Annotated in this window: 47 protein-coding genes (1 of these 47 running past the window's edge); 27 read left to right on the top strand and 20 right to left on the bottom strand. The window is 74.9% G+C overall.

Annotated features, from left to right (window positions below):
* Nucleotides 1-807 precede the first annotated feature (807 nt).
* From ACFPCY_RS30750 to ACFPCY_RS30715, 8 genes are all read left to right on the top strand, one after another.
* On the top strand, nucleotides 808-1650 hold the full coding sequence (locus ACFPCY_RS30750) for an SGNH/GDSL hydrolase family protein (RefSeq protein ID WP_378260923.1): 843 nt from the start codon (nucleotides 808-810) through the stop codon (nucleotides 1648-1650).
* A gap of 159 nt (nucleotides 1651-1809) precedes the next feature.
* Entirely contained in the window at nucleotides 1810-5736 is a 3927-nt protein-coding gene (locus tag ACFPCY_RS30745) for an AAA family ATPase (RefSeq protein WP_378260921.1), read from the top strand.
* Nucleotides 5737-5980: 244 nt separating this feature from the next.
* Nucleotides 5981-7033, top strand: a complete 1053-nt coding sequence (locus ACFPCY_RS30740; RefSeq protein ID WP_378260919.1) for an LCP family protein — start codon at nucleotides 5981-5983, stop codon at nucleotides 7031-7033.
* Between the two features lie 85 nt (nucleotides 7034-7118).
* A complete protein-coding gene (locus ACFPCY_RS30735) occupies nucleotides 7119-7412 on the top strand; it encodes a hypothetical protein (RefSeq protein WP_378260917.1) in 294 nt (97 codons plus the stop codon).
* 105 nt (nucleotides 7413-7517) lie between these two features.
* Nucleotides 7518-7673 (top strand): hypothetical protein, encoded by a 156-nt coding sequence (locus ACFPCY_RS30730; RefSeq protein ID WP_378260915.1) that lies wholly within the window; start codon nucleotides 7518-7520, stop codon nucleotides 7671-7673.
* 443 nt (nucleotides 7674-8116) lie between these two features.
* Nucleotides 8117-8272 (top strand): hypothetical protein, encoded by a 156-nt coding sequence (locus ACFPCY_RS30725; protein ID WP_378260913.1) that lies wholly within the window; start codon nucleotides 8117-8119, stop codon nucleotides 8270-8272.
* A gap of 95 nt (nucleotides 8273-8367) precedes the next feature.
* Complete coding sequence (locus ACFPCY_RS30720; protein ID WP_378260911.1) at nucleotides 8368-8859, top strand: glutathione peroxidase; 492 nt, start codon at nucleotides 8368-8370, stop codon at nucleotides 8857-8859.
* A 206-nt stretch (nucleotides 8860-9065) separates the two neighbouring features.
* Complete coding sequence (locus tag ACFPCY_RS30715; protein ID WP_378260909.1) at nucleotides 9066-9965, top strand: oxidoreductase; 900 nt, start codon at nucleotides 9066-9068, stop codon at nucleotides 9963-9965.
* A gap of 30 nt (nucleotides 9966-9995) precedes the next feature.
* On the opposite strand, the gene ACFPCY_RS30710 is transcribed toward ACFPCY_RS30715, so the two are convergent.
* Nucleotides 9996-10583, bottom strand: coding sequence for a TetR/AcrR family transcriptional regulator (locus ACFPCY_RS30710; RefSeq protein WP_378260907.1), 588 nt, complete (start codon nucleotides 10581-10583; stop codon nucleotides 9996-9998).
* A 95-nt stretch (nucleotides 10584-10678) separates the two neighbouring features.
* Between ACFPCY_RS30710 and ACFPCY_RS30705 the strand changes: the two genes are divergently transcribed.
* Nucleotides 10679-11749, top strand: coding sequence for an ABC transporter permease (locus ACFPCY_RS30705; RefSeq protein WP_378260905.1), 1071 nt, complete (start codon nucleotides 10679-10681; stop codon nucleotides 11747-11749).
* On the top strand, nucleotides 11746-12417 hold the full coding sequence (locus tag ACFPCY_RS30700) for an ABC transporter ATP-binding protein (RefSeq protein ID WP_378260903.1): 672 nt from the start codon (nucleotides 11746-11748) through the stop codon (nucleotides 12415-12417). Before ACFPCY_RS30705 ends, ACFPCY_RS30700 begins: the two co-directional genes overlap by 4 nt.
* An 85-nt stretch (nucleotides 12418-12502) precedes the next feature.
* Here ACFPCY_RS30700 and ACFPCY_RS30695 read toward each other — a convergent pair whose 3' ends face one another.
* The 4 genes from ACFPCY_RS30695 to ACFPCY_RS30680 all read right to left on the bottom strand — a co-directional run bounded on the left by ACFPCY_RS30695 (nucleotide 12503) and on the right by ACFPCY_RS30680 (nucleotide 18505).
* The gene (locus ACFPCY_RS30695; RefSeq protein ID WP_378260901.1) at nucleotides 12503-13054 is read right to left on the bottom strand and encodes a methylated-DNA--[protein]-cysteine S-methyltransferase; all 552 of its coding nucleotides are present in this window, start codon (nucleotides 13052-13054) and stop codon (nucleotides 12503-12505) included.
* 53 nt (nucleotides 13055-13107) lie between these two features.
* A complete protein-coding gene (locus ACFPCY_RS30690) occupies nucleotides 13108-15777 on the bottom strand; it encodes a DUF7824 domain-containing protein (RefSeq protein ID WP_378260899.1) in 2670 nt (889 codons plus the stop codon).
* Nucleotides 15774-17189 carry an SWIM zinc finger family protein gene (locus tag ACFPCY_RS30685; protein ID WP_378260897.1) on the bottom strand — a complete coding sequence of 472 codons (1416 nt, stop codon included), beginning with the start codon at nucleotides 17187-17189 and terminating at the stop codon, nucleotides 15774-15776. The genes ACFPCY_RS30690 and ACFPCY_RS30685 overlap by 4 nt, the downstream gene beginning before the upstream one ends.
* Nucleotides 17190-17269: 80 nt before the next feature.
* Complete coding sequence (locus tag ACFPCY_RS30680) at nucleotides 17270-18505, bottom strand: LeuA family protein (RefSeq protein ID WP_378260895.1); 1236 nt, start codon at nucleotides 18503-18505, stop codon at nucleotides 17270-17272.
* Nucleotides 18506-18578: 73 nt separating this feature from the next.
* On the opposite strand from ACFPCY_RS30680, the gene ACFPCY_RS30675 reads away from it, so the two are divergent.
* The 4 genes from ACFPCY_RS30675 (at nucleotide 18579) to ACFPCY_RS30660 (ending at nucleotide 22021) form a co-directional block, all read left to right on the top strand.
* Entirely contained in the window at nucleotides 18579-19871 is a 1293-nt protein-coding gene (locus ACFPCY_RS30675) for a citrate/2-methylcitrate synthase (RefSeq protein ID WP_378260893.1), read from the top strand.
* A 111-nt stretch (nucleotides 19872-19982) separates the two neighbouring features.
* Nucleotides 19983-20348, top strand: a complete 366-nt coding sequence (locus tag ACFPCY_RS30670) for a hypothetical protein (protein ID WP_378260891.1) — start codon at nucleotides 19983-19985, stop codon at nucleotides 20346-20348.
* Between the two features lie 152 nt (nucleotides 20349-20500).
* Entirely contained in the window at nucleotides 20501-20827 is a 327-nt protein-coding gene (locus ACFPCY_RS30665; RefSeq protein WP_378260889.1) for a DUF3817 domain-containing protein, read from the top strand.
* Nucleotides 20828-21085: 258 nt separating this feature from the next.
* Nucleotides 21086-22021, top strand: coding sequence for a bifunctional helix-turn-helix transcriptional regulator/GNAT family N-acetyltransferase (locus ACFPCY_RS30660; RefSeq protein ID WP_378260887.1), 936 nt, complete (start codon nucleotides 21086-21088; stop codon nucleotides 22019-22021).
* Nucleotides 22022-22979: 958 nt separating this feature from the next.
* Here the strand turns inward: ACFPCY_RS30660 and ACFPCY_RS30655 are convergent.
* From ACFPCY_RS30655 to ACFPCY_RS30645, 3 genes are all read right to left on the bottom strand, one after another.
* Nucleotides 22980-23465, bottom strand: coding sequence for a GNAT family N-acetyltransferase (locus ACFPCY_RS30655; RefSeq protein ID WP_378261453.1), 486 nt, complete (start codon nucleotides 23463-23465; stop codon nucleotides 22980-22982).
* Between the two features lie 213 nt (nucleotides 23466-23678).
* Entirely contained in the window at nucleotides 23679-24305 is a 627-nt protein-coding gene (locus ACFPCY_RS30650; protein ID WP_378260885.1) for a maleylpyruvate isomerase N-terminal domain-containing protein, read from the bottom strand.
* A gap of 193 nt (nucleotides 24306-24498) precedes the next feature.
* Nucleotides 24499-25194: an RraA family protein gene (locus ACFPCY_RS30645; protein ID WP_378260883.1), complete on the bottom strand. Its 696-nt coding sequence runs from the start codon at nucleotides 25192-25194 to the stop codon at nucleotides 24499-24501.
* A 285-nt stretch (nucleotides 25195-25479) separates the two neighbouring features.
* Between ACFPCY_RS30645 and ACFPCY_RS30640 the strand changes: the two genes are divergently transcribed.
* Both ACFPCY_RS30640 and ACFPCY_RS30635 read left to right on the top strand, forming a co-directional pair.
* Nucleotides 25480-26154: a HEAT repeat domain-containing protein gene (locus tag ACFPCY_RS30640; protein WP_378261450.1), complete on the top strand. Its 675-nt coding sequence runs from the start codon at nucleotides 25480-25482 to the stop codon at nucleotides 26152-26154.
* An 18-nt stretch (nucleotides 26155-26172) separates the two neighbouring features.
* Complete coding sequence (locus ACFPCY_RS30635; RefSeq protein ID WP_465251243.1) at nucleotides 26173-27249, top strand: HEAT repeat domain-containing protein; 1077 nt, start codon at nucleotides 26173-26175, stop codon at nucleotides 27247-27249.
* Here the strand turns inward: ACFPCY_RS30635 and ACFPCY_RS30630 are convergent.
* Nucleotides 27194-28438, bottom strand: coding sequence for an MFS transporter (locus ACFPCY_RS30630; RefSeq protein ID WP_378260879.1), 1245 nt, complete (start codon nucleotides 28436-28438; stop codon nucleotides 27194-27196). The two genes, ACFPCY_RS30635 and ACFPCY_RS30630, sit on opposite strands and share 56 nt — an antisense overlap.
* Before the next feature lie 110 nt (nucleotides 28439-28548).
* Between ACFPCY_RS30630 and ACFPCY_RS30625 the strand changes: the two genes are divergently transcribed.
* Nucleotides 28549-29529, top strand: a complete 981-nt coding sequence (locus ACFPCY_RS30625; RefSeq protein WP_378260877.1) for a helix-turn-helix domain-containing protein — start codon at nucleotides 28549-28551, stop codon at nucleotides 29527-29529.
* A gap of 103 nt (nucleotides 29530-29632) precedes the next feature.
* Complete coding sequence (gene lon, locus ACFPCY_RS30620; RefSeq protein ID WP_378260875.1) at nucleotides 29633-32032, top strand: endopeptidase La; 2400 nt, start codon at nucleotides 29633-29635, stop codon at nucleotides 32030-32032.
* A gap of 81 nt (nucleotides 32033-32113) precedes the next feature.
* Here lon and ACFPCY_RS30615 read toward each other — a convergent pair whose 3' ends face one another.
* Together ACFPCY_RS30615 and ACFPCY_RS30610 are read right to left on the bottom strand one after the other, a co-directional pair.
* Nucleotides 32114-32863 carry an alpha/beta fold hydrolase gene (locus ACFPCY_RS30615; RefSeq protein ID WP_378260873.1) on the bottom strand — a complete coding sequence of 250 codons (750 nt, stop codon included), beginning with the start codon at nucleotides 32861-32863 and terminating at the stop codon, nucleotides 32114-32116.
* A gap of 116 nt (nucleotides 32864-32979) precedes the next feature.
* A complete protein-coding gene (locus ACFPCY_RS30610; RefSeq protein ID WP_378260871.1) occupies nucleotides 32980-33936 on the bottom strand; it encodes a helix-turn-helix domain-containing protein in 957 nt (318 codons plus the stop codon).
* 52 nt (nucleotides 33937-33988) lie between these two features.
* On the opposite strand from ACFPCY_RS30610, the gene ACFPCY_RS30605 reads away from it, so the two are divergent.
* The gene (locus tag ACFPCY_RS30605; protein ID WP_378260869.1) at nucleotides 33989-34402 is read left to right on the top strand and encodes a cupin domain-containing protein; all 414 of its coding nucleotides are present in this window, start codon (nucleotides 33989-33991) and stop codon (nucleotides 34400-34402) included.
* Here ACFPCY_RS30605 and ACFPCY_RS30600 read toward each other — a convergent pair.
* The gene (locus tag ACFPCY_RS30600; RefSeq protein ID WP_378260867.1) at nucleotides 34389-35942 is read right to left on the bottom strand and encodes a nitroreductase family deazaflavin-dependent oxidoreductase; all 1554 of its coding nucleotides are present in this window, start codon (nucleotides 35940-35942) and stop codon (nucleotides 34389-34391) included. The genes ACFPCY_RS30605 and ACFPCY_RS30600 overlap by 14 nt on opposite strands.
* Before the next feature lie 158 nt (nucleotides 35943-36100).
* Between ACFPCY_RS30600 and ACFPCY_RS30595 the strand changes: the two genes are divergently transcribed.
* The 6 genes from ACFPCY_RS30595 (at nucleotide 36101) to ACFPCY_RS30570 (ending at nucleotide 41980) form a co-directional block, all read left to right on the top strand.
* Nucleotides 36101-37120: a Gfo/Idh/MocA family protein gene (locus tag ACFPCY_RS30595; protein ID WP_378260865.1), complete on the top strand. Its 1020-nt coding sequence runs from the start codon at nucleotides 36101-36103 to the stop codon at nucleotides 37118-37120.
* Nucleotides 37117-37983, top strand: a complete 867-nt coding sequence (locus ACFPCY_RS30590; protein WP_378260863.1) for a TIM barrel protein — start codon at nucleotides 37117-37119, stop codon at nucleotides 37981-37983. The genes ACFPCY_RS30595 and ACFPCY_RS30590 overlap by 4 nt, the downstream gene beginning before the upstream one ends.
* Nucleotides 37984-38000: 17 nt before the next feature.
* Nucleotides 38001-39008, top strand: coding sequence for a 5-dehydro-2-deoxygluconokinase (gene iolC, locus ACFPCY_RS30585; RefSeq protein ID WP_378261448.1), 1008 nt, complete (start codon nucleotides 38001-38003; stop codon nucleotides 39006-39008).
* 65 nt (nucleotides 39009-39073) lie between these two features.
* A complete protein-coding gene (locus ACFPCY_RS30580; protein WP_378260861.1) occupies nucleotides 39074-40075 on the top strand; it encodes a sugar ABC transporter substrate-binding protein in 1002 nt (333 codons plus the stop codon).
* 43 nt (nucleotides 40076-40118) lie between these two features.
* Nucleotides 40119-41156, top strand: coding sequence for an ABC transporter permease (locus ACFPCY_RS30575; protein ID WP_378260859.1), 1038 nt, complete (start codon nucleotides 40119-40121; stop codon nucleotides 41154-41156).
* Complete coding sequence (locus ACFPCY_RS30570) at nucleotides 41153-41980, top strand: ATP-binding cassette domain-containing protein (protein WP_378260857.1); 828 nt, start codon at nucleotides 41153-41155, stop codon at nucleotides 41978-41980. The genes ACFPCY_RS30575 and ACFPCY_RS30570 overlap by 4 nt, the downstream gene beginning before the upstream one ends.
* 3 nt (nucleotides 41981-41983) lie before the next feature.
* Here the strand turns inward: ACFPCY_RS30570 and ACFPCY_RS30565 are convergent, their stop codons facing one another.
* The 8 genes from ACFPCY_RS30565 to ACFPCY_RS30530 all read right to left on the bottom strand — a co-directional run bounded on the left by ACFPCY_RS30565 (nucleotide 41984) and on the right by ACFPCY_RS30530 (nucleotide 54065).
* Nucleotides 41984-43708, bottom strand: a complete 1725-nt coding sequence (locus ACFPCY_RS30565) for a serine/threonine-protein kinase (protein WP_378260855.1) — start codon at nucleotides 43706-43708, stop codon at nucleotides 41984-41986.
* 282 nt (nucleotides 43709-43990) lie between these two features.
* On the bottom strand, nucleotides 43991-44275 hold the full coding sequence (locus ACFPCY_RS30560) for a hypothetical protein (protein ID WP_378260853.1): 285 nt from the start codon (nucleotides 44273-44275) through the stop codon (nucleotides 43991-43993).
* An 81-nt stretch (nucleotides 44276-44356) separates the two neighbouring features.
* Nucleotides 44357-46378 (bottom strand): protein kinase domain-containing protein, encoded by a 2022-nt coding sequence (locus tag ACFPCY_RS30555; RefSeq protein WP_378260850.1) that lies wholly within the window; start codon nucleotides 46376-46378, stop codon nucleotides 44357-44359.
* Nucleotides 46338-47948, bottom strand: coding sequence for a glycosyltransferase family protein (locus ACFPCY_RS30550; protein ID WP_378260848.1), 1611 nt, complete (start codon nucleotides 47946-47948; stop codon nucleotides 46338-46340). The genes ACFPCY_RS30555 and ACFPCY_RS30550 overlap by 41 nt, the downstream gene beginning before the upstream one ends.
* 71 nt (nucleotides 47949-48019) lie before the next feature.
* Complete coding sequence (locus ACFPCY_RS30545) at nucleotides 48020-51397, bottom strand: coiled-coil domain-containing protein (protein WP_378260846.1); 3378 nt, start codon at nucleotides 51395-51397, stop codon at nucleotides 48020-48022.
* Entirely contained in the window at nucleotides 51394-52287 is an 894-nt protein-coding gene (locus ACFPCY_RS30540) for a DprA-like winged helix domain-containing protein (RefSeq protein ID WP_378260844.1), read from the bottom strand. Before ACFPCY_RS30540 ends, ACFPCY_RS30545 begins: the two co-directional genes overlap by 4 nt.
* Nucleotides 52280-52822: a hypothetical protein gene (locus tag ACFPCY_RS30535; protein ID WP_378260842.1), complete on the bottom strand. Its 543-nt coding sequence runs from the start codon at nucleotides 52820-52822 to the stop codon at nucleotides 52280-52282. Before ACFPCY_RS30535 ends, ACFPCY_RS30540 begins: the two co-directional genes overlap by 8 nt.
* The gene (locus ACFPCY_RS30530) at nucleotides 52815-54065 is read right to left on the bottom strand and encodes a hypothetical protein (protein WP_378260840.1); all 1251 of its coding nucleotides are present in this window, start codon (nucleotides 54063-54065) and stop codon (nucleotides 52815-52817) included. The genes ACFPCY_RS30535 and ACFPCY_RS30530 overlap by 8 nt, the downstream gene beginning before the upstream one ends.
* Nucleotides 54066-54359: 294 nt before the next feature.
* Here ACFPCY_RS30530 and ACFPCY_RS30525 point away from each other — a divergent pair, with 294 nt between their 5' ends.
* Together ACFPCY_RS30525 and ACFPCY_RS30520 are read left to right on the top strand one after the other, a co-directional pair.
* Nucleotides 54360-57146 carry a LuxR C-terminal-related transcriptional regulator gene (locus ACFPCY_RS30525; RefSeq protein WP_378260838.1) on the top strand — a complete coding sequence of 929 codons (2787 nt, stop codon included), beginning with the start codon at nucleotides 54360-54362 and terminating at the stop codon, nucleotides 57144-57146.
* 66 nt (nucleotides 57147-57212) lie between these two features.
* A protein-coding gene (locus ACFPCY_RS30520) for a class I adenylate-forming enzyme family protein (RefSeq protein WP_378260836.1) crosses the window boundary here: on the top strand, nucleotides 57213-57671 show its 5' end (the start). It continues 1074 nt past the right edge of the window; only the first 459 of its 1533 coding nucleotides appear in the window; it begins with the start codon at nucleotides 57213-57215; its stop codon lies beyond the right edge, outside the window.

The following is a 57671-nucleotide window of genomic DNA, read 5'->3' as shown; positions in this document are numbered from 1 at the left end:
GCCTCCGGCTCCGCGTCCTCGCCTAGCGGCTCGGGCGCGGCCCGGACGCTCGTGCGAGCGCGGCATCGCTTCGCGATCAAACGCGCGGGGCTCGCCTTCGGCGTCGCCCCGCGCGTTTGGTAACGCGCTCGCGCCGGTTCAGGTCTCACCCCGCGTGCTTGGTCACGCGCTCGTGTCGGGCTGGGCTCACCCGCGCGCGTTTGGTCACGCGCTCGCGCCGGTTCAGGTCTCACCCCGCGTGCTTGGTCACGCGCTCGTGTCGGGCTGGGCTCACCCGCGCGCGTTTGGTCACGCGCTCGCGCCGGTTCAGGTCTCACCCCGCGCGCTTGGTCACGCGCTCGTGTCGGGCTGGGGCTTACCCCCCGCGCGCTTGGTCGCGCGCTCGCGCCGGTTCAGGTCTCAGCCCGCGCGCTTGGTCGCGCGCTCGTGCCGGTCTGGGGCTTACCCTCGCGCGTTTGGTCACGCGCTGGTGCCGGTCCGGGGCTCAACCTCGCGCCGTTGGTCGCGCGCTCGTGCTGGTCTGCGGCTCAGCCCGCGTGCTTGGTCGCGCGCTCGGTTTGGGCTGGGTCTCACCCCGCGCGCCTGGTCGCGCAGTCGCGCCGGTCCAGGTGTTGCCTCGCGCGGGTGGTCACGTGTTTGTGTCGGGCTGGGGCTTGGCCCTGCGCGCTTGGGGGCGTGGGGGGCCCGTGGTGGCTTGGGTTTGGGGTCACGGTGTGTCCGGGGGCGGTCACTACGGTCGCGTAGGGAAATATGCAGGCTGCATCATTAGTTACGCGAACAGTATCGGCACCTGCACGAGGAACGGCGATGAGCGAAGCGGAGCACAGGGGCGGGCGGCGGATCGACACCTTCGTCGCGATCGGGGACAGCTTCACCGAGGGGCTCAACGACCCCGTGCCCGGCGAGGACGACGTGTTCCGGGGCTGGGCCGACCGGGTGGCCGAGCACCTCGCCGCGCACAACCCCGGCCTGCGGTACGCCAACCTCGCGGTGCGCGGCAAGCTGCTGCGCCAGATCGTCGAGGACCAGGTGCCGCGCGCGGTCGAGCTGAAGCCCGACCTGATCACCTTCTGCGCGGGCGGCAACGACATCATCCGTCCGGGCGGCGACCCGGACGCGCTGGCCGTGGAGTTCGACGAGGCCGTCCGCACCCTGCGCGGGACGGGCGCGCGCGTCGTGCTGTTCACCGGGTTCGACACCCGCGGCCTGCGGTCGGGACGGCGCATCCGCGGCAAGGCCGCCACCTACAACATGCACCTGCGCGCCATCGCCGACCGGCGCGGCTGCGACGTCGTGGACCTGTGGTCGCTGATGCCCGTGTTCAACGACCCGCGCGCCTGGTACGAGGACCGGCTGCACCTGTCGTCCGAGGGCCACCGGCGGCTCGCCCTGCGCGTCGCCGAGGTGATCGGCGTCCCGGCGGAGGGCGACTGGCGCGAGCCGTGGGAGCCGCTCGACGTCGCCGACTGGCTGACCCAGCGCCGCGAGGACGTCCACTGGGCGCGCACCTACCTGCTCCCGTGGATCGGCCGCCGCGCCACCGGCCGCTCGTCCGGCGACGGACGCGTGGCCAAGCGCCCCGAGCCGCTCCCGCTCGTCCCGCCCACGGCGTCCGGCCTCACCTCGCCCGACCGGGAACCCGTGGGCTGACCCGGCCGCGGGCGACCGGGGGCCTCAGGGCTCGGCTGAAGGCCTTTCGGGCGAAGGCGCATGTCAGGCGTCGGGCGCCGGCGGAGGGCGCCGTGCGGCCGGTGGCGGGGCGGTTACGGAAGCCCCGTGGAGCGGTCCGGACGTCAGTACAGTGCTGTCGTGGACTCCCCGCGGCTTCCGGATCACCTTCAGTTGCTGTTGACCGACGAGCCCGTCCTGGACGTGTACGCGTCCGGTCCGTGGCGGCCCGACGGGCTCTACAAGGAGATGCGCGAGCGCGCGGTCGCCTTCAACGCCGACGAGCGGGCGGTGGTGCTGACGCGGCGGCTCAGCGACTTCTACGGGTCCGGGACGTCCGCGGCGGGGGCCGAGCTGTGGTCGCTGCTGACGTTCCTGCTGGGGGCGGGCGCGGTGCGCGCGGGCAACCGCGGGGACGTCGACTTCGAGCTGCTGGGCGACCTGCTCGCCGATCCCGAGGCGCCGGTCCGGCATCCGCTGGCGTGGTTCTCGCAGGGGGGACGGTGGCGTCCGCCCGGCCTGTGGCTGCCCGAGCCCGCGGGGGACGACCCGGACCGGCGCGCCGTCATGTTCGAGCTCGGCCGCGCCGCGCTGGACGTCCTGGCCGGGCTCGCGCCGCTGGAGGAGCGGCGGCTCGCGCTCGCCGGGCTGTTCGACCGGTTCGCCGAGCGGCCGGCGCTGCGCGACCTGGCGCTCAGCGCGCCGCGCGACCGGCTGGAGGAGGTCTGGACCGCCGAGCTGACCGCCGAGGAGCTGGCCGTCCTGCCCGAGCTGGCCGGGCCGGTCGGGTACCTGGCGTGGGCCTGCGACGGGCTCGCGGCGGCGCACGAGCGGCTGACCCGCGCGGCGCACGGCGCGGAGCCGTTCGAGGTGGCGTTCGCGCGGCTGCTCGCGGCGGGCGAGGTCGCGGAGGCGCCCGCCGAGCTGGCCGTCCCGCTCGGCGCGGACGGCTACGGCGACGTCGCCGACCGGCTCACCGCCGAGGCGGAGGAGTTCGACCCCGACCTCTGGCAGCTCCGGCTGCGCGGCTGGCTCGCGCGCGGGCTCGTCGCGGGCGAGGCGGACGCGTGCCGCGCGTGGCTCGACATGGCCGCGCGCGTGACCGGGGCCGTGCAGGGGCTGCCGGGCGTCGCGGTGAACCCGCGCTGCCGCCTGCCCGTCGGCCATTTCCAGGAGGACCTGCGGCGGCTCTTCGCCGTCCGGCGCGTCCCGAACCCGCTGCGCGACAGGCTCGCGGGCCACCCCGTCGGACGCCCCGCCGCGCGCGACGAGGCGGACACCGGCCGGACGGCCCCCGCCGACCCCATCGACGTCGAGCCGATCGTCGGGCAGGCCGAACTCGTCCGCGCGATGCGCGTCGCGCTCGCCGACCGCGCCGCCGGAAGGCGTCCCGTCCGGCTCCTGATCGCCGGACCCGAGGGCACCGGACGCACCGACGCCGCCGACCTCCTCGCCGAGAGCCTCGCGCGCCTCGGCGCCGTGCGCTCCGCGCTGTGGGTGTCCGACCAGATGTTCGCGTCGGTCGGCGTGAGCGACGCGGTGATGCTGCTGTCCGCGCGCGTGCGCGAATGCGTCGAGACGCGCCTGCTGCTCGTCGTGGACGACCTGGAGCGGCTCGCCTCCGCCGAACGCTGCGGCCCCGCCGCCGTCGAGGAGCTCCGCCGCCTGATCGCCCGCTCGCCCGCCCTGGACGTCGTCGCGCTCTGCCGCACGAACGGCGACCGCCGCCTCCTCGACCTCAACCCCGCCCTCGTACGCGCCTTCGACGTCGTCCGCACGCGCGACCTCACCGAGGAGCACCTCGGCGAGCTCTTCCGCCGCGCGGCCGAGCGCCGCGGCGCGACCGCCGCCCCGGACGTGACGCGCGCCGCAGGCGTCCTGCTCGTCCGCACCCCTCCGCGCGGGAACCTCCGCGGCGCGCGCCTCGCCGACTACCTCGCCGCCGAATCCGTATCCGCCGCCCGCCGGCGCTCGACCGCCTCAGCCGCCCCGCCCGCCGACGACGAGCCCGCCCAGCGCGAGGGGACTGCGCGGGGCGACGGGACTGCGCGGGGCGACGGGACTGCGCGGGGCGACGGGACTGCGCGGGGCGACGGGACTGCGCGGGGGGAGGTGTCCGCGCGGGGGGAGGTGTCCGCGCGGGGCGACGACGCCGCGCAGCGGGGTTCTTCCGCGACGCAGGGTGCGAGCGCTCGTGACGAGGCCGCGCAGCGGGGTTCTTCCGCGACGCAGGGCGGGAGCGCTCGTGACGAGGCCGCGCAGCGGGGGTCGTCTGCCGCTCACGCCGGGGGCGAGAGCGGGCGGGGGGAGGCGGCTGGGGAGCTCGTTCTCACGGTGGCGGATCTTCCGGGGCGGATCACGCCGGGTGGGGCGGCCGAGACGGCTGCGGCCGATCCGGAGGTCGAGCTGGCGGCGTGCGTGGGGATCGAGGCGGTCAAGCGCGAGGTCGAGGCGCTGGTCGCCGAGGCGCGCGCGGAGCGGCTGCGGCGGGAGGCGGGGATGCCGCTCGCGTCCCGGCCGCGGCACCTGGTCTTCACCGGCAACCCCGGGACGGGGAAGAGCCGCGTGGCGCGGGCCCTCGGACGGATGTACGCCGACCTCGGCATGCTCTCCACCGGCGCGCTGTTCGAGACCGACCGGGCCGACCTGGTGGGGGAGTTCCCGGGCGAGACCGCCGTCAAGGTGCGCGCGGCCGTCGAGCGCGCGAGCGGCGGCGTCCTGCTGGTGCGGGACGTGCACGTGTTCGCGACCGCCGAGGGCGCGCGCGGACGCGAGGCCGTGGACGTGCTGCTCTCGGCCGTCCAGTCCCACCCGGACGACCTGCTCGTCGTCCTCACCGGCCCGGAGGCCGAGCTGAACGGGCTGCTGCGGTCGCATTCGGAGCTGGCCGCGACGTTCCCGCGCGTCGTCCGCTTCCCGGACCTGTCGGACGGCGAGCTCGTCGAGGTGTTCGCGCGCCGCGCGGCCGAGGCCGGGTTCGCGCTCGCCGACGGCGTCCTCGGGAAGGTCGGACGGCTCGTCCGGGCGACGCCGCGCGAGCGGGGCTTCGGCAACGCCCGGCTGATGGTCGACCTCCTCGACCGGTCGGTGGCGTTGCAGGGGCGCCGCGTCCTCGCCGACGGCGTCGTGGACGAGACCGAGTCGCTGGACGAGATCCTGCTCGCCGACGTCCCCGACTCGCTCGGCCCCGCCCGCGACGCGCTGCCCGGCGACCCGGTCGCCGCGATCGAGGCGCTGGTCGGGCTGGAACCGGTGAAGGCCGAGGTCAGGTCGCTGGCCGCCGAGGCGCGGGCCGAGCCGATCCGCCGCGACGCCGGGCTGACGCAGAACGCCCCGGCGCGGCACATGGTCTTCACCGGCAATCCGGGCACCGCGAAGACGACGGTCGCGCGGCTGATCGCGGCGGTGTACGCGCGGCTCGGCCTGCTGTCGTCCGGGCACCTGGTCGAGGTCACCCGCGCGGACCTGGTCGCCGAGTACGTCGGGCAGACCGCGCCGCGGGTGCGGGCGGCGGTCGAGCGCGCGCTCGGCGGCGTCCTGTTCGTGGACGAGGCGTACACCCTGGCCGCGGCCGGGAGCGGCGGCGACCGCGCCGACTTCGGCCCGGAGGCGGTGGCGGAGCTGCTGCGGCTGATGGAGGAGCACCGCGCCGACCTGGTCGTGATCGTCGCCGGGTACGCCGAGCCGATGGAGCGGTTCCTGTCGTCCAACCCGGGGCTGCGGGACCGGTTCCCGCGCGTGCTGAGCTTCCCCGACTACAGCGAGGACGAGCTCGTCGCGATCTTCGAGTCGATGGCCGGGTCCGCCGGGTTCCGGCTCGCGGACGGGCTGCTCGGCGCGGTCCGGCGCCGGATCGCCGCGCAGCCGCGCGGGCCCGAGTTCGGGAACGCCCGGTTCGTCCGGAACCTGCTGGACGCCGCGATCGCCCGCCAGGCGCAGCGGATCACCGGCGAGCACCCCGGCGACGGGCCGGCCTCCGCCGAGGTCACGCTGCTGCGCCCGGAGGACCTGCCGCCCGCCCCGCGGCCCCCGAAGGACGACGAACCGGGGCATGGGCACTACCTGTAGGCGCTCGACTGTGTAAGGTGATCCGTCCGGCAGATCGGGAAGGCAACCTTTCGGGGGCGTCCGTCCGTACCAGGGGGCGTGCGCCGGAAGTACCAGGCTTTCCGACCGCGTGTCATATGACGAGATGACCGGACGGTCGGGACAATCATGCGCCAGTGGGACGCGGTGCCCGCGCGGCGTTGTCTAGGGTCGATGTCCAGACGGAACCCGGACCGAGAGCCGGGCGCGAGACAGGAGGAGCGACGTGCATCAGGGAGCGCCGGCCGGGGGCCACGACCCCTACGCCGGGCCTCGGGATCCGTACGCCCCCGGCCCGCAGGACGGCCGCGTCCCGCCGACCCGGCGGCGCCGCAGGCGCTGGCCCAGGGTGCTGGGCGTGGTGGTCCTCGTCCTCGTCCTGCTCGTGGTCGGCGGCTACTTCTACCTCGACTCGCGGCTCAAGCGGGAGGACGTCCTCGCCGACTACCCCGGCCGCGTGTCCGACACGCCGGGCACGAACTGGCTGATCGTCGGCTCCGACAGCCGCGAGGGCCTCAGCCGCTCGCAGGAGAACGACCTCGCCACCGGGCACGCCGAGGGCCGCCGCACCGACTCGATGATGCTGCTGCACTACGGCGCCGGCGGGACGTCCCTGATCAGCCTGCCGCGCGACTCCTACGTGCCGATCGCCGGCCACGGCTCGAACAAGCTGAACGCCGCGTTCGCCTTCGGCGGGCCGAAGCTGCTCGTCCAGACCGTCGAGCAGGCGACCGGCGTGCACGTCGACCACTACGCCGAGATCGGGTTCGGCGGCTTCGTCGGCGTCGTGGACGCCATCGGCGGCGTGAACATCTGCGTCAAGGAGCGGATGAAGGACCCCAAGGCGGGCCTCGACCTCCAGCCCGGCTGCCAGAACCTCGACGGCAAGCAGGCGCTCGGTTACGTCCGCACCCGCAAGTTCGCCCGCGCCGACCTCGAACGCGTCGAGCACCAGCGCCAGTTCTTCGGCGCGCTGATGAAGAAGGCGACGAGCCCGGGCGTCATGCTCAACCCGTTCGACAGCGTCCCGCTGGCGCTGCACGCCACCAGCAACTTCCGCGTCGACAACGGCGACCACCTGTACGACCTGGTCCGCATGATGTGGGCGATGCGCGGCGTGACCGGCGGCGACGGCGTCACCACGACCGTCCCGATCGGCGGCACCGGCAGCAGCGCCGCCGCGGGCTCCTACATCACCTGGGACAGGACGCGGGCGGGCCGGCTCTTCGGCGCGCTCAAGGACGGCAAGCCGATCCCGAAGGACGTCGTCACCAAGTGACTCGCCGGTGTCGGCGGGAAGCGGGACGCTTCGGACGGACCGACGCGTCGGACGGACAGAGGCGTCGGACGGATAGAGTCGGCGCATGTCCCATGAGAACGCCGCCGCCATCCTGGATTCGCTGTCCACGGCCGAACTGCACGACCGGGCCGTGAAGCACGCCCGGGACCACCACGACGTGAAGTTCCTCTGGGAGCTGCTGCGGGCGATCCCGGCCGCAGCGGCGTCCCTCGGGGACGAGGAGCGCGCCGAGTACGACATGCTGCACAGCCTGTCACTGCTCCAGGAGGCCGCGCACTCCGGCGAGGGCGAGCTGGGGCGGGCGCTGCGCCCGGTCTACATCGACTACCTGACCAGGCACGGCGGCGGCGAGGGCTGATCCCCCGGGCCACGGACTGACGTGGTCTTTACGTTGCGTTGAGGCACCCCGGCCCGGCACGGGGCATTACTCTGGGTAGTAGCTTCATCGCAGAGGGTGGGGGCCATGAATAAGAAACATCTCAAGCTGGCCGCGATCGCTTTCGTGGTCTGGTACGTCGTGAGCAGGCCCGAGGGCGCGGCCAACCTGGTGAACAGCGCCATCGGAGGTCTCGGAGGAGCTGCGGAGTCGTTCTCGCAGTTCGTCAGCGCCATGGCGTAGCCGGCCCGAGCGGCCATCCGTATTCGGTCCGAGGTGCCGTCCCGTAGCGGGGGCGTTCACCCAGCCCCGTGCCCGTGGAAGGGCGCGGGGCTTTTCTCGCGTCGGCCCCCCTTCCCGGCAACTCCGGGCGCCCTCCGCGACGCCTGACCGGACGCGCGTCGCATGGTCCGGCGGATTCCTGGGGAGTCCTGCGGGTTTCTTGTTCGGGGCGGGTGCGGCGGTGCGGCGGGGACGCCGTCTTTTCGAACCGGGTTCCGCATCCGGTTTCGTCGCCGAACCCCAGGTGGGAGACGGTTTCGCCTACGGGGTAAGGGATCCCGCCCACTCGCGGGCGAGCGCGGGCGGGATCCTCACAGTAAAATCCCGCTTAGCGGCCAGCCGCAGACGGGCACAATTGGATCGGGTCAGTGTGTCGCTGCGCTACTACAGGGACGGCGTTCGGGATGAAGAAGAACCTCCGCTATGTGGCCATCGCCTTTGTCATCTTCTACCTGCTGAGTTCACCCACCGCTGCGGCCCATGTGGTCAACAACGCGTTCACCCAGCTCGGCCGGGCGGGCAGCCAGCTCTCCTCGTTCGTGAACGCGCTGGGCACCTGACGGTCCGCGCCCGTCCCAGCGCCGGCGCGCCGGCGGGGCGGGCGGGACGGCTCCCGGTGCGGGCGACCCGCCGGAGACCGTCCTAGGATCACCCCATGTCTGTCTTCGACGTAGAGATCGACGGTCTGCGGGGTGGGTCCGCGGACCTCGGGCAGTACCGGGGCAAGGCCGTCCTTGTCGTCAATGTCGCCTCCAAGTGCGGCCTCACCCCCCAGTACGCGGGCCTGGAGCGGCTCCAGGAGCGGTTCGCCGAGCGGGGCTTCACCGTCCTCGGCGTCCCGTGCAACCAGTTCATGGGCCAGGAACCGGGCACCCCGGAGGAGATCGAGCAGTTCTGCTCCACCACCTACGGCGTCACGTTCCCGATGACCGAGAAGATCGAGGTCAACGGCGAGCACCGGCACCCGCTCTACCAGGGTCTCGTGGACGTCCCCGACGCCGAGGGCCACACCGGCGACATCCGCTGGAACTTCGAGAAGTTCCTCATCGCCCCGGACGGCGCCGTCGCCGCCCGCTTCTCCCCGCAGACCGACCCGGAGTCGGACGAGGTCGTCACCGCGATCGAGAAGACGCTGCCCGCCTCCTGAGCCACTTCCGCCGCCGCGGCGCGGGCTCCCGGCCCGCGCCACCGGCGGCCCGGCCTGCCCCGACACCGCCTCTCCCGGCCCTCGCCCCGCGCCGTCCGCCCGGGCGACCCGTGGCATGCGTCACCTTGTCGCCGTCCGACCTCGCGTCTAGCTTGAGGTCGGACTCGGGGTCGGACTGGAAGTCGGACGAGACGCGGAGGTGCACCATGAGCGGCTGGACGGCGGCGGACATTCCCGACCTGCGGGGCCGGAGCGCCGTCGTGACGGGCGCCAACAGCGGGCTCGGCTTCCACACCGCGCTCCAGCTGGCCCGGCACGGCGCGGCCGTCACGCTCGCCTGCCGCAGCGCCGAGCGCGGCCAGGCGGCCTTCGACCGGATCCGCGCCGCCGCGCCGGACGCCGACCTCGCGCTCGCCTCCCTCGATCTGGCCGACCTCGCCTCCGTCCGCGCGTTCGCGCGGCGGCGCGGGGACGAGCCGATCGACGTCCTGGTCAACAACGCGGGCGTGATGGCCCTGCCGAAGCGCACCACGGCCGACGGCTTCGAGATGCAGTTCGGCACCAACCACCTCGGCCACTTCGCGCTGACCGGCCTCCTGCTGCCCGCCCTGCGCCGCGCGCCCGCCCCCCGCGTCGTCACCGTGACCAGCGGCGTCGCCTGGACGGGACGGATGCGCTTCGACGACCTCCAGGGCGAGCGCGGCTACCGCCGGTGGCTCGCCTACGGGCAGTCCAAGCTCGCGAACCTGCTGTTCGCCAAGGAACTCGCCCGGCGCGTCCCGGACGTGACGAGCGTCGCCGCCCACCCAGGCTTCGCGGCCACCAACCTCCAGACCGCGGGCCCGCGCATGGCGGGCCGCCACCTGGCCGAGCGCCTGGCCACGCTGGGCAACGCGGTCCTGGCCCAGTCCGCCGCGATGGGCGCCCTGCCGATCCTGTACGCGGCCGTCGTCCCGGACGTGACCCCCGGCGCCTGCTACGGCCCGCGCCTGTTCCAGTACCGGGGCGCCCCGGCCAAGGTCACGCCCCCGCCGCAGGCCAACAGCCTCCCCGTCGCCCGCCGCCTGTGGGAGGAGTCCGAGAAGCTGACCGGCATCACCTACTGACCGCGCCGCAGCCGCCCGGCGGCCGGTGCTTCAGGCGGGTGGCGGCGTCAGGCCGTGGACGGCCTGGGCGACGGCCGCTTCCACGACCGTCTCAGCCGCGGCGGGAGTGCGCGTGGCGAGGGAGGCCGCGGCGTCCACGATGCCCTGGACGAGGGCGGCGCGCAGTTCGGGATCGGGGATGCCCGCGTCCTTGAGGGCGTCCGCGAGGGGACGCAGCAGCTGGGCGTGGCCGTCGCGGATGCGTTCGCGGGCGGGTTCGGCGAGCGCGTGCTCGACGAGCTGGACGGCGGCGGCGTGGCGGCCGTCCGTCATCACCTCGAGCTGGGCGCGGACGTACGCGCCGACCTTGCCGACCAGGTCCGGCGGGCCGGTGAGGGCCTGCTCGACGAGGGCGGCCCAGCGCGGCAGCTCCTCCTCGACGATCGCGGCGACCAGGTCGTCCTTCGAGCGGAAGTACTCGTAGAGGCTCGGCCGGGACAGCCCGACGCGCCGGGCGAGCGCGGCGAGGGACAGCGCCTCGATGCCCTCCTCGGCGACGAGCGCGCGGGCCGCGTCGAGCAGGGTCCGCAACTGCCGGGCGCGGTGCTCGGCGACGGTGGGCTCGCTGATTCTGGGCACCCGGCCATTCTACGTTTCACGACGTCGCGTCGGTAAGTTGGCGTTCCGACGCCGCGTAGGTATCTTTGCCTACGCATCGTCGGAAACTTAGGGATGTGATCGTCGTGTGGTTCCTCGCCTGGCGCGAGATCAGGCACGGCCGGGTGCGGTTCGGACTCACGGCCCTGCTGGTGGGGCTCGTCGCGTTCCTGGTCTTCATGCTCACCGGGCTCGCCGTGGGCCTCGGCGACGCCGGGGTCTCGGGCCTCCGGAAACTCCCCGCGGACGTCGTCGTCTACGCGGCGGGCGCGGAGAAGACCCTCTCGCGCAGTTCGCTCCCTGCCGCCGACGCCGAGCGCATCAAGGCGGTGCCCGGCGTGTCGTCGGTGCAGCCGATCGGTCAGACGATGGCGCAGGCCAAGGGGCCCTCCGGCGAGTCGCTCCCGCTGGCCCTGATGGGCGTCACCCCGTCCGCGCCCTTCGCAGCGCACGCCCTCGCCGGGGGCGGCATCGTGCTCGATCGGACGCTGGACGGCAAGGCGCGCCCGGGTGATGTGCTGACCGTGCAGCCCGGCGGAGTGCGGCTGGCCGTCGCCGGGTTCGCCGAACTCGGGTCGATCCAGCACACGGCCGTCGCGCAGGTGCCGTTGAGCGTGTGGCGGCGCGTCCAGCCGTCCGCCGTCGGCGCTTACCTGGTGACCGGGCCGGGCGACGCCGCGCGCCTCGCCCGGGACGTGTCCGCGGCCGTCCCCGGCACGGACGCGGTGACCAAGGCGACGGCGGTCGAGTCCGTGCCGGGGTACAGCGCCGAGACCGGCACGCTCGACCTGATCCGCGGGTTCCTGCTCGCCGTCACCGCGCTGCTCACCGGCACGGTCTTCTGGATCTTCACGATGCAGAAGGAGCCGAGCCTCGCCGTGCTGCGCGCCACGGGCGCGCGGGCCCGGCTGCTCGTCGGCTCCCACCTCGTGCAGGTGGCGCTGACGACCGTCCTCGGCGTCGCGCTCGGGCTCGCGGTCGTCGCCGGGATCGGCGCGGCCATGCCCACCGGGACGTTCTCGCTGCCCGGCGACGCCGCCGCGGTCTCGGCCGGGCTGCTCGCGGCGCTCGCGCTGGGCTCGTCCGCCGCGTCCGTGCGCCGCCTGCTCACCGTCGACCCGCTGCTCTCGCTCGGGAGGAACGCATGACCGCCGCGACCGCCACCGCCCCGCTGGACCTGCGCGACGTCCACCACGCCTACGGCGGCGTCGAGGTGCTGCACGGCATCGACCTCGTCCTGAAGCCGGGTGAGGTGACCGCGCTGCTCGGGCCGAGCGGCTCCGGCAAGACGACGCTGCTGGCCGTCGCGGGCGGCCTGCTCCGCCCGACGTCCGGCCGCGTCCGCGTGCTCGGCGAGGACATCGCGGGCCTGCGCCTGGATCGGGTCGCCCGCCGCGTCGCGTTCGTCCTCCAGGCGGGCTCGCTGATCCCGTACCTGACGGTCGAGGAGAACCTGCTCGCGCGGCGCGTCGTCGCCGGATACAAGATCACCCGCGCCGACCGCGCCCGCGCGGCCGGACTGCTCGCGGCGGTGGACCTGGCCGCCAAGGCCCGCCGCCACCCGGACCGGCTCTCCGGCGGCGAGCGCCAGCGCGCCTGCGTGGCGCAGGCGCTCTACACCGGCGCGCCCGTGCTCCTGGCGGACGAGCCGACCGCCAGCCTCGACCGCGTGCGGGGCCGCGCCGTCATGCGCCTCCTCGCCGAGCACGCCCGCGAAACCGGCGCGTCCGTGCTGGTGGCGACGCACGACGAACGCGCCCTCGACCTCGTCGACCGCACCCTGACCATCGAGGACGGCCGCCTGCTCCCGCCCTGACCCCGCGAGGGGCCGCGGCCGGGCGCCGATCAGCGGGCGCCGGTCACAGGGCGGCGGTCACAGGGCGGCGGTCACAGGGCGCCGGTCACAGGGCGCTGGGACCGTCTTCCAGCGACCAGTCGAGGGTGGCGGGGAGCGAGCCCTCCATCGTGAGCAGCCAGCGCTTCACCTCGATGCCGCTGCCGCCGCTGTACCCGCCGATGCCGTTGGACGCCACGACGCGGTGGCACGGCACGATGAGCGGGATCGGGTTGGAGCCCATGACCTGGCCGATGGCCTGCGCGTTCACGCCCGCCTCGGAGCGCTCGCCGAGCGTGCCGTAGGTGATCGTCTGACCCCAGCGGACCCGCTCGTACAGCGTCTCCAGCACCCGGCGCTGCAACGGGTTCGTCAGCCGCCAGTCGATCGGCAGGTCGAACGCGTGCGGGTCACCGCCGAAGAACATCTTGAGCTGCGCGAGCGCCTCGCCCGTGCGGTCCGGGTCGTCCACGGCGGGGAGGCCGAGCTGCGTGGCCGTCCGCGCGCGGGTGCCGGGCGTGTCGCGCCAGGTGAGACTGGCGACGCCGGTCTCGGTCACGGCCACCAGCAGGCGTCCGAGCGCCGTGTCGAGCGAACCGAACGCCAGAGTTCCGGACATCTCTCCCCTCTCCGTCGAAGCCGGCGTCCACGCTACGCCTCCCCACCGACGGTTCACCCGGCCCGCGCCAAGGTCCGCTGGAGGCGCCGGGCCTCCCGGACGAGCCGGGACGTCCCGCCGCGCGCCGCGGTGTCCGCGAGACCGGGCAAGTCGGCCCGGACGCCCAGCGCCTCGGCGCAGCGCGCGGCGATCTGCACCAGGTCGCCGAGGCCCGGCGGCGCGGGCGCCGTCGCCGACGCGGCCAGCAGCGGCGGGAGCGCCTCGCGCGCGGCCTCCCAGACCTCCGCGTGCGCGCCCGCGTGCGCCGCGTCGGCCAGGACGCCGACGATCCGGTTGAGCTTCACGCCGCCCAGCCCGGCCAGCGTCGCGATCGTCCGGCCGAGGTCGGCGGCGGGAAGGAGGTTCCGGGACGCCAGCACGAGCAGCGCCTCCAGGGCGGTCGCGCGTGCCGTGGCCTTCTTGGCGGACGCCGCGTAGGCGAGGACGGCGGCCGTCGCGGGCCCGGCCGGGCCGTCCGCTTCGGCGAGGGCGAGGACGGCGTGGTCCACCGCGTCGAGCGCCCACTGCGCATCGATCTCCGGCAATCCGGACACGGCGGGTAGCAGGTGCGCGGCGGCGACCTCGCGGTGCGTCGGCATGATCCGGGGCAGCTCGTCGTACCCGGGCCAGTAGCCCAGCGACGGCAGCGAGCTCCAGCCCTCCCCGTCGGGCAGCGTGAACAGCGGCCACGCGTCCGCGATGCCCTGGCCGGGGACGGCCGGCACGACCGTGGGCAGAAGCCGGACGGCCTCCTGCTGCTGCCGGCTGTAATAAGGGTGGCCCCTGCGCCGGATGGTGACCGGCGCGAGCGTGATCGCGGGGCTGGGCGGGACGTCCGCGCCGAGATGCTCCGCCAGCGCCCGCCCGCGCTCGGACCGCAGCTCACCGGCCTTCTTCAGCACTTCCGCGGACACCTCCGGCGGTGTGCGCAGCAGCGCCTGCGCGAGGTCCGCGCGGCCGATCTCCAGGCCGTCCGCCTCGTACCGGAGGGCGCGCTCGACCAGGACGTCCGGGGCGATCAGGCCGTTCCCCTCGGTCGGGACGGCGAGCAGGAACGGCGTCCGGCCGAGGCCCTCGACGGCCTCCAGCATCCGCCAGATCAGGAACCGGATGGGCGCCGGGCGCTGGGTGTTGCGCCGCTCCCAGCGCTCCGGCGGCGTCTTCGACAGTTGCCTGAGCCGCGCCCGCAGCGCGCCCGCGAGAGCGCGCTTCCCGCCGGCGGGCTCGTGCCCGAGGTTGCCGAGGCGATCGACGGCGCGTCCGAGCAGTTGCCTCGGGTCGTCCTCGCGGTTGGGCTCGAAAGCCCGGAAGTACCAGGGCTGGGCCTGCGCCAGCTCGGACACCGCCGCGCGCGTGCCGTCCGGGTCCCGGTACGCGCACTCGACGAGGCCCGCCATGACGCGTTCGAACCCGTTCCATCCGGTGCCGCCCAGGACGGTCGTCATCGCCTCGACCAGCTCGGCGGCCGAGCGGATCGGCGGCGTCGCGACCGGGGGCGAATAGGGCGGAAGCGGGTCGAAGACCCTCGGCTCCTCGCCCTCCACGGACGGCTCGAACCCCGGAATCAGCGCGCGGAGGTCGGCGGGCAGGGACGCGGCCGCGCCGAGGGCCGCATCGCGCGTCTCGACGGTCGCCGCGCCCGCGTGCTTCCGGACGAGCTTCACCGCGCGCTCGCGCAGATCCAGGTCCTCGGCCTGGAACAGGGGCAGGACGGCCAGCACGGCGGCGTCGGCGCGACCGTCGCGGCCCGCCGTCCGGTTCGCCCACACCAGCGCGGAGCGGACCAGCCGCTTCTCGGGCCGGAACACGGCGCCCTCCACCGCCTCGGCGAAGGCGTCCAGCGGGATCGGGGCCGCCTCGTCCACCCGCCGGATCTCGCGCAGCGCCAGCACGGCCGCCCCGCCGGACGCGGCGGGCAGCAGCCGCACCAGGTCGCGCAGCCGCGCCGCCGCCTCATCGACGGTGGGGGCCAGCGCGTCGTACAGCTCGCAGAACCAGCGCAGGTCCTGGGGGCGCCCGCCGCGCAGCAGGCGGCGGACGCACCCGTCCAGCGCGTCCGACCGGTCGAGACGGCCGGACGCGACGAACTCGGCGAGCGGGGCGACCCACGTCCCGTCGCCCGCGCCGTCCACCTCGAAGAGGCGGGGGACCAGCGCGTCGGCGAACGGGTCCCGCGCGACGTCGTACGGCCCGGGACCCCACCGCGTCCACCCGAGGACGAACCCCTCGTCGGACGGCGGCGCCCCGCCCGCGCGCGGCACGAGCGCGGCGACCGCGTGCCAGAGCCCCTCGTCCTGCCACCGGTCGCGGATCCGCGCGGCGGCCCGCCGCACGACGTCGGCGACCCACTCGTCCGAGCGGTCCTCCACCGCGAGCGTCAGCGGCGGCTGCGTGCTCGACGCGCTCCGCCGCTCCCAGCGACGCGTCCACCACCGCAGGTCCGCGCGGGCCAGCCAGCTCGCCGCGCCCGCCGCGCCGCCGATCGTGGCGAGCCCGGCCAGCAGCAGCGCGTCCGCCACCGGCGCGTCGATCAGCCCGTACTGGGACGCCTCCCGCACCTCGCGCAGCAGCTTGGGCAGCTCCTTGGCGACGGCCTTCCGCTCCGCGGCCCCGAGCCCGCGGACGAGCCCGAGCACCTCCCGCCCGCGCCCCGCGACGATCGCCGCCCGCACCTCCTCGTTCACGCCCGCCCCCCGACACCCGGCGCGCGAACGTCGTCCGGGTGGGCGGAGGCCCCAACGCCCGAGCCGTCGCCGACGGGCCGGGAGCCGTCGCGGACGAGCCGTGCCGCCAGGACGTGCTTGCAGGGCCCCCGCCCGCCTCGATGATCGAGCCACCACGGGCACGTGCAGGTGGCGCGGTCACCGTCGAACCGGACGGTCCGGGTCTCGCCGGTCGTCACCCGGGCCAGCTCCGGCGTCTCGAACCGGACCGCGCCGTCCTCGGCGAGGGCGCGGGCGGCGCGCAGGCGCGGGTTCATCTCCGCGACCCGCGCCGGGTCGTACGGCAGCTCGCGGTGGAAGTGCGCGGCTTCGGCGAGGTCGTAACCGACCCGTCCGGACGTGCCGAGCTGGGTCAGCGCCGCGCGCGTCCGCGCGGGCGTCAGGCCGGCGCCCGCCGCGAGCAGGTCGGCGTCCAGGCGCGGCTCGAACGCGAGCAGCGCGCCCACGAGGTCCGCGTCCGCGGCGGTCTCGTCGGCGGCCAGCGCGTCCAGGACCGCGCCCTCGCCGGAGAACCCGCGGAACGTCTCGGGAGACAGCGTCAGCACGTAGCGCATACCGGGCAGTTCCAGCTCCCACGCGGACGCCGCGGGCTGCGATCCCGCCGTGACCGGCGGCCCGTACAGGCGCAGCGCGCGAGCGAAGCGCAGGAGCGGCAACAGAGTCGCGAGCCGATGCGTCCCGGCGAGGCACACCGCGCCCGGCGCGGGACGCGTCGTCAACCGCAGCGACCGTCCCGCCGGGACGGCCCACAGCACCTCGCCGCGCCCGCCGCGCGGCAGCCCCCGCAGGAACCGGACGGCGTCGGCGGCGCGCAGCTCGGCGCGCGCGTCGAAACCGGAGGCGATCACCTGCACCTCGGCGAACCCGCGCAGCCAGCGGTCCGGCAGCGGCACCTTCTTCTCGACCGTCGCGCCGTCGAGCGTGGTGACGACGAGCTCGGCCGTCCCGACCGCCAGATGCATCGGGTCGTCGCCGACCCTGGCCAGCGCCTCGCGCAGCGGGCCGTTGACGTCCACGTTGGTGGTGCCGAGCTCGACGACCTCGCCGTCCAGCGCGTCCTGCAGGACGTCGAGCCGCGCGTAGACGCCCCCGCAGGCCGAGAACGACTCCAGGCGGAGCCGGTCCCCGTTGCAGGTGACCACCGGGTCGCGCAGGGCGGTCGGCTGCGGACGGTGGTACCGGGTGCGCGCCACGTCCGCGAGCCCGAGCAGTCCCGCCGCGGCGGGCGCGGCGCGCGTCAGCACGCCGCTGAAGAAGTGCGGGTGGTCCGCCCGTCCGCTCGACGCCGTCGTCCCACCCGACGTCGACAACCCGAGGCCCGCGCCCGTGAGCGCCGACGGACGGACGTACTGATACGCCTGTGCGCTGCTCATGCCCGGAACATAGAGCCGCCCACCGACATCCCGGCCCCGCCCGGAACCCCGCGTCCGGAAGAGGACGCGGGGTCCCGCGGTCAGGACAGCTGGGAGGGGAACAGGAGCGCCAGCTCGGACGGGTGCGCGGCGATGAGGCGGAGCTCGTCGTCGGTCAGGGGACGGCCGGTCATCGCGTTGCAGAGCTGGACGAGCTGGAACGAGAGCTCCGGGTCGGACGGTTCGACGCCGAGTTCGTCCATCACGTGGCGGAAGCCGGCGCGGCCGCCGTACTCGCCGGTGAGGACGACGCGTCCGCGGCGGGCGTGCAGGTCGTCCGGGAAGGGGCCGAGGGTGCTCTCGTCGAACAGCTCGTAGTTGCCGTGGTCCTTGAGCGCGCCGTCCGCGTGGATGCCCGACTCGTGCGCGAACGCGTTGACGCCCGCGCCGACCTGGTTGTACGGCAGCGGCTGGCCGAAGGCGTAGCTCGCCCAGAGCGCGAAGCGGCGCGCCCAGGACAGGTCGAGCGCGTCGCCGATCTCGGCGTCCACCCCGAAGGCGTGCTCGAACGCGAGGATCGTGGACAGCAGGTCGGCGTTCCCGGCGCGCTCGCCGATGCCGTTCACGCAGGTGTTGACCCAGGCGTCCTGCCCGGCCTCCAGGTCGCCGAGCGCGCCCGACACCGAGTTCGCGACGGCCATCCCGAGGTCGTTGTGGCAGTGCGTCTCGACCGGCATCTCGATGACGGCGGCGAGCTTGGCGAACCGCTCGCGGATCCGGCCGGGGCTGTCGCCGCCGATCGTGTCGCAGTAGCGGACGCGGTCCGCGCCCGCCTCCTTGGCGGCGAGGGCGAACTCGTGCAGGAAGCCGTCGTCGGTGCGCGAGCCGTCCTCGGCGTTGACGCCGACGGTCTCGACGCCGCCCGCCTTCGCCGCCCGGACGGCGGCCTGCGCCTCGCGGATGATGGCCGCGCGGTCCAGCCTCCCGCGGAACTTGTTCGCGATCATGTAGTCGGACGTCGAGATCGACAGGTTCATGTGCCGCAGGGAGCGGCCGGACGGCGAGCGCACCTCCAGCGCCTTCTCGACGTCCGCCGCGACGCCCCGGCACCAGCCGGAGAGCCGCAGGCCGCCGAACGCCCCCGCCTCCTCCAGCGCGAGCTGCGCCCGGACGTAGGGGACCTCGTGGAACAGGAACGGGAAGCCGATCTCCGACTGCGCCACGCCGAGCCGGCCCAGGTACAGGTTGACCATCGTCTTGCCGAACTTCGAGAGCCCGGTGCGCGCGGTCTGGACGCCGTCCCGGTTGGTGACGTCCAGGAAGTGAATCTGAGGCATGGCCTCAGATTGACACCGGAATCGACATGTATCAATATTGACTATAATCAACATCGAAGCGAGGGGATCGCAGGTGGGGGAGTGGATCGACGCGGCATCGGCCGCCGAACGGCTCGGTGTGAAACCCGCCACGCTGTACGCCTACGTCAGCCGGGGCGTGCTCCGCCGCCGCCGCGACGAGGCGGGCCGCCGCTCGCTGTTCGACGCCGCCCAGGTGGAGGAGCTGGCCCGCAAGGGCAGGCCGCGCCGACCGCCCGGCCCGTCCGAGCTGGCCATCGAGTCGGCCGTCACCGCCCTCGGCCCGGACCGTCCCTACTACCGGGGACGGGACGCGCTCGCCCTCGCCACCGGCTTCCCGTTCGAGTCCGTGGCCGAATGGCTCTGGACCGGCGACCCCTCCGCCCTCGACCGCGAGTCCGCCCTCGACCGCGAGTCCGCCCTCGACCGCGAGTCCGCGACCGGCCGGGAGGCGGCGACCGGCGGTTGGCGGGCGTCGGACGAAGGGGTTCGCGCCGCACGCGCCGCCCAGTCCGGCCTCCCGGACGACCTGCTGCCCCTCGACCGCCTCCAAGTGATCACCACCAGCCTCGCCGCGACCGACCCGCTGCGCGTCCACATCGACCCGGACGGCGTCCTCGTCACGGCCCGCGCCCTGATCGCCGGCCTGGTCGACGCGCTGCCTCCCGCCGCGCGGACGGCCGGCACCGGCAGCGCGGTCTCCGGTGGCGCGGGGGTGGCGGCGAGGTTGTGGCGGGCGCTGAGTCCCGAGGACGCGACGCCCGGGCTGCTGCGGGCGTTCGAGGCGGCGATGGTGCTGCTCGCCGATCACGAGCTGGCGGCGTCCACGCTCGCGGCGCGGGTCGCGGCGTCCGTGCGGGCCGATCCGTACGCGGTGGTCACGGCGGGGCTGGGCGTGGTCAGCGGGCCGCTGCACGGCGGCGCGTCCTACGCGGCGGAGCGGCTGTTCGCCGAGGCGGGCGAGCCGGGGCAGGTGCCGCGCGTGATCGGCGACCGGCTGCGGGCGGGGGAGCGGATCCCGGGGTTCGGGCACACGGTCTACAAGGCCGGGGACGCGCGGGGGACCGTCCTGCTGGAGCTCGTCCGGGATGCCGCGCCCGGGCACCCGCGCGTCGCGGTCGCGGACGCCGTCCTCGCCGAGGCGAAGCGGCGGCGGCTCCCCGAGCCCAACATCGACTTCGCGCTCGCCCTGCTCGGCGGTGTCGCCGGGCTGGTCCCCGGCGCGGGCGAGGCGATCTTCGCCGTCGCGCGCGTCGCGGGCTGGCTCGCCCACGCCCTGGAGGAGTACCAGGGGCGCTCGCCGCTCCGTCCGCGCGCCGTCTACGTCGGCCCGCCCATCGAGGGCTGAGCCCCTCGCGCCGTCGCGGCCCTTGTCCGGCCTGACCTGGAGGATTCCACCGCGCGGACGCTTCGGCGGGGGTCTGCACGGGCTCGGCGGAGGCGGGGGTACGCTCGTGGCGTGCGAAGGTTCTTCACCCCCGGCTGGATCGGGCTCCACGCGACGGCGATCGTGCTGTTCGGGGCGTTCCTCGGGTTCGGCTGGTGGCAGTTCGACCGCGCGGAGGCGGGCAACGACCGCAGCTGGGCCTACACCTTCGAGTGGCCGATCTTCGCGATCTTCGTCGTGGTGATGTGGGTCAAGATGATCCGGGACGAGCTGACCGGCGAGGAGTCGATCCCGCGCGGCCCGGAGGTGATCGAGGAGCCCGCCGAGAAGGCGGTCACCCGCGCGATCATCAAGCGGCAGGAGACCGAGGACCCCGAGCTCGCCGCCTACAACCGCTACCTGGCCCGGCTCAACTCGCAGACCGGCCGCCGCGACTAGGCGGCGCGTCGCGGTGGACGCCTCGCGGTGGACGCGCCCGGTGCGTCCGGAGCGTCGATGCGTGTGCTGCGGGCGGGGCGGCCGGGGCGTCCGGTCGAAGGAAACGAACGTCGGTGAGCGCGCCGCGGGGCGCGCCGAGAGAGGTGTGACTCGTGGAAGCGGCCATCAAGCGGTACCGGATCATGGCGCTGCTCGTCGGCGTGATGCTGCTGATCCTGGTCTTCGTCGCCATGCCGCTGCGCTACGTCTGGGACCAGCCCGGCGCGTCGGCGGTCGTCTCGCCGATCCACGGGATCCTGTACATGGTGTACCTGGTGACGGCGTTCGACCTGTACCGGCGGGCCGGCTGGCCGTTGTCGAAGATGGTCCTCATGGTGGCGGCGGGCCTGGTGCCGTTCCTGGCGTTCTACGTCGAGCACCGGATCGTCCGCGACGCGCGCGCCGAACTGGAGCGCGGCGCCGTGGCGGCCGAGGCCTGATCCCGGCGAGAGCCCGACCCCGCCGAGGGCCTGTCCCGGCGAGAGCCCGACCCCGCCGAGGGCCTGATCCCAGCGAGTGCCCGACCTCGCCGAGGGCCTGTCCCCGGCGAAAGTCTGATCCTGGCGAAAGTCTGATCCGGTCGCGGCCCGATCGGGCCGCGGCCGGCTCGCGTCGCCGATCTCCCCGAAAACTGGACGCCGGCCCGCACTCCGCCCTATTGTTTGACTCAGTCAAACAATGAGCCGAGGGGGATCGACATGCCGGTGCCCGCCCACCACGTCGCGACCGTCCGCGACTTCAACCGCTTCTACACGCGCGTCCTCGGCCTGCTCGGCGACGGCCACGTCCGGACGCCGTACTCGCTGACCGAGGCGCGCGTGGTGTTCGAACTGGCGCAGCGTCCGGAGACCGAGGTCCTCGCGCTGCGCCGCGCGCTCGACCTGGACGCCGGGTACCTCAGCCGCATGCTCGCCCGCTTCGAGAGCGACGGCCTGGTCGAGCGCGAGCGCTCGGCGGACGACGCCCGCCGCCAGGTCGTCCGGCTGACCGCGCGCGGCCGCGAGGTGTTCACGGTGCTGGACGAGCGGTCCGCCGCGCAGGTCCGCACCCTGCTCGACGGCCTCACCGGCGCGGACCGCGACCGGCTGGTCGAGGCGATGCGCACCGTCCGCGAACTGCTGGACGGGCCGGACCCCGCGCCCCCCGGCGGCGAGGTCGTGCTCCGCCCGCTCGCCCCCGGCGACCTGGGCTGGGTCGTCCAGCGCAACGGCGAGCTGTACGCGGCCGAATGCGGCTGGGACCGCACCTACGAGGCGCTCGTCGCCCGCGTCGTCGCCGAGTACGTCGAGCGGCACGACCCCGAGTGCGAGAACGCCTGGATCGCCGAACTCGACGGCCGCCGCGTCGGCAGCATCTTCTGCGTCCGCAGGGACGCCACGACCGCCCAGCTCAGGCTGCTGATCGTCGAGCCCGACACGCGCGGCGCGGGCATCGGCGGCAAGCTTGTGGACGAGTGCGTCCGCTTCGCCCGCGCGTCCGGCTACGAGAGCATCGTCCTCTGGACGACCGCCATCCAGGAACCCGCGCGCCGCATCTACGCCCGCGCGGGTTTCGAACTGGTCGACAAGGAGCCCCCGTCGGAACGCTTCGGGGACACCGTCCACGGCGAGACTTGGGCTCTGACGCTGAAATGACCCGCGCGCGCCGGCGGCTCCGCCTCGCGCGGACGGCCCGGCCAGCGCCGACGACGCGGCCAGCCCGCACGGCGCGGCCAGCCCGCATGGCGCGGACGGCCCGCATGGCGCGGACGGCCCGCATGGCGCGGACGGCCCGCACTGCGCGGACGGCTCGGACGGTGCGGACGGTGCGGGGGCGGCAGGGGGAAGGCCGGGCCGGCGGCCGTGCTCGGGGCGGCCGCCGGCCCGGCGGTGGGGGACGGCGGTGCCGCGGGGGCGTACGGCGCCGGCGTCCGGTGGCGGCGGCCGGTCCCGGCGGCGCGATCCGCCCGGTCCGGCGCGGCCCCGGTCCGGCGGACGGGCAGGCCGCCGGCCGGGGCGCTCCGCGCGTCCGTGGACGCGGATGGTGGGGGGCCTGCCGCCGCACCGCGCTCCCGCGACGGCAGGCCGTTCTTCCCCTGCCCGGACCCGGCTGTCGTCGCCGGACCGGGGTCGTGGACCGGTCCGGTGCGGCCGAGGACCCGAGGTGTGTCGCCGGACGACGCCGGTACCAGGCGCACCGTGGAACCCTGGGGGTGGTGCGTGGCGCGGTCCGGCGGTTCGGGAACGCCCTCGGCCGTGGCTACCGGGCCGGGCAGGGAGATTCGGACGAGATCGGACGCCCGCGACGGGACGGACGGCGGGGCCGGCGGCGGGACCGCGATGAGCTGGTTCGTCCGCGTCGCTCCGCGCATCCCGGCCTCCTCCCCTTCGCTCCGGACGGCCCGGTTCGGGCTTGGCGGCCCGTTGACCTTTACCGTCACTCAGTGTCACGATCTCGATGTGAAAGGTACCCCCGCGCCATAGGGCCGTAAACCAAGGTCAAGAAAGATTCCTGGCTCTGGCCTGCGGTTTTGCCGGACGCGCCCCGAAATGAGGGAAGGGCCGTCCGAAATGACGGAGCGTGAGATCGGCGGGATGTCCGGGGACGTCCGCGCTAGTCGAGCTCCTCGGCGAGCAGGTCCATGAGGAGGCCGTCGTGCCAGGTCCCGTCGTTCCCGCGCTCCGACTTGCGCATGATCCCCACGGGCCGGAAGCCGACCTTCGTGTAGCACCGGATCGCGGGCGCGTTGTCGGCGGCCGGGTCGATCGTGAGCCGGTGGTGGCCGCGGTCGCGGACCAGGTGCCGGGCGAGGGTCCGGACGGCGTCCGTCCCGAGGCCGCGCCCGTGCAGGTCGGGGTCCAGGTAGACGTCGATGCCCGCGTGCCGGTAGTCGGGGTCCTCCTCGGCGTGCCACTGGATCCATCCGGCGACCCGGCCGGCGTGGACGATCGTGTACTTGTGCCCGCCGTCCTCGGCGAGGTCCTCGCGGACGGCCTTCTCCATGTCGTCGCCGCCCCGCCACCACCGGAACACCTCCGGCTTGCGCCGGATCGCCACCAGTGCGGGAATGTCGGACTCCTCCGCCGGACGCAGCGTCACGCGCTCCCCCTGGAGCGGTACGTCTTTCCCCGCGGACGTCCCCGCGTCCTTCTCCGCGTCCTTCCCCGCGGATGTCTCCGCGGACGTCCCCGCGGCTTGCGCGGTGTCCTTGTCCTCGGCCTTCTCCGCAGCGTCGCGTTCCTCGCGCGTGGTCTCGGTCATGGACGAACGGTATTCGGCGCCCGCGGCGGGACGCGACGGTATTTCCGCCCGTCAGAAGGCGGCGATCACGCCGGGGGAGCGTTCGGCGCGGCTGAGGGCGCGGACGACGGCGGTCTGGCCGTGGCGGCGCAGCGCCAGCCGCGACAGCAGGTCGAGCACGGGCTCGATCACCCGCGGCGGGAACTCCGGCGTCGGGACCCCCACGCTCACGGCCAGGTCGTCCGCGTGGACGACCATCTCCATCATGCGGGTGACCAGCAGGTCGTCCAGGCGGAGCGACCACGGGCCCCAGAACGGGAACCGCGCCGGGCGGTCGCCCTGGAAGTCGCGTCCGGCGAGATCGTCCAGGGCCTCCTCCAGCCGCGCCACCAGGGCGTCCCGTCCGTCCCCGGCCGCCTTCTCGGAGTTCTCCCGGATGCCCACGTTGACCTCGGCGTCCAGGTCGGCGCCGACCCACGCGGAGCGGGCGTAGTGCTCCAGTAGCGGGACGGTCTCCTCCACCGGACGCGGTGCGTCGAGCACGCCCGGCACGAAGATCACCTGGTAGGCGAGGTGCGCGGCGAGCCCCGCGACGCTGAACTCGGGAAGCGCGCTCGGCCGGTTCCAGGACGTCCCGACCTCGGGCTCCCGCAGGAGGTCCAGCGCCACCCGTCCGGCGAGCAGAAAGTCGTCCTTCATCGCGTCTCCCCTCGATCACCTGCCGACCTCGACCGCCTACCGACCTCGATCGCCTACGGACCTCGATCGCCTGCGGACTTCGATCGCCTACGGACGGACGCAAGCCTCCGCTCGCGACGGCGGTTCTGTCAACGAACCCGGCCGTCCGCGCCGAACGGGAGGCGTCGGACGCGGGACGTCGAGCGTCGGAGGGCTACTCCTCGATCGCGCCGCCGAGGCCGCGCAGGTGCCGCCGGAAGGTCAGCGTCGGATCGTCCCGCCGCGCCTTCAGGAAGTCGCGGAAGGCCAACTGGTCGCGGAGCGTCTCGCCCGCCCGCACCCGGTCGGCCTGCCCGCGCTCGGTGTCGCGGATGCCGCGGGCGAGCGCGACGAGCTCCGGCACCCGGCCGGACGGCACGAACAGCACGCCGTCGTCGTCCGCGAACACGGTGTCGTCCCTGGTCACGGTCCATTCGCCGACGCGCGCGGACTCCAGCGCGCCGTCCGGCCGCGCGTCGAGGCTCAGCGGCCCGGTCGGGATCGAGCCGAGGCTGTACACCGGCAGCCCGATCGCGCGGATGTCGGCGGTGTCGCGGTGCAGGCCCCAGATGACGACCCCGGCGAGGCCCGCCGCCTTCGCCTCCAGGACGACCAGGTCGCCCACGCACGACTCGTCCAGCCGCCCGCCGTTGTCCACGACGAGGACGTCGCCGGGCTCGGCGTGCTCGAACGCCTCCAGGAACACGTCCACGCTGCCCGCGTGGCGGGCCGGGAGGACGCGCCCGGCGAGCCGCCCGCCCACCGCGACCGCGCGGGTTCCGGCGGGACCGCACCGCACCGGCACCTCCGCCCTGATGCACGCGTCCGCGATGTGCGCGGTCGTGAGCCCGCCGAACTCCCTGCCGTTCATCGCTGCACCTCCTCCGGGGTGATCGCGTGGTGCCCGTCGCCCCACGGCGTCCGTGTGACGGACGTTACTTGGGAAAGGTCAACGCCGCGCTCACGTTTCCCGGCCCCCCGGAGCGTCGCGCGGCCGGGACCGGTCACCCTCGGGCGTCGAGCGGCCACGACCGCCCCGACGCGTCCCGGAGATCGGCCGAAGCCGGACAGGCCGCCGGGCTCCGCGTCCCGGGAGCGGCCCGCTTGACCTTGACACGGTGACAAGGTCTTCACTGGGGGAGAGGAGGTGATCGCGATGTCCCTGCCGGACGAGGACACGACCATGGAGCGCGCGTTCCGGGCGCTGGAGAGCGGTGACGCGTCGGTGCGGTTGAAGGCGGCGATGGCGGTCGGCGCGAGCCCGGACCCGCGGTTCGTCGGCACGCTGGTCGAGCGGTGCGGGGTTGAGCCCGAGTTCTTCGTGCGCGAGGCGCTGACGTGGGCTCTCGTGCGGCACCCGTCGCCGGTGACCGTCCCGCGGCTCGTCGGCGAGCTCCGCTCGGAGCGCGCGCGGGCACGGGCCCAGGCGCTGCACACGCTGTCCAAGATCGGGGACCGGCGGGCGTGGCCGGCGATCACCCGGCCGCTGCTGACCGACGCCGACGGCGAGGTGGCGCGGAGCGCGTGGCGGGCGGCGGTCGTCCTCGTCCCCGAGGGCGAGGAGGCCGGGCTCGCCGCGGTGCTCGCGACGCAGCTCGGACGGGGCGGGCGTCCGACGCGGCTGAGCCTCAGCAGGGCGCTGATCGCGCTCGGCGAGGCGGCCTTCGCGCCGGTGCTGCGCGCCGCGGAGAAGGACCCCGATCCGCGGGTGCGGCAGCACGCGATCGCGACGGAGCACCTGTGGCGCGACCCGGACGCCGGGTTCGAGTTCGCGATCGAGGAGGCGAAGCGCCTCGTCGCGCTCGGCCCGGCCGCCGGACAGGGGCGGTAGGCGGTGCTGATCGGCGACGTGGCGCGACGGTCCGGGATCAGCGCCCGGATGCTCCGGCACTACGAGAAGCTCGGCCTGGTGCGGCCGATGGGCCGCACCGAGAGCGGCTACCGCGCGTACTCCGACGAGGACATCCGGCGCATCTTCCACATCGAGAGCCTCCGTTCCCTCGGGTTGTCGCTGCGCGAGGTCGGGGCCGCGCTGGACGATCCGGGCTTCACCCCCTCGGAGCTCATCGACGATCTCATCCGCCGGACGCGGGAGCGCATCGCGGCCGAGACGGAACTGCTCACGCGGCTGCGCCGGATCGACGCCGCGGAGCCCGCCGGCTGGGAGGACGTCCTCCGGGTCGTCGCGCTCCTCCAGGCCCTGGGCTCGGAGAGCGCCGGGAGGCGCCAGCACGCGGCCCTCGCCTCGTCCGAGAAGGTGCCTCTCCCGGTCGAGGCGCTGGTCGAGGCGGCGTTGAGCGAGACGGACCCGAACGTCGCCGGAGCCCTCCGCTGGGCTCTGGCGCGGTCGGGCGGGCGGGGGCTGGCCCTGCTGGCGGACGGGCTCGGCTCGCCGTCGGCCGAGGTGCGGGACCGCGCCGTCCGGTGCGTCTCCGAGTTCCCGGACGACGCGGCGACCGCGCTGCTCCACGACGCCCTCGACGATCCCGAGATCGCGATCCGGAGGCGCGCGGCCCTGGCACTCGGCGCGCGCGGCGCGCAGGCCGTGCCCGAAGCGTCCGACGCGATCCCCACGCTCATCGACATGATCGTCGAAGGCGTGGACGACGCCGCCGCAGCCGACGCCCTGACCACACTGGCGACCAGCCCCGCTCCACCGGCAGCCGCCGCGCGAACAACCGATTCCGGGCCGGCGGACGGCATCGCGGCAAGACTGGTCGAGCAGCTCGCCCGCGCCACTCTCGACCCGTCCGCGCGCCGGAGGCTGACGGAGGCGCTCGCGGACATTCCGGGCGACACGACGTCCCGCGCCCTCGCCGACCTGGCCCGCGACGAAGACCGCGCCGTCGCGCTCACCGCGACTTACATCCTCAGGCTCCGCGACGCGCGGCGGCGGAAGGAACGCGACGGCGGTCCCGGCGCGTGAGGGCCGCGTGAGCCTGCCGCCGTGACAGCCACCAGGTGAGGAACGCCGCGAGCGCGGTGAACGCCGCGGCGACGGGCAGCAGGAGGGCGGGGGAGCCGGTGGTGGTGAGGACGACCGCTCCGATGATGCTGGCCGAGAAGTTGCCGAGGTAGCCGGCCGAGGTGTTCAGCGAGGTCACGAGCGACGCGCCCTCCGGCGGGGCGTAGGCCATGATCCGATGCTGCTGCGGCCCGATGACCGAGTACGACACGACACCGCTGAGCGCTTCGGCGATCACCACGGGAACGAAGGCGTCCCGGATCGGAAGCATCATCAGGAAAACCGCGGCGGCGCCCGCGGTGGCGCCGATCACGACGCGGCGCGGGCCGTACCGGTCGGCGAACGAGCCGGCCGTCAGGTTCCCCGCTGTGGCGGCGGCTCCGAACACCAGCAGCAGGAGCGCGAGCCGTGACTGCTCGCCGCCGACGGCCGGCGCGAAGACCGCGCTCATGTACGTGAAGGGAAGGAAGATGCCGACGAACGCCAGCAGCGTGACCACCAGGACGCGGATCACCCGCCCGTCGGTCAGCGGCGCGAGGCGCCGCCGCAGCGTCGCGCCCTGGTCGAGCCTGATGGGCGGCAACAGGACGGCGAGGACGACCGCGACGGCACCGGCCACCGCGGCGACGAACCAGATCGCCTTCTGCCAGCCCCACGCTCCGCCGATGAGCGTGCCGAGCGGAGCGCCCAGCACCAGCGACAGCGTCGCCCCAGCGGTCACCATGGCGATGGCGCTCCCCCTCCGCCGGTCACCGGCGAGGTGCGCGGCCGTGGCCACGGCGCTCGCGACGAACAGCGCGGCACCGGAACCGGCCAGCACCCGGGACGCGAGGACCAGTCCGTAGTCGTGCGCCGACGCGGTCACGGCGTTCCCCGCCGCGAGCAGCGCGACTCCGGCCACGAGGACCCGGCGCCGGGGCCACCTGCCCGTCAACGCGGCGAGGATCGGCCCCATGAGCGCGTAGGCGACGGCGAACACGCTCACCAGCTGCCCGGCTGCGGCGGTGCTGACATGCAGCGTCTCGTGGATCTCGGGAAGGAGGCCCACGACGATGAACCCGTCGGTCCCGACCGCGAACGTTCCGAGCGCCAGTACCAGGGTCCGTGCACGCCAGCGGTCCTCGCCGGAAGTCCTCTCCCTCTCGGTCATCTGATCACGTCCCCCAATCCGATCGACGGGCACCTGTCCGGGGGCCAGCCTGGTGGGAGCGCGGCGTCCTGCCGAGTGTCAGAAAAGACGTCATGAGGTACTTTCCTGCCATGCATGAGGTGGTGGCGCTCGTCCGTCCACGGCAGTCGACCTTCGAGCTCGCCTGCGCGGCCCAGATCTTCGGGATCGAGCGGCCGGAGCTCCCGACGCGGTACGCCTTCGGCGTGTGCACCGAGCACCCCGGCCCGGTCGCGACCCGCGCCGGGTACGACATGCTCGTGACCCGCGGACTGGACGCGCTCGACCGGGCGGACACCGTGGTCGTCCCGGGCTGGCTGCCCACCGGCGAGCCGCCGTCGCCCGCGGTCGTCCGGGCGCTGCGGCGCGCGCACTCCCGCGGAGCGCGGCTGGTCAGCATCTGCTCCGGCGCCTTCGCGCTGGCCCACGCCGGACTGCTGGACGGACGCCGGGCGACCACCCACTGGGCGCTGGCCGACGAACTCGCCGCGCGCTTCCCGCGCATCGAAGTCGACCCGGACGTCCTGTACGTGGACCACGGTGACGTGGCCACCAGCGCCGGCGCCGGGGCCGGCATCGACCTGTGCATCCACCTCGTCCGCAGCGACCACGGCGCCCGGTACGCCGCGCACATCGCCCGGACCATGGTCATGCCGCCCCACCGAGAGGGCGGCCAGTTGCAGTACTCGGCGCCGCCGCACCCCGCGCAGATCGACGGCTCGCTCGCGCCGCTGCTGGAATGGATCACCGAGCGGCTCGGCGAACCGGTGACGATCGAGAGCCTGGCCGCGCACGCGGGCGTCTCGGCGCGCACCCTCGCCCGGCGGTTCGCCGACCAGCTCGGCACGAGTCCGGGGCAGTGGCTGCTCGCCCGGCGGATCGCCACGGCCCGGGACCTGCTGGAGTCGACCGACCTGCCCCTGGACGCCATCGCCCGCCGCGTCGGGCTGTCCTCGGCCACCAACCTCCGCAGGCGCTTCGTCAACGCCCTGGGCGTGACGCCGGGCGCCTACCGCCGGGCGTTCCGAGCCGAGCGGCCGGTGCCGGCGGGAACCGGAGATCCTGATCGCTGAGAGCGAACGTTGCTGAGGAAATTATTTCGGGCTCCGTTTTCTTGAGTGTGGATGACTCAACCCTCCGGGGTTCGGGTTCCCGAGAAGACTTGGAGCTGAGAGCATGAGCGAGACCCTGACGCTGCCGGTGCTGCCCCTGGACGACGGGGCCGTTCTGCCTGGCATGGTCGTCCCCCTCGACCTGTCCGAGGGCGAGGTGCGCGCGGCGGTGGAGGCGGCCCGGGCGGCGGCCCGCGCCAAGAGCCAGGGGCCCGGCATCCGGTCGGCGGTCAAGCCGCGCGTCCTGCTGGTGCCCCGGCTGCACGGCCAGTACGCCGCCGTCGGCACGCTCGGCGTGATCGAGCAGGAGGGCCGGCTGCCCGGCGGCGAGCCCGGCGCGGTCGTGCGGGGCGTCTCCCGCGTCCGCATCGGGACGGGGACGACGGGCCCCGGCGCGGCGCTGTGGGTCGAGGGCCAGGAGGTCGAGATCCCGCCCGCGAACGGCCGCGCCCACGAGCTGGCCAAGGAGTACAAGGGCCTGGTCAGCGCCATCCTGCAGAAGCGCGGCGCGTGGCAGGTCGTGGACGTCGTCCAGCAGATCGAGGACCCGTCCACCCTCGCCGACAACGCCGGCTACGCCCCCTACCTGAGCGACGAGCAGAAGGTCGAGGTGCTGGAGACCGCCGACACCGTCGAGCGGCTGACCCTGGTCATCGGCTGGGCGCGCGACCACCTCGCCGAGCTGGACGTCGCGGAGACCATCCGCAAGGACGTCCAGGAGGGCATGGAGAAGACCCAGCGGGAGTTCCTGCTGCGCCAGCAGCTCGACGCCATCCGCAAGGAGCTCAACGAGCTGAACGGCGACCCCGCGGACGAGGAGGACGACTACCGCGCCCGCATCGAGGCCGCCGACCTCCCCGAGAAGGTCCGCGAGGCCGCGCTCAAGGAGGTCGACAAGCTGGAGCGGTCGTCCGACGCCTCGCCCGAGGGCGGCTGGATCCGCACCTGGCTCGACACCGTCCTCGACATCCCGTGGAACGAGCGCACCGAGGACGCCTACGACATCGCGGGCGCGCGCGAGGTCCTCGACGCCGACCACGCCGGCCTCGACGACGTCAAGGAGCGGATCATCGAGTACCTGGCCGTCCGCAAGCGGCGGTCCGACCGCGGCCTCGGCGTCGTCGGCGGACGGCGCAGCGGCGCGGTGCTGGCGCTCGCCGGTCCTCCCGGGGTCGGCAAGACCTCGCTGGGCGAGTCGGTCGCCAAGGCGATGGGACGCCAGTTCGTGCGCGTGGCGCTCGGCGGCGTCCGGGACGAGGCGGAGATCCGCGGCCACCGGCGCACCTACGTCGGCGCGCTGCCCGGCCGCATCGTCCGCGCGATCCGCGAGGCCGGCTCGATGAACCCGGTCGTCCTGCTGGACGAGATCGACAAGGTCGGCGCCGACTACCGCGGCGACCCGACCGCGGCGCTGCTGGAGGTCCTCGACCCCGAGCAGAACCACACCTTCCGCGACCACTACCTGGAGGTCGAGCTCGACCTGTCGGACGTGCTGTTCCTCGCGACCGCGAACGTCGTGGAGGCCATCCCCGGGCCGCTGCTCGACCGGATGGAGCTCGTCCAGCTCGACGGCTACACCGAGCACGAGAAGGTGACGATCGCCCGCGACCACCTGCTGCCCAAGCAGCTGGAGAAGGCCGGGCTGGAGCCGTCGGAGGTCTCCTTCGACGACGCGGCGCTGCGGAAGCTGGCGTCGGAGTACACCCGCGAGGCGGGCGTCCGGTCCCTGGACCGCGCGATCGCCCGCGTCCTGCGCAAGGTCGCCGCGAACGTCGCGCTGGAGAAGACCGCGCTGCCCCTCACGGTCGGCGAGGCCGAGCTGAAGGACTACCTGGGCCGTCCCCGGTTCACGCCGGAGGCGGAGCTCAGCAGGTCCGAGCGGCGGACGGGCGTGCCCGGCGTCGCGACCGGCCTCGCGGTCACCGGCGCGGGCGGCGACGTCCTCTACATCGAGGCGTCCCTCGCCGACAAGGAGACCGGCGACACCGGCGTCACGCTCACCGGCCAGCTCGGCGACGTGATGAAGGAGTCGGCCCGGATCGCGCTGTCCTACCTGCGCTCGCGCGGCGCGGAGCTGGAACTGCCGGTCGGCGACCTGAAGGACCGCGGCGTGCACGTCCACGTGCCCGCCGGCGCCGTCCCGAAGGACGGGCCGAGCGCCGGGATCACCATGACCACGGCCCTGGCGTCCCTGCTGTCGGGCCGTCCGGTCCGGTCGGACGTCGCGATGACCGGCGAGGTCTCCCTCACCGGACGGGTGCTGCCGATCGGCGGGCTCAAGCAGAAGCTGCTCGCCGCCCACCGCCTCGGCATCACCACCGCGATCGTCCCGAAGCGGAACGAGCCCGACCTCGAGGACGTCCCCGCCGAGGTCCTGAAGGACATGACGGTCTTCGCGGTCAGCGACGTCCGCGAGGTGCTGGACCTGGCCCTCGAACCCGCCACCACCCCGGTCGCCGTCTGACCGTTCCGGCGCAAGGCCGCCCCGCCCCCGCGCGAGGCGGCCTTCGCCGTCTTCCCGGAGCGCGGCCGTCGCCGCGCGGGTCTAGGACAGGAACCGCTCGATCATCGGGACGAGCTCGGGGCGGCGCGTCACCGCCTGGTGCGTGGTGTCCGGGAGGACGGCCAGCCGCGCGTCCGGGATCAGCTCGCGCATCTCGACCGCGTGCTCCAGCGTCACGAAGTCGGTGTCCCCGACGACGATCATCGTGGGGACGGCCACGGCCCGGACCTGGTCGTCCGTCCAGCCCGGGAACGACTGCGCCGCCGCCGAGGTCCTCGCCAGGAGCTCCTCGAACCGCTCGGGACGCGGCGCGACCTTCAGGTACGCCTCGCGCGTCTCCCGGAAGTCGCTCTCGCCCGGCATGCGCTCGGACGTGGCCCAGCGCTCCGGGTCGGTGATGTCGGGATGGACGCCGTCCGGCCGCACCTGCGCGGACGCCACGACCGCCCGGCTCACCCGCTCGGGGTGCGCCATGGCCAGCTGGAGCGCGACGAACCCGCCCAGGCTGAAACCGAACACGGCGGTCCGCTCGACGCCCAGATGGTCGAGCAGCCCGACCACGTCGTCGGCCAGCGCTCCCACCTCGATCGGACGGTCGATGTCGGCCGTGTGCCCGTGTCCCTGCATCTCGGGCGCGATGACCCGATGGTTCTTCGCCAGCTCGGGCAGCATCGACGAGAACGACAGGTCCACCGTGAGCACCCCGCCGTGCAGCAGGACGAGCGGACTTCCCTGGCCGTGCTCCTCGTAGTACATGTCCAGCCCGTTCACAGGGGCGTATCCCGTGGCCATCGCTTACCTCCGGTCGAAGACGTCCGCGCCGTACCCCGATGACGACCCGTCCCGCGGGCAGAACTCATCGCCCCAGGCGCGGCGAACCTGGTTCCCGCGTGCCATGGCTCGGCCGGTCAGGCGGTGAAGCGGGTGCGGTAGGCGGTGGGGGTCAGGCCGGTGCGGCGGCGGAAGTGGGCGCGGAGGTTGGCGGAGGTGCCGAGGCCGGTGGCGCGGGCTAGGGCGTCCAGGGGGAGGTCGCCGGTCTCCAGGAGGCGGCAGGCGAGGGTGACGCGCTCGGCGGTCAGCCAGGCCAGGGGAGTGGTGCCGAGCTCGGCCCGGAAGCGGCGGTGCAGGGTGGCGGGGCTGGTCGCGGCGCGGGCGGCCAGGTCGTCCACGGTCAGGGGGCGGTCGAGGTTGGCCCGGGCCCAGGCGAGGACGGGCGCCAGGGACGTGTCGGGGACGGCCGGCACCGGCCGTTCGATGAACTGGCGCTGGCCGCCGTCGCGGTGGCCGGCGAACACCAGGCGGCGGGCGACGGCGTTGGCGACCTCCGCGCCGTGGTCGCGGCGGATCAGGTGCAGGCCGAGGTCGAGGGCGGCGGCGCTGCCCGCGGCGGTGAGGACGTCGCCGTCGTCCACGAACAGGACGTCCGGTTCGAGGCGCACGGACGGGTACCGGGAGCGGAAGAGATCCGCCCAGCGCCAGTGGGTCGTCGCGCGGCGGCCGTCGAGGACGCCCGCGGCGGCGAGCGCGAACGTGCCCGTGCAGAAGCTGACCAGGCGCGCTCCCCGCGCCGAGGCCGCGCGGATCGCCGCGAGGACGGCCTCGGACGGCCGCACGTCCGGGTCGGGACGGTTCGGCACGATTAGCGTGTCGGCGGTGCCGGCCGCGTCCAGCCCCGGGACGCCCGACATCGTGAACAGGTTCGCGTGCATCGTGACGTCGCCCGCGGCGCAGAGCGTGAACTCGTACCACGGGACGTCCAGCTCGGGCCGGCGCAGCCCGAACAGCTCGGTGGCGACGCCCAGCTCGAAGGGGTTCGAGCCGTCGTCCACGATCATGGCGACGCGGTGCGAGGATCCTTGCGACATATGCGATTCCTAGCACTCGCGGGCACCCGGCGGCGAACGGCAGGGTGGTCCCATGAACAACGAAGCGATTGAACTCCAGGACGCGCTGGCCTCGTTCGACGAGATCTGGAGCCCGCGCATCGTGACGCGGGTGAACGACTACGACGTCCGGATCGCGAAGGCGGAGGGCGAGCACCTCTGGCACGCGCACGAGCACACCGACGAGTTCTTCCTGGTGCTCGACGGCGAGTTGAGCATCGCGCTCAGGGAGGACGGCGGCGAGCGCGTCGTGACCCTGCCCAAGGGCGCGGTGTTCGTGGTGCCGAAGGGCACCGAGCACAAGCCGGCGGCTCCGGGCGGCGCCTCGATCCTGTTGTTCGAGCCGTCCGGGACCCTGTCGGTGGGCGACCGCCACGAGGACGTGCCCGACCACGTGGACGCGACCGTCGGCCACGCCCTGGACCGTCCCGGCGCTAGCGCGGGGTGAGGCGGAAGACCCTGAGCTCGCGCTGGGCCCGTTCCACATAGCGGTCGTAGACGGGCCACACCTGGATGAGGCGGGGCCAGGCGTCGGCGCGTTCGGCGTCGGTCAGCAGGTGGGCGGTGACCTTGGTGGTGCTGCCGCGGAAGGACACCTCGGCCTCGGGGTTCTTCATGAGGTTGGCCGTCCACGCTGGGTGCTTCTCGCGGCCGAAGTTGGAGCCGACGACCAGCCAGGTGCCGTCCTCCTCGGGACGGCAGGCCAGCGGCACCCGGCGCGGCAGGCCGGACTTCGCGCCCGTCGTCGTCAGCAGCAGGCTCGGCACGAGCGCCTGGCCCAGCAGGATCCGGCCGCCGCTGACGCGGTGCAGGGCGCGGTCCAGCGGCGGCACGATCTTCGGCCCGACCTTCGCGAACCAGGGTGCGCCGGAGACGTAGCGGAACACCGGGCCCAGGGTGCGCTGGATGAACGTCGGCATCGGCTTCTCCTCGGCGGTGGGGCGGGACTCCTCGGCGGTGGGGCGGGGCGCGTCCGGGGCCAGGCGTCCAGCGCGGCGGGTTTTGAGATGGCCGGACGCGGCCAGCCAGCGCAGCGTGTCGGCGACCGTCGTCTCGACCGGGCGCGGACGCAGGTCCAGCGCGGCCAGGGCGGGGGCGTCGTCGCTCGGGACGAGGCTGACCATCATCTGCGCGGCGTCCCTGGTCAGCGGGTAGTCGAACGAGCGGACGCGCTTGGCGGCGTCCAGCGCGCGGCCCAGTCCGATCATGACGGCGCCCGGGACGCGCATCCGGCGGCACGGGACGCCGGTGAGCGTGTCGCAGAGGTCGGCTATTTCCGGCCAGGTGAGGTAAGTCCCGCCGAGCGGCCAGCGTTCCCCGCCCCGCGCCGTCGTGACGGCGCGGGCCAGGGCCTCGGCCAGGTCGCGGACGTCGATGACGCTCACGCCGCCGGGCGGAAGCGGCCAGGCCAGGTTCAGCGCCCCGGCGAGGCCCTCCGGCAGGGCGTCCAGGTTCGGCTGGTGCGGGCCGCAGACGCCGCCGGGGTAGACGATGGCGACGGGCGCGCCGCCCGCCTGCACCTCGCGGACGTACCGCTCGGCCGCGACCTTGGACCGGCCGTAGTCGGTGTGCGGGCTGGCCAGCGGGCCGGCGGGCGTGATCACCGGGCCGTCCGGCGGGACGAACACCGCGACCGACGACACGTGGACCACCGGCGCCAGGCCGCGTTCGACGGCGCCGCCGACGATGTTGCGGGTGCCGGTGACGTTCGCCGAGACCAGATCGCCGGACGGCCCGGTGATGCCGATCGCGGCGGCGGCGTGGATCGCGGCGTCGCAGCCGTCCAGGGCGCGGGCGACGGCCTCGGTGTCGAGCATGTCGCCCTTGGCGAACTCGACGCGCGCGGGGTCGACGCCCAGCGTGGCGAGGGTGCGGGCGGCGCGGTCCGGGTCGCGGACGAGCGCGCGCGGCACGTGCCCGGCGGCCAGCAGGGCGGCGACGGTGTGGGAGCCGACGAAACCCGAGGCACCGGTGAGGAACACGCGCATGTAGGCAACCTAGCGCTTGGTTGTACTCCGGAGGAAGGCCGGGGGCGGTCCGGATTCCGGTCGCCCCTAAGGGGGTGCGCGCGGCGGCCCCGTCGTTGACGGGCCTGGAACGCTCCAGCACACTCGGGGCTCACCCATCCCCCGCCCGGGAGGGAACCATGAGGATCGCACTCGCCGGCGCGGGCCGGATCGGCGCGCGGCACGCCGCCGCCCTGGCCCGCTCTCCCCACGTCACCGAACTCATCATCGCCGACGCCGATCCGCGCCGCGCGGCCGCCCTGGCCGATCACCTCCGCCCCGACCGCTCGCCCCCGGCCCGGATCCGCGCGGCCGCGGGCGTGGACGAGCTGTTCGACGCCGGCGCGGACGGGTTCGTCGTCGCGGCGGCCACCGACGCGCACGCGGCGCTGGTGGAGCGGGCCGTCGCGCACGGGATTCCGGTCTTCTGCGAGAAGCCGCTCGCCCCGGACGTGCATGGAACGCTCCAAATCGTCCGGGCCGCCCGCGCCGCGCGGGTGCCCGTGCAGGTCGGGTTCCAGCGGCGCTTCGACGCCGGGTACCAGGCCGCGCGCGACGCGGTCGCGTCCGGACGGCTCGGCTGGCTGCACACCGTCCGGTCGTGCGGGTTCGACCCCGCGCCGCCGCCCGCCGGGTACGTGCCGACGTCCGGCGGCCTGTTCCGCGACTGCCTGATCCACGACCTCGACTCCGTCCGGTACGTCACGGGACGGGAGGTCGTGCGGGTCGTCGCGGCCGGGGCCAACCGGGGGGACGCGTTCTTCCGCGAGTGCGGGGACGTGGACACCGGCGCGGCGCTGCTCGTCCTGGACGACGGCACGCTCGGCCTCATCGCCGCGACCCGGTACAACGCGGCCGGGTACGACGTCCGGCTGGAGGTCTTCGGCTCCAAGGACAGCGTCGTCGCGGGCCTGGACGAGCGGACGCCCCTCACCCCGCTGCCCGAGGAGGGACGGCGCGGTCCCGCCTACAGCGGGTTCCTGGAGCGGTTCGCCGCCGCCTACGACGCCGAGCTGGCGGCGTTCGTGCAGGTCGCGGCCGGCGACCGGGCCAACCCGTGCCCGCCGGAGGAGGCGCTGGAGGCGTTCTACCTCGCCGAGGCGTGCGACCTGTCCCGGCGCGAGGGGCGCGCCGTCGAGATCGAGGAGGTGCGGCGGTGACCGTCCGCGTCGCGGCGGCCCCGATCTCCTGGGGCGTGTGCGAGGTGCCCGGCTGGGGGCACCAGCTCGCCCCGGAACGGGTGCTGGACGAGATCGAAGCGCTCGGCCTGGACGCCGTCGAGCGCGGCCCCGACGGATTCCTTCCGGACGACCCGGACGAGCGGGACATGCTGCTCAAGCGGCACGGCCTGCGGATGGTCGGCGCCTTCGTCCCGGTCGTCCTGCACGACCCGGACCGCGATCCGCTCGGCGAGATCGACCGGGCGCTGGACGGCCTGCCCGCCGAGACCGTCCTCGTGCTGGCCGCCGCGACCGGCTCGACCGGCTACGACACCCGTCCGGTGCTCGGGGCGCGCGAGTGGGGCACGCTGCTGCGGCACCTCGACGCGGCCGTCGAGCACGCCGCCGCGCGCGACCGCGCGGTCACGCTGCACCCGCACGTCGGCACGCTCGTCGAGCGGGAGCGGGAGGTCGTCCGCGTCCTCGACGGCTGCGCCGTTCCGCTGTGCCTCGACACCGGACACCTCCTCATCGGCGGCACGGATCCCTTGGCGCTCGCGAGAAGCGCGGCCGAACGCGTCGGCCACGTCCACCTCAAGGACGTGGACGTCGAACTCGCCCGGCGCGTCCGGGACGGCGAGACGCCCTACGCCGAGGCGGTCGCGAAGGAGCTCTACCGCCCGCTCGGCCAGGGCGGCGTCGATGTCGCCGGGATCGTCCGCGCGCTGGACGAGTCCGGATACGACGGCTGGTACGTCCTCGAACAGGACACCGTCCTCGACGCGGAACCGCCCGGCGGGCGCGGCCCGGTCGAGGACGTCGCGGACGGCCTCGCGTTCCTCCGGAAGGTCGCCGCGCCGTGAGCCCCGAGCTGATCACGATGGGACGCGTCGTCGTCGATCTCTATCCGCGGCAGAGCGGCGTCCCGCTGGAGGACGTCGAGACGTTCGGCCGGTACCTCGGCGGCAGCCCGACGAACGTCGCGGTCGCCGCCGCCCGGCTCGGCCGCCGCGCCGCCGTCGTCACCCGCACCGGCGACGACCCGTTCGGCCGCTTCGTCCGCAAGGCGCTGCGCCGCTACGGGGTGGACGACCGGTACGTCACGTCCGTCCCCGGCCTGCCGACGCCGCTCTCGTTCTGCGAGATCTTCCCGCCGGACGACTTCCCGCTGTACTTCTACCGCTACCCGAAAGCCCCCGACCTGGAGATCCACGAGCACGAGCTCGACTTCGCCGCGATAGCGGAGGCGAGGCTGCTCTGGGCCACCGTCACCGGCCTCTCCGAGGAGCCGAGCCGCACCGCCACCCTCGCCGCCCTCAAAGCACACCGCGAAGCGTCCGGACGAGCGGACCGCGCAGCGCCCGGCCAAGCGCACGGACGAGCGCGCGGCGGGATGACCGTCCTGGACCTCGACTGGCGGCCGATGCTCTGGAAGGACCCCTCGCGAGCCCGCCCCGCCATCCACGAGGCGCTCGAACACGCGACGGTCGCCGTGGGCAACCGCGAGGAGTGCGAGATCGCGACCGGCGAGCGCGACCCGCGCGCCGCCGCCCGCGCGCTCCTCGCCCGGGGCCTGGACCTGGTCGTCGTCAAGCGGGGCCCGGACGGCGTCCTCGCGATGACCCCCGACACCGTCGCCGAGGTGAGGCCCGTCCGGATCGAGGTGGTGAACGGCCTCGGCGCGGGCGACGCGTTCGGCGGCGCGCTCTGCCACGGCCTGCTCGCGGGCTGGGACCTGCCGCGCGTCCTCGCGTTCGCGAACGCGGCCGGCGCGATCGTGGCGTCCCGGCTCTCCTGCGCCGAGGCGATGCCCACCGAGGCGGAGGTGAACGATCTTCTGCACCACCAGTCTCGTGTACCCGTCCCGTCCATCGAGAAACAGCCGTGACCTGGCGCTCGGAACCCGTCAGTATGAGTCCTGCCGATCGCCCACCCCAACGAACGGAGACGGCCGTGACGACATCGACGCCGCGCAGACGACTGCTGGCCCTGGCGGCCGGCTCGCTCGCGCTGACCGCCGCCCTGGCCGGATGCAGCAGCTCCGGGGGCAAGAAGGCCGAGGAGAAGAACGCGAGCGCGGCGTCCGGCGGCGGCCCCCGGCTGAAGATCGCGATGGTCACGCACTCCGGCGCGGGCGACACGTTCTGGGACATCGTCCAGAAGGGCGCGAAGGCCGCCGCGGCCAAGGACAACGTGCAGTTCCTCTACTCGGCCGACCCGGACGGCGGGCGGCAGGCGCAGCTCGTCCAGACCGCGATCGACCAGAAGGTGGACGGCATCGTCGTCACGCTCGCCAAGCCGGACGCGATGAAGGACGTGCTCGCCCGCGCCGCCGCCGCGAAGATCCCGGTCGTGTCGATCAACTCCGGCGCGGACGCGTCGGCCAAGGTCGGCGCACTGGTCCACTTCGGGCAGGACGAGAGCGTCGCGGGCGAGGCCGCCGGGCGGCAGCTCGCGAGGATCGGCGCCAAGAAGGCGCTGTGCGTGGTGCACGAGCAGGGCAACGTCGGGCTGGAGGCGCGCTGCGCGGGCGCGAAGAAGGCCTTCGGCGGGACGATGCAGAACCTGTACGTGACCGGCACGAACATGCCGCAGGTCAAGTCGGCGATCACGGCGAAGCTCCAGGCGGACAAGGGCATCGACGGGGTGCTCACGCTCGGCGCGCCGTTCGCCGCCACGGCCGTCCAGTCCGAGCAGGAGGCGGGCAGCAAGGCGAAGATCGGGACGTTCGACATGAACAAGGACCTGATCGCCTCGATCAAGGACGGCTCGATCCAGTTCGCCGTGGACCAGCAGCCCTACCTCCAGGGCTACGAGGCCGTGGACGAGCTGTGGCTGTACAAGAACAACGGCAACGTCCTGGGCGGCGGGCGGCCCGTCCTGACCGGACCCGCGGTCGTCACCAAGGACAACGCCGACCAGATCGCCCCCTTCGCCGAGCGAGGCACCAGGTGACCCCGGACGACACCGGACGGACGCGAGACGAGCGGGGGACCAGGTGACGGCGGCCACCACCGACCGGGCGCCGGACGAGCGGGTGGCGCGGCGCGATCCGCTCCGCCGCCTGCTCGTGCGGCCCGAGCTGGGCGCGCTGATCGGCGCGGTCGCGCTGTTCGTGTTCTTCTCCGCGACGGCCGACGCGTTCCTGCGCGCGCCGTCGTTCTCGACCGTGCTGTACGCCTCGTCCACGTTCGGGATCATGGCGGTCGGAGTGTCGCTGCTGATGATCGGCGGCGAGTTCGACCTGTCCGCCGGGGTGATGGTGACCAGCTCCGCGCTGGTCGCCTCGCTCGTGTCCTACCAGCTCACGCTGAACGTCTGGGCGGGCGTGGCGATCTCGCTGGTCGTCACGCTCGCGCTCGGCGTGCTGAACGGCCTGCTCTACGTCTGGACGAAGCTGCCGAGCTTCATCGTGACGCTCGCGACGTTCCTGATGCTGGCCGGCGCGAACCTCGGCGTGACGAAGGCGGTCACGGGGAACGTCGCGTCCGACTCGATCCGCGACATGGACGGCTTCGACGCCGCCAAGCGCGTGTTCGCCTCGGAGGTCGACATCGGCGGCGTGAACGTCAACGTCACCGTGTTCTGGTGGCTGGCGTTCACGGCCGTCGCCACCTGGATCCTGCTGCGCACCCGCGCCGGGAACTGGATCTTCGCGGTGGGCGGGAACGCGGCCAGCGCCCGCGCGGTCGGCGTCCCGGTCGCCCGGACGAAGATCGCGCTGTTCGCCGGGGTCGCGTTCTGCGCCTGGTTCTCCGGGATGCACCTGCTGTTCGCGTTCGCGACCGTCCAGTCGGGCGAGGGCGTCGGCAACGAGTTCTTCTACATCATCTGCGCGGTGATCGGCGGCTGCCTGCTGACCGGCGGGTACGGCTCGGCGATCGGGGCCGCGATCGGCGCGTTCATCTTCGGCATGGTCAACAAGGGCATCGTGTACGCGGACTGGAACCCCGACTGGTTCCGGTTCTTCCTCGGCGCGGCGCTGCTCGCCGCGACCGTCGTCAACCACCTCGTCCAGCGGAGGGCCGAACGGTGACCGCGCTCGTCAAGCTCACCGGCGTCGGCAAGGACTACGGCAGCGTGATCGCGCTGCGGGACGTGTCCCTGGAGGTCGCCGCCGGGCAGGTGGTGTGCGTGCTCGGCGACAACGGCGCGGGCAAGTCCACCCTCATCAAGATCATCGCCGGGCTGCACCGGCACGACGCCGGGACCTACGAGGTGCAGGGGGAGCGGGTCGAGTTCGCCTCGCCGCGCGACGCGCTCGACCTCGGCATCGCGACCGTCTACCAGGACCTCGCCGTCGTCCCGCTCATGCCCGTCTGGCGCAACTTCTTCCTCGGCTCCGAGAAGCGGAAGGGCTTCGGACGGCTCGACGTCGAGTTCATGCGCCGCACCACGCGCGACGAGATGCTCGCCATGGGCATCGACCTGCGCGACGTGGACCAGCCCATCGGCACGCTCTCCGGCGGCGAGCGGCAGTGCGTCGCGATCGCCCGCGCCGTCCACTTCGGCGCGAAGGTCCTCGTGCTGGACGAGCCGACCGCCGCGCTCGGCGTGAAGCAGGCCGGGGTCGTCCTGCGCTACATCGTCCAGGCGCGCGAACGCGGCCTCGGCGTCGTGTTCATCACCCACAACCCGCACCACGCCTACCCGGTCGGCGACCGCTTCCTGATCCTCAACCGCGGCCGTCCGATCGGCTACCACGACAAGGACGAGATCACCCGCGAGGAGCTGACCGCGCTCATGGCGGGCGGCGCGGAGCTGGAGCAGCTCGCGCACGAGCTCCAGGCCACCGGTTCGGAGGAGACCGCGCGGGAGATCGACGCGGAGGCCCGCAGCCTCGGCGGGAAGGAGGAGTGAACGCTAGACCCAGGACGCCTTCGCGAGGATCTGGTCCAGGCCCGGCGTCCGCCAGAAGTCGGCGATGACGACCCTGGACTCCGGGAGGTACCAGATCCGCTCGGTGTAGGACGTGGCGGTCCGCTGCTCGAAGTACCGGCCGCCGGTCGCGGCCCGCGTCCAGCAGGGGACCGTCCACTCGAAGTACTGCGCCTTGTGCGAGCCGACGGGCTTGACGGAGCTCACCGTCCGGGTCGCGCCGTGCTGCGCGTCCGCCACGCGCAGCCGGGGGTCGGCGGGGCAGTCGACGCCCTTGTCCTCGCCGAACAGGCCGCCGAACGGTTCGGTCGGCTTGAACTTCCCGGCGAGGTAGATGTCGTTGTGGGTGTCGAAACTCGGCCCCATCACCACATATCCCTTGCACTGGGACATGACGTACGGCGAGAACCGGCCCTGCGGCGGCGCGCACCCCGCCGCCTGCGCGACGAAGTAGCTGTCGCCGAAGCTGCGCCCGTTCGTCCCGAGATTCATCTGGTGCAGCACCCACGGCACCGGGGTGCGGAACGAGATCCGATCGACGGTCATGGCCTTCGTCGGCGCGGCCGTCGCGACGTGCTTCTTGGGGGACGGCTTGACGGCCTGGTACACGCCGTAGCCCGCCGCACCCGTCGCGAGCAGCGCCGCCGCCGCGATCGCCACGCCCGTCTTGCCGCCGAGGACGGCACTGGCCCCCGAAGCCGAAGCCGAAGCCGTCCCGGCACCCGCCGTGCCCGCTGTGCCCGCCGTGCCTGCTGTGCCCGCCGTGCCTGCTGTGCCCGCTCCTGCGGTTCCGGCTCCGGCCATCCCCGCGCCTGCGGCACCGGCGCCCGCCCCGGCTCCGGCCGCGCCCGCGCCCGCGCTGAGCGCGGCCAAGGGGAACAGGGACGCCAGCGCCATCGCCACGCCCGCGAGGACGCGCACGCCGCGCGACTCCCAGTCGGGCCCGTACGCGGCGCGGGCGACGTCCTCCAGCTCGCGGACGAAGGGCGCCGCGCCCGGCGGACGCTCCGCCGGAGCCTTGGCCATGCCGCGGACGATCAGCGGACGCAGCGGTTCCGGCACGTCCCCGACCGGGATCGGCCCGGCGAGGTGTCCGTTGCGAGGGTCGTCCGCGAACGGCCTGCGCCCGGTCACGGTCTCGACGAAGACGCAGGTCGCGGCGTACACGTCGGCCGCCGGGCCCGCGGGCTCGCCGAGCCACTGCTCCGGCGCCATGTACGCGGGCGTCCCCGCCCCGGACGAGGCCCCGGCCATCGTGGCGACGCCGAAGTCGATGAGCTTGCTGCGGCCGTCCGCCGGGACGATCACGTTGGACGGCTTGTAGTCGCGGTGCACGACCCCAGCCGCGTGCGCGGCGGCGAGCCCGAGCAGCGACCCCTTGAGGACGGCCAGCGCCGCCTCCGGCGCGAGCGCCCCGTACCGTGCGAGGAGTTCCCGGAACGAGACGCCGTCCACGGCCTCCATCACCAGCGCGAGGCCCTGGTCGCTCTCCACGAGCCGGTAGAGCCGCGCGACGTGCGGGTCGCGGACCCGGCCGAGCAGGACCGCCTCGTCCCGGAACCGCGCCCGCGCGCCGGACCCGGCGTCGCCGAGCAGGTACTTGACCGCGACCAGGCCGCCGGACGCCGTGTGCCGGGCGAGGACCACCCGGCCCTGGCCGCCGCGCCCCAGCTCACGGATCTCCTCGAACCCGTCGATGCGCCACTCCACGACGTATGGACGCGCCGCGCCGGTTTCCGGTTGCACCTTTTCCCTCCCGCAACGCAACCGCCACCCGCCGGAGCGCGGTCACGGTCGCGGTCAGGGCCGCGGTCACGGTCGCGGTCAGGGCCGCGCCTTCCGACCCGTCCGCCACCCGATCCCGGCGGGCCGAGCCCGACCCCGCGCCCCTCGGCGCCGTCCGGCCGAGCACCGGCCGGGGCGGGGCCATCCCGCCGCTCGCCGGCCCGCGCCGTGCCGCGCCCGGGATTGGCGCGTTCCATACCGCGCGGATCAACGCGGCAGGTCCTCGTCCAGCGCGTAGGCCAGGGTCAGGACGGCGCGCGCCGCGTCCGTCCAGCGCGCGATCGCGCCGGGTGACATCGTCCCGCCGGGGCCGGGCAGGCGGGCGATCAGCCCGGCGACCGCCGGATCCAGCTCGCGTCCCGCCGGCGCGGCGTGCGCGCCGGCGTGCGGGCCGGCCTGCGCGCCGACCATCCCGGTCTCCGGCATCCCGGTGAACCGGCCCGCCATCCGGGCCTGGGCCTGCGCCATCTCATGTGCGCCACTGTTCGACATGCACGGCAACCTAGCCACGGACGCCGCACTCCGGACGCGCGATCTCCTCCGCTTTTGCCAGCGCGGACCGAACCATTTCCCCTAGGGCCAGGTGCCGCGGCGGAGGATCGCGTCGAGATCGGGGGTGTTCCAGGCGTCCACCACCACGATCTGGGCGGACGGTACGTACCAGATTCGCTCGGTGTAGACCGATCCGGTGCCGTCCCCCTGGCGCTCGAAGCAAGGGACACGCCACTGGTGGAATTCGGCCTGCCGTTGCCCGAGCCGGACGGCCCTCGACGCGGTCTGCGAGGCGCCCTTGGCCGCGCCGCCCGCGACCAGCTCCGGATGCCGCGGGCAGCTCATTGCGATCCGCGAGGCGAAGGTGTCCTTCGGGTCGTAGGGCCCGCCGCCGTACGCCTGCGACTCCGACCTGTCGAAGAAGCTCGGCCCCATCACGGCGAACCCGGGACACGAGCCGAGGCTGGACGCGGCGGGCTGCGGGCAGCCCCCGGCGAGCGACACGTAGAAACTGTCGGCGGCGCGTCCCTTGACGGTGATCGGAAGCGCCTGCCAGGACGGGGGGACGCGCAGCCCGAGCCGTCCGAGCGTCACCGCGCGTCCCGCCGCGGCGTCCCGCTCGGCCGCCGTCCGCTGCGACGACGCGTGCGGATCGACGGCCTCGTAGATCCCGTAACCGCCCGCCGCGAGCACCCCGGCGACCGCGACCCCGGCCGCCGCGAGCATCCGCCCGCGTCCTCGCCGCGCGCCACCCCGCCGACGTCCGCCCCCGCGAGCACGCCCACGCCGCCCCCGGGCGACGGCACCCTCAGAACGCCTTTCGCTCCGCACCACCAGCGCACTGTCCGCCGCAGCGCGATGCTGCCCACTCGACGCCCGAGGCTCCTCACCCAGCACAAAAGCCTCGTCCGCAACCGCACCGGGCTGCCCACCCCGCGCGCGAGGCTCCTCGCCCAGCGCCGAAGCCTTGTCCGCAACTGCACCGGGCTGCCCGGCCGGAACTGCACCGGGCTGCCCGGCCGGCGCGCGAGGTATCTCGTCGAGCGCGGGAAGTTCGTCCGCTTTCGCGCGATGCTGGCCAACTCGCGTCCGGTCCTCGCTGCGCGCCGCAAGGGGGACGTCCGCAACCGCGTCGCGGTGGCCGGCCTGAGCGCGGGGCTCACCCGGCGCGTAGGGCTCGTCCGTAGCCGCGCGGTGTTGTCCGGCGCGGGGGTGGGGGAAGGCGTTCGGTTCGGCGGGTGGGGAGGTGGGGGGTTTGCGGCGGCGGCCGGTGGGGCGGGGGGTGGGGAAGTGGTCGGGGGCGGCGAGGGCGGCCAGGGTGCGGCGGCCTCGGGCTTCCCAGTCGGGGCCGTAGGCGGCGCGGGCGGTCCTCTCGACCTCGTCGGCGAACAGGGCCGCGTCGGACGGGCGGTCGCGCGGGTCCTTGGCCATGCCGGACGCGACGAGGGAGCGCAGCGGTTCGGGGACGTCGCCGACCGGGACGGGGGCGGTGAGGTGGCCCGCCTCGGGGGCGCCGTAGGGGCGGTGCCCGGCGACGGACTCGAAGAAGACGCAGGTCACCGCGTAGATGTCGGACGCCGGGGACGGCGCGGCGCCGTGCCAGAGTTCGGGTGCGCGGTACAGCGGGGACGTCCGGCCGGCGTGGTCGCCGACGGCGAAGTCGACCAGGACGGCGCGTCCGCTGTCGCGGACGAGGATGTCGCCGGGCGTGCAGTCGCCGTGGACGACCCCGACCGCGTGCGCCGAGGCGAGGCCGAGCAGGGCGTCCCGCAGCAGGACGAGCGCGGCCTCCGGCGGCGTCCGGCGTTCGCGGCGCAGGATCTCGCGGAGTCCGGCGCCGTCCACGCGCTCCATGACCACGGCGGTGCCGTGCGCGTTCTCGACGAGCTGGTAGGGGCGGGCCACGCGCGGGTCGCGCAGGCGGCCGAGCGCTGCGGCCCGGTGGCGGAACCGGTCCCGCGCCGCGGCGCTGACCGCGGGCTCCAGGTACCGGACGACCACGGTGGAACCGGACGCGCCGTGCCGGGCGAGGACGGTCCTGCCGTGCGGTCCCCGGCCGAGCTCACGGACCTCGTCGAACCCCGCGACCCGCCACTGCGCCACCCCGACTCCCTTCGGCCTCCCCTCGGCCCGTCCCGGAGGCGACGGCGGGGGAGCTGATCTGTCCGGGATTATTGCGTGATGCGCAGCTCAACGCGAGTGCGAGGGCCGCGAACGGCACGGCGGTGAGGACGTACCGGTAGTCGAACTCGGCGGTCGCGGCGGGCAGGACGAGCAGCGCGGCGGCGCAGGCCCAGGGCCCGGCGGCGAGCCGTCCGGGCAGCCCGCGCCGCACGAGGGCGGTGAGGAGCCCGGCGGCGAGGATCATCCCGACCATCGTGCCGCGCAGGAACAGGACCTTCTGGTAGAGGCTCGCGATCGCGCCCCAGGGCTGGTGGACGCTCGTCCGGACGGGCCCGCGCTCGTACTGCTCGGCGCGGCGGTAGAGGGCCGCGGTGCGCTTGCTGCGTGGATTGTCCGAGATGGGCGCGGGCTGGGCGCCGAACTCGTACCGGTCGTAGGTCAGCCTGTCGGGGAAGACCGTCCGGGTCCAGGTGAACGCGCGCAGGGTGTCGTGCGCGACGGCGCCCAGGTAGTCGCCGGGCTGCGCCATGATCGCCCGGACGGCGAAGCGCCCGGCGAGGCCGTTCTTGCGCCGGCCGTACCGGTCGCCGTGGATGCGGTTGAGCGGGGAGCCCGGCCGCCAGACGTAGTTCTGCGAGATCATCCGCCGCTCGGGCGGGATCTTCGTGCAGAGCCGCCGCAGCTCGTGCGGCGGGTCCATCACCTCGCACCGCGCGAACCTCATGACGCGTCCGTAGAGGAACACGCCCGTGCTGCGGTTGAGGCCGAAGTCCCCGTACACCGACGAGAACCACAGCCCGTACGCGAGGATCGGCGCCGCGCAGCCCGCCAGGACGAGCCCGGCCGTCACGGCGCGCCGCGACCGGGCCCGCGCCGGCTCCAGCAGGACGATCAGCGCCACGCCGCCGGCCACGGCGATCCCGGTCGGCCGCGTCGTCACCGAGAGGCCCGCCAGCACCCCGGCGACCGCGACCGCCCGGCGGGACGGCGGGCTCCGCCACAGGACGACCGCGAACGCCGCGATCCCGAGCAGCAGGAACAGCGTGTCCGAGAGGACGAGCCGTTCGAGCTGGATCTCGTAGGCGTCGAACAGCACGGGCGCCGCCGCGAGGATCGCGCCCCACCTCGGCACCCCGTACCGCCACGCCACCGCGTACACGAGGACGCCGGCCGCGAGGCCCATCGCGTGCTGCGTCGCCGTGACCAGGGTGAGGCTGTGCAGGGGCTTCAGCAGCCACAGGTAGAGCGAGTACCCGCCGGGGCGGGGGAGTCCGGGCCGTCCGCTCAGGGCCTCGTCGAGGTAGGTGAAGCTGTCGGTGAACCACATCGCGGGCCGGTAGCCCAGGGCTGCCACCGTCCGCACCAGCGCCGCGGCGAGCAGCGCCAGCAGGAACGGCCCGTGCCCCCGGGTCCCTCCCGCGGACGCCGCCTCGCGGACCCGCCATCCGCCCCCGCCGGCCCGGACGGCCGCCGCCATCGGAAGCGGCCGGAGCCGGGGCTCGAACTGCGCGGGGAAGGGCCAGCGCCAGTGGAATCGCGTCCCGGCCACCCGGCATCACCCCCATGCCGTGACCTACCGGCAACCCGGAAAAACGAACCTCCCGGCGGGCAATCACCTGCTCAAATCTCGGCGCCCTCCACCGCGCTCCCGGAACCGCCCGGCACGTCCGTCCCGGCAGGCGCCTCAGCCCCGGCCCCGGCCGCGGAACCCGCGGTCGTCTCAGCCTCGGCCTCGGAACCCGCGGTCGTTTCAGCCTCGGCCGCGGCCTCGGAACCCGCGGTCGTCTCAGCCTCGGCCTCGGAACTCGCGGTCGTTTCAGCCTCGGCTGCGGTCTCGGAACCGACAGCAGGCTCAGCCCCGGCAGAGGCCTCCGCGCGGACGGCGGTCGCGGCGCGGGCGGCGGTCATGGCGCTCGCCAGCCGCCGGACGCGCGGCTCGTGCTCGTCGTAGCCGACCACGACCGGCGGCTCGTTGTACGGCATCGTGTCGGACGAGCGGCGCAGCTTGATGTACTGGCCGCAGGCGTCGATGGCGTAGGGCTCCATGTCGTCCTGGAGCGCGCCGATGACGGTGATGCCGTGCTGCTCGCCGATCTCGCGGAACAGCGCGACGGCCTCCTTGCGGTGCTCCTTGCCGAGGTTGCGGCCCAGCTCGTCCAGCACGAGGCAGAGCCGGCCGCCGCCGGACGAGGCGAGCGCCGCCGCGCAGACCAGCTTCACGGCCTTCTCGTCCATCAGCGCGGTGTTCGCGCGCCGGTTGTACGGGACGTACCGCTGGCCGTCGCTGCGCCGCCACTTCGGCGTGACGCGCCAGCGCCACTCCTGCTCGGGGTCGCCGGGCGGCTCGGGCGTCGGGAACTCCAGCGTCGCGCCGTACCCGCCGTACTGGACGTCCAGCTTCTCGAACTCCTCGGCAACCCGCTGGAGGCGGCTGCGGATCGCGGCGGTCAGCGCCGTCCGGTGCGCCTCGGCGGCCCCGGCGGCCTCGTCCGCGCCCCGGCTGGCCTTCTCCAGGTCGGCGCGGCGGGCCGCCATCTGCACCTCGATCTGGCGGCGCTGGTGCCGCTCGTAGTCCTCCTGCTGCCGCAGGTAGGACTCCAGCGACCGCACCAGGCGCGGGAACGTCGCCTGCTCGCGCTCGGTCCGGCGGCCCTCGCCCTCGGCGCGCTCACGCAGCAGGAACCGGACCTCCTCCGGCATGTCCTCGTCGTTCACGCCGTCCGGGAAGACGCGGCGCAGCGCCTCGGACAGGTGCTTCTCGGCGGTGTGCCACCACTCGTCCGGCGTCCAGGTGCGCTCGTCGTCGGTCAGCTCGCCGAGCCATCGGGCGGCGGCGTCCCGGGACTCGCCCCATTCGCGCTCCAGGACGTCCAGCCCGAGCGCCGCGCGCTTGCCGCCCAGCTCGGCGGCCCTGGCGACGAGCCGCTCGCGGTCGCGTTCCAGCGCCTCGCGGCGCCCGCGCAGCCGGTCGACCTCCAGCGCGCGCGTGTCGGCCTTGGCCTGGAGCCGCCGCAGCGCCTGCTCGGCCGAGCCGAGGCGCGGCCCGAGCCTGGCCTCGCCGCCCGCCAGCTCCTCCAGCCGTTCGCGCAGCTCGGCCATCGCCTCCCGGACGGACTCCAGCTCCGCCCCGGCCTGCGCGCCCGCGAGCCGCCGCGTGGCGAGCGCGACGTCGGCCGCCGCGTCCGACGTCTGCCGCCGGGCCTCCTCCAGCGCCCCCTGCGCGGACGCGAGCGCCGCCCGCGCCGCCTGGACGCGCGCGACCCGCCCGGTCACCGGCTCGGGGAACCCGGCGACGATCACGACGCCGCCGCCGTCCCCGGCCTCCAGCGCCGCGAAGAACCGCCCCAGCGGCAGCCCGCACCGGACCCCCTCCGGCAGCCCCGGCACCGGCCCGGCCCCTGCCCCGGCCCCGGCCTCGGCCTCGGCCTCGGACTCGGGCGCGACGGCCCCGTCGGCCGGGACGATCATGGAGCCGGGCAGCGCCTTCAGCGCGCCGGACGCGGCGGGCAGGTCGGCGGCGTCCAGCACGACCGCCTCGCGGTACGGCCAGAGCGCGGCCTCCCAGCGGTCCCGGACGTCCTCGGCGAGCTCCACCGCGTCCAGCAGCCCGACCGCCGCGATCCCGGCCCCGGCCAGCGCGCGGATCTGCGCGGGCGCGCTCGACTCGCCCGCCTCCGCCTCGGCGAGCGCCCGCTCGGCCCGCGCGACCGCGCCGCGCGCCATGCCGAACTCCTGCTGCGCCTCGTCCCGGCGCGCCTCGGCCTCGGCGAGCTCGCGGCGCGCGGTGTCCTCGTCGCGGCCGTCCGCCTCGCGCCGCCGCTCCTCCAGCGCCGACACCCGCCGCCGCAGCTCCTCCATGCGGTTGCGCGCGACGGCCTTGTCCGCGCCGAGCTGGTCCGCGCGGCCCTTCAGCTCGGAGAGGGCCGCCTGCGCCTCGGCGACCTGCGCGTCCAGCGCGCCGCCGGTGAGCTGCTCGGCCTCCTTCTCGGCCGCGCGCACCGCCTGCCGGACGGTCTCGGTCTCCTCCTCCAGCGCGGCCAGCTCCGCCGCGAGCGAGGCGTCGGCCTCCGCCGCGTCCTCCAGGAGCCGGGCCTGCCGCGTCCGCCAGTGCCGCAGCGCCGCCGCGACCTCCGCGCGCGCCCGGTCGCGCCGGTCGAACGTCTTCAGCAGGGACGCCGCCTCGCGCTCCCACTCGGCCAGCCGCGCGGTCGCCTCGGCGGCCTTCGCGCGCTCGCGGTGCTCCTCGGCGCGCGAGACCCGCTCGGCCTCCAGCTCCCGGTCCAGGCCGGTCAGCGCCGCGATCGCGGAGAAGATCCGCTCCGGGGTGATCTCGTTGAGCGGCTGCGACAGCAGGTTCGTCGCGACCTTCGACCGGACGGAGGTGGACAGGAACGACACGCACCGCACCTGCCCGCCGTACAGGACGCGCGACAGGTCCTTGGCGACGAAGTCGCGGCGGCCCGCGCTGCGCGGCAGCGACGACCACAGCGCGTCGGCCATCGTCACCCGCTCGGCCTCGGACGCCGCCGACGCCAGGTGCACGCCGTGCCGCCAGCGCAGCTCCAGGTGCGGCGCGTCCGCGTTGACCCGCAGCCACACGGTCAGGGCGTCCGAGCCGTCGCCGTCGGCGTGGTCGAACACCCCGACGATGTAGCCGTGGTCGGCCGACGCCCACTGCTGGTCGCCCTGCGCGGCGAGTTCGGCGTTGAACAGCAGCTCGGCGACCGCCCGCGCGCCCGACGCGAACCGCCACTGCTCGTCCCCGAGCAGCGCCGTGATCGACGCGATGAACGACGACTTGCCCGCGCCGTTGGAGTCCTTCGGCCCCTGGCCCGCGACCACGATCAGCGTCCCCGGCACGGTCGGCACCGGATGCGTCGACAGCCGCGAGATGTTCACCGCCTGGACGGCGACCAGCGTCCGGTCGCCGACGACGTTCTCGCTGTCGGCCCCGCTCCGCGCCGGTCCCGGCACCAGCGGATCCAGCACCGCAGTCACGACATGTCCCCCCGTGCGTCAACGTCTCCGGCGGCGCGCGCCGCCCTTCCCGGAACGCGTCCGGTCTCGGCCGCCCCTCCGCCCTGCCCCGCCGCGCCGCCTTGCGCCGCCGCGCCGCGCTGGCCCACCGCCCCGCGCTGGGCCGCCGCGGTGCCTTGCGCCGCCGCGCCGCGCTGGGTCGCCGCGCCGTCCTGGGTCGCCGCGCCGCCCTGGGCCGCTTGGGCGCGGGTGGCCTGCAGGACGCGGTCGCGGCTGCGGCGGCGGGCGCGGATCGTGGCCGCCAGTGGCGAGTCCGGGCCCGCGGCCAAAATCAGCTCCTCCTGGAGGCGGCGCCGGGTGGCCGGGGTCAGGCGGTGGAACTGCGGGCCGGGGACGAACCCGCCCGCGTCGCCGCCGTCGGTCCGGCCGTCCGCGCGGACCTGCGCGACCAGGCCCGCGAGCCGCAGCCGCCGCAGGGCCGCCTCCAGCTCGCCGATCGGGAGCTGGGAGCGGCGGCGCAGCTCCTCCAGCGGCGTCGGATGCGGCGACAGCCAGGTGTCGTCCGGCAGCCGCCCGGTCGCGCGCGGGATCGCCACCGAGTGGATCAGCACCAGGGTCAGGACGGCCCGGTCCCCGGCGGGCGGGACGCACGCGGGATCGCGGGCCAGCTCGTCGGCGACGTCGTCCCGGTAGCCGGACGTCCACTCCGTCCGCCCGGCGCGGATCAGCGTGCGGCCGGACAGGTTCAGCATCGCCTCGACCGTGCGGCGCGACGCGGGCTCGCGCAGCGCCGCGAACCGCGCCTCCGGGACGGGCTCGGCCGCGTGCTCCACGGCCATGTACGCCGCCACCAGCTCCGACCGCCGCCGCTCGTCGTAGGACCGGAGCAGCGGCTCGAACAGCTCACTCACCCGGCAGCACCCCCTGCGGCGGTTCGGGCAGGCGGCGCAGCAGGTCGCGGAGCGGGCCGAGCGAGTCGTCCGCCCACAGCGCCACGCGCGGGCCGGGCCGGACGACGCCGGCGGCCTCGTCCAGCAGCAGCCAGCCGGTGTCCGACAGCCGCCGCAGCTCGCCGGTCGCCCAGCGCCGCGCCAGCTCGGCGTCGCCGCGCGACATCCCGCCGTACACCTCCAGGACGGCCGGGACCGGCGCGGCCTCGCCCGGCCACGGCGCGTCGTCCAGCCGCGTCCAGCAGCAGCGCAGCGCCGCCGCGAGGACGCGCCGCGCCTGCCCCGACCGGTCCATCGGCATCGGCGCGGTGTCGTACTCCTCCAGCAGCGCGGGCGTCGCGCCGTCCGGCCAGGCGGGCAGCAGCCACAGCCGCTCGCCGTCGGACGCGGTCGCCAGCCCTGACGGCGTCGGCTCGGACACCGGCTGCGACGGCATTCCCAACGCGCGCGCCCGCGCGCGTGCGAGCACTGCGGCGTCCACCTTCTCCTCACTCATCGGCCCCCACCTCTCGCGAAACGCCGGGGGAGGTGCGCTCGAAGACGCCGGGAGAGATCCAGGTCGGGGCGCCCTCCGGCCGGACGGCCAGACCGTCCGACCAGGTCAGCCGGTACGGAAGCTCCGGGTGCAGGTGCGCGGACGACAGGTCGGCGAGCAGGCGCCGCGCGGTCACCCAGTCCTGCGCCAGGACGTCCTCGACGGCGATCCGGTCGCGTCCCCGGAGAAGCTGCTCCGCCACGGCGCGCAGGCGTTCGGTCGCCGTCGCGTCGCCGCCCGTGTCGTCCGACAGGCCCGGGTCGGGGACGGACGGCCGCGGCGGCGCGGGACGCGGCGGGGTCGCGCGCGGCCCGTCCTCCACGGCCTGGACGACCGCGGACGGCTCGTGCCACGGCGCGGGCGCGTCGAAGACGAACCCCTCCAGGACGGCCGCCAGCTCGTCGCGGGACGCGGTGCGCGCGAAGGTGCGCCACGTCTCGGGCGGCAGCAGGGTCAGGTTCCGGGTCGTGCCCGCCGAGTCGGACAGGCGCGCGGCGGCCCGCCGGGACGCGTCGCCGTAGGCGTAGATCGCGGTGCGCAGGTCGGTGCAGGCGCGGTCGAGCTGCGGCCAGCGGCGCAGGATCGCGCCGTGCAGCCGCTCGGCGCGCTGCAGGATCTCCTCGGTGCCCCACAACTTGGGGGCCTGCTCGCGCAGCTCCTCGATCGTGCCGTTGGTGAGGGTCAGCAGCTCGACGCTCCACAGCCGGAAGGCGCGGGCCAGGCCCGCAGCGCCGTCCCGGGCCTGCTCGGGCGTCATCCGCGGGTCGGCGACGTTGAGCTGTTCGAGCGCGAGCAGCCGGTGCATCTCGGACTGCCCGCCGTCCAGCATCATCCGGCGCACGAACATGAGCCCGACGACCGAGGTGAACGACGCCCGGTAGCGCAGCTGGTTCGGCTTCGGGAACACCTCCCGGACGGCGCCGAGCCCGCGCAGCACCCGCAGCCGGTTCTCGAAGACCTCGGCCGGGTAGCGGCGGCAGACGTAGCGCATCTGCTCGCGGCTCAGCCCCTCCTCGCCCGCGTCGGCGAACGCGGCGAGCAGCGTCTCGGCGACGTCCACGAGCTCCGGGTCGTCCACGACCGCGCCGCCGTCGCGGGCGAGCGCGGCGAACATCTGCCGGTACACGCCCAGCACGGCCTCGCCGACGAGGGCGTCGTCCAAGGTCGGCGTGGTGTCGGCGGTCGGATCGGAGGGGTGGGACACGGCGACCTACGGTAAGGCCAGCGGGCCCCGAGGGTGGAATCGGACCGGTCCCGGCGTGTTCCGCGCGGCCTCGACGGCCTTCGACCGGCGGCGGTGCGTGGCCGCCCGGTCACGGTCCGCCCGGACGGCGCCGGCCCGCGGGGTAAAGCAGGGGGAGATAGTTCTCCCCGCCGATTCCGGGACGCGGCGCGGGACGGGGTGAAAGACTTCCGCCGAGGACGACTCGGGAACAAGGGCTCCCCTTGCCGAGGCCACCCCGGTCCGGTACGCCGGAGGTTGTGGAGGCCGCTGGGCATGACACCGAATCCCCCCGTCGCGGCCGGGACGAACCTGCCCGCCGAACCGAACGCGTTCGTGGGCCGCGAGCGGGACGTCGCGGACCTGCGCGGCCTGCTGGAGACGACCCGCGCGGTGACGCTGTGCGGCGCGGGCGGCATCGGCAAGACCCGGCTCGCCGTGCACGTCGCGCACGAGGTGCTCGCGGCGCACCCCGGCGGCGCCTGGTTCGTCGAGCTGGCCGACCTGGCGTCCGGCGGCCCCGCCGACGTGGTCGCCCGGCGGGTCGCGGCCGTGCTCGGCGCGTCAGAGGAGGAGGGGCGCCCGCTCACCGTCACGCTCGCCGACGCCATCGGCGACCGGGCCGTGCTGCTGGTCCTGGACAACTGCGAGCACGTCGTCGCCGAGTGCGCCGACCTCGCCGGGACGCTGCTGCCGCGCTGCCCCCGGCTGCGGCTGGTCGCGACCAGCCGCGAGCCGCTGCGCACCGAGGGCGAGACGGTCTGGCGCGTCCCGCCGCTGGACCCTGCGGAGGCCGTCCGGCTGTTCGCCGAGCGCGCCCGCGCCGTCCGGCCGGAGTTCGCCGTGACGCCGGAGAACGCGGCGGCGGTCGAGGAGGTCGGCCGGGCGCTGGACGGCGTCCCGCTCGCGCTGGAGCTGGCCGCCGCGCGGCTGCGGGTGCTGACCGTCGAGCAGATCGCCGGACGGCTCGCCGACCGGTTCCGGCTGCTCGGCGGCAACGCGCGCACCGCCCCGCACCGGCAGCGCACGCTCCGCGCCGCGATCGACTGGTCGCACGAGCTGCTGGACGACCGCGAACGCACCCTGCTGAGACGCCTGTCGGTGTTCACGGGCTGGACGCTCGGCCAGGCCGAACGCGTCTGCGCCGACGCCGACCCCACCGGCCTCGCCGCCGACCTCGCCGATCTCGCGGACCTGCCCGACCTGCCCGATCTCGCGGACCTTCCCGACCTCCACGATCTGCCGGACCTTCCCGACCTTCCCGACCTCTCGGAGCTGGACGGGGAGCCGGCGGCCGTCGACGGCGGCCTGCCGCCGCGGGGTGTCCTCGACCTGCTCACCGCGCTCGTGGACAAGTCGCTGGTCGTCGTCGTGGACGAGGTCGCGGGCGAGACCCGGTTCCGGCTGCTGGACAGCATCCGGCAGTACGCCGCCGAGCGGCTCGCCGAGGCGGGCGAGGAGGAGGCGATCCGGGACCGGCACCGCGACGCCGTCCTGGAGTACGCCGAGCGGGACGGCGAACTGGCGCTCGCCGAGGCCGAGGCGGACTGGCCCGACCGGGTCGCCCTGTTCCGCCGCTGCGACGCCGAGCTCGGCAACATCCGCGCCGCGCTGTCCTGGGCGCTCGACCGCGAGGACGTCGAGGGCGGCCTGCGCATCTGCACGGCCCTGCGCTCCTACTGGATCGCGCGCGGACGCGTCGCCGAGTGGTCGCGGTGGACCGACCGGTTCCTCGCCCGCAGCCGCGGCCTGCCCGCGATCGTCCTCGGCCCTGCGCTCGCGGGCCGCGCGCAGCTCGCGCTCAGCGCCCGCGACTTCCCGCGCGCCGCCGGGTTCGCCGAACGGGCCCTCGACCCGTGCCGCCGCGCCGGGGACGGGTTCATGGCCGCCGCGTCCCTGATCACCATCGCCGAGGCGCACATCCGCGCGGGCCGCTACACCGAGGCCGCCGACCGGCTGGACGAGACGGACGCGCTCACCGACGCCCCCGGCCAGGAATGGAACCGCGGCTACGCGCTGATCACGCGCGGTTACATGCTCGCCCGACGCGGGCGCGCGCGCGAGGCCGCCCAGGCATACGAGGCGGGCCTCGCCGTGATGCGCGACATAGGGCAACTGTGGGGCGCCGCGCACGCGCTCATCGGCCTCGGCCGTATCGCCGAGCTGCGCGGGGACGCCGCCTGCGCGCGCGCCCGCTTCACCGAGGCGCTTCCGCCCCTGGTCGAGATCGAGGCGCGTCCCGAACTCGCGCGCGCGCTCGCCGGGCTCGGACGCGTCGCGCTCGCCGCCGGGGACCTGCCCATTGCGCGGCGATCCCTGGCGCGCGCGCTTCGGCTGAGCCGTGCGTCCGGCGTCCGTCCGGAGATCGCACGCGGACTGGAAGCGTTCGCGCAACTCCTCGCGCGCGAAGGCGACGGGCGCGGGGCCGTGCTCCTCGCGGGCGCGGCCGACGGGCTGCGCGAAGCGGCGGCGCGCCGCCACACCCCGCATCCGGACGGCCCGGCCTACACGTCCGGCGCGTCCGTCACCCGCACGCCCGGACACGGCGCCCGCGTCGAAGCCGTGCTGGAGCCCGTCCGCCGGGTCGTGGGAGACCCCGTCGTCGCGCAGTGGTTTGGCGAAGGCCGCTCCCTCGCCCCGGACGAGGCCATCGCGCTGGCCCTCGGCACCGACGACACCGAAGCCGATCCCTCCGCCGCACCACCCACGGACGGCGCGAGCGGCCCGGCCTCGACCGCCGCGTCCGGCACGGCGGACGGCGCGCCGTCCGGCACGTCGCCGAGCACGCCGACCAGCACGCCGAGGAGCACGTCGCCGAGCACGCCGACCAGCCCGCCGCCGAGCACGCCGCCGAGCACGCTCACCGCGCGCGAGCGGGAGATCGCGCAGCTGATCGCGCGCGGCCTCAGCAACAAGGGCATCGCGGGCGAACTCGTGATCAGCCCGGCGACGGCCGCGCGGCACGTCGCCAACATCCTCACCAAGCTCGGCTTCAACTCCCGCGCCCAGATCGCCGTCTGGGCCGTCGACCACCACCTCGCCGACCAGCCGCAGCTCCGCTGAGTTACATACGTACGTGCACAATCGTGCGCATGTGCCGCCGGGCGCGCCGCACGTAGCGTCGGACGCATGATCTGCATGCGAGTGGACGCGGCCTCCGGACATCCGGCGGTGACGGTGTCCCGCGCGGTGTTCGGCATGACACCCGACGAAGAGCGGGCGGCCGTGGCCCGCACCGGCGACCGGCCGGCCGTCGTGGACGCCATGGGCGACCGGGCGATGAGCCACGCCGAGCTCGCCGCCGCCGTCGGCTCGCTCGCCTCCGGGCTCGTCCGGGAGGGCGTCGGGCCCGGCACCGTCGTGGCGCTGCACCTGCCCGACAGCCCCGAGTTCGTCGTCGCGCTGCACGCCGTCACCGCCGCGGGCGCGACGCCGATGCCGGTGCGGCCGACCGTCCCCGCCGCCGAGCTCGCCGTGCTGCTCGCCGCCGCGGACGCCGACGTCCTCGTCACCTGGCCGGTGCTGTTCGACGTCGCGAAGGCCGCGATCCGGACACGGCCCGTCCGGCGGCTGTTCACCTTCGGTGAC

This window comes from Actinomadura gamaensis (assembly GCF_042652125.1).
GTDB classification, from domain to species: domain Bacteria; phylum Actinomycetota; class Actinomycetes; order Streptosporangiales; family Streptosporangiaceae; genus Spirillospora; species Spirillospora gamaensis.
This window is presented reverse-complemented; position numbering and strand designations above follow the sequence as displayed.

Excerpts from the sequence above, each read along its gene's own strand:
- ACFPCY_RS30680 (WP_378260895.1), bottom strand. The coding sequence starts at position 18,505 with ATGCCTCAGATTCACTTCCTGGACGTCACCAACCGGGACGGCGTCCAG.
- ACFPCY_RS30650 (WP_378260885.1), bottom strand. The coding sequence starts at position 24,305 with ATGAAGGACGACTTTCTGCTCGCCGGACGGGTGGCGCTGGACCTCCTG.
- ACFPCY_RS30560 (WP_378260853.1), bottom strand. The coding sequence starts at position 44,275 with ATGTCGAACAGTGGCGCACATGAGATGGCGCAGGCCCAGGCCCGGATG.
- ACFPCY_RS30750 (WP_378260923.1), top strand. The coding sequence starts at position 808 with ATGAGCGAAGCGGAGCACAGGGGCGGGCGGCGGATCGACACCTTCGTC.
- ACFPCY_RS30625 (WP_378260877.1), top strand. The coding sequence starts at position 28,549 with ATGCATGAGGTGGTGGCGCTCGTCCGTCCACGGCAGTCGACCTTCGAG.
- ACFPCY_RS30525 (WP_378260838.1), top strand. The coding sequence starts at position 54,360 with ATGACACCGAATCCCCCCGTCGCGGCCGGGACGAACCTGCCCGCCGAA.
- ACFPCY_RS30640 (WP_378261450.1), top strand. The coding sequence starts at position 25,480 with ATGTCCCTGCCGGACGAGGACACGACCATGGAGCGCGCGTTCCGGGCG.
- ACFPCY_RS30700 (WP_378260903.1), top strand. The coding sequence starts at position 11,746 with ATGACCGCCGCGACCGCCACCGCCCCGCTGGACCTGCGCGACGTCCAC.
- iolC (WP_378261448.1), top strand. The coding sequence starts at position 38,001 with ATGGGACGCGTCGTCGTCGATCTCTATCCGCGGCAGAGCGGCGTCCCG.
- ACFPCY_RS30695 (WP_378260901.1), bottom strand. The coding sequence starts at position 13,054 with ATGTCCGGAACTCTGGCGTTCGGTTCGCTCGACACGGCGCTCGGACGC.
- ACFPCY_RS30720 (WP_378260911.1), top strand. The coding sequence starts at position 8,368 with ATGTCTGTCTTCGACGTAGAGATCGACGGTCTGCGGGGTGGGTCCGCG.
- ACFPCY_RS30535 (WP_378260842.1), bottom strand. The coding sequence starts at position 52,822 with ATGAGTGAGGAGAAGGTGGACGCCGCAGTGCTCGCACGCGCGCGGGCG.
- ACFPCY_RS30735 (WP_378260917.1), top strand. The coding sequence starts at position 7,119 with ATGTCCCATGAGAACGCCGCCGCCATCCTGGATTCGCTGTCCACGGCC.
- ACFPCY_RS30630 (WP_378260879.1), bottom strand. The coding sequence starts at position 28,438 with ATGACCGAGAGGGAGAGGACTTCCGGCGAGGACCGCTGGCGTGCACGG.
- ACFPCY_RS30715 (WP_378260909.1), top strand. The coding sequence starts at position 9,066 with ATGAGCGGCTGGACGGCGGCGGACATTCCCGACCTGCGGGGCCGGAGC.
- ACFPCY_RS30615 (WP_378260873.1), bottom strand. The coding sequence starts at position 32,863 with ATGGCCACGGGATACGCCCCTGTGAACGGGCTGGACATGTACTACGAG.
- ACFPCY_RS30610 (WP_378260871.1), bottom strand. The coding sequence starts at position 33,936 with ATGTCGCAAGGATCCTCGCACCGCGTCGCCATGATCGTGGACGACGGC.
- ACFPCY_RS30725 (WP_378260913.1), top strand. The coding sequence starts at position 8,117 with ATGAAGAAGAACCTCCGCTATGTGGCCATCGCCTTTGTCATCTTCTAC.
- lon (WP_378260875.1), top strand. The coding sequence starts at position 29,633 with ATGAGCGAGACCCTGACGCTGCCGGTGCTGCCCCTGGACGACGGGGCC.
- ACFPCY_RS30605 (WP_378260869.1), top strand. The coding sequence starts at position 33,989 with ATGAACAACGAAGCGATTGAACTCCAGGACGCGCTGGCCTCGTTCGAC.
- ACFPCY_RS30730 (WP_378260915.1), top strand. The coding sequence starts at position 7,518 with ATGAATAAGAAACATCTCAAGCTGGCCGCGATCGCTTTCGTGGTCTGG.
- ACFPCY_RS30595 (WP_378260865.1), top strand. The coding sequence starts at position 36,101 with ATGAGGATCGCACTCGCCGGCGCGGGCCGGATCGGCGCGCGGCACGCC.
- ACFPCY_RS30600 (WP_378260867.1), bottom strand. The coding sequence starts at position 35,942 with ATGCGCGTGTTCCTCACCGGTGCCTCGGGTTTCGTCGGCTCCCACACC.
- ACFPCY_RS30660 (WP_378260887.1), top strand. The coding sequence starts at position 21,086 with ATGCCGGTGCCCGCCCACCACGTCGCGACCGTCCGCGACTTCAACCGC.
- ACFPCY_RS30685 (WP_378260897.1), bottom strand. The coding sequence starts at position 17,189 with ATGAGCAGCGCACAGGCGTATCAGTACGTCCGTCCGTCGGCGCTCACG.
- ACFPCY_RS30645 (WP_378260883.1), bottom strand. The coding sequence starts at position 25,194 with ATGAACGGCAGGGAGTTCGGCGGGCTCACGACCGCGCACATCGCGGAC.